Origin of the sequence: Lacticaseibacillus styriensis, from assembly GCF_030770295.1 — a bacterium.
GTDB classification, from domain to species: Bacteria; Bacillota; Bacilli; order Lactobacillales; family Lactobacillaceae; genus Lacticaseibacillus; species Lacticaseibacillus casei.
The window spans coordinates 2,245,634-2,303,304 of the sequence record NZ_CP132483.1 but is presented as its reverse complement, the minus strand read 5'-3'; the positions used below and the strand labels follow the sequence as shown (position 1 = coordinate 2,303,304).

The following is a 57,671-nucleotide window of genomic DNA, read 5'->3' as shown; positions in this document are numbered from 1 at the left end:
GAATATCCGAACGATAGTGGAATCCAGTCATATGCCAGTGCAGCTGCCAGCGATGCCTCTGAGGCGGATAGCAACGCAAGCATGGCACATAGTGCTGCTGCTTCCGGTGCGGCTGCTGCCAGTGATGCCAGCGACCAAGCCAAGACAGCCGATAGTGCCGATGCCGTAGCCAGTGGTGCCGCCAAGGCGGCCAATAGTGCGGCCGATGCTGCCAAAAGTGCCGCAAAGACCGGCGACAGTAAAGCTGCCGCTAGTTACTCCAACGCTGCCAGTGTTGCCGCAAGTAACGCCAAACAAGCTGAAAGTCAAGCTAAGGCAGCCGCAAGTGCTGCCGCGTCAGATGCCGCAACTGCATCAGATGCTGCCAGTGCTGCCGCTGGCTATGACAAAGCTGCCAGTGATGCCAACGCTGCCGCAAGCAGCGCCGCAGATGCTGCTTCTAGTGCTGCCGCAGCCAAGCACAATCCAAGTTCCAGCGCCAGTGAGGCTGATATTGCTTCGACTGCAACGTCCAGTTATGCAAGTGCTGCAAACTCCAGTGCCAGTGAAGCCGGATCCTATGCATCGCAGGCCGGTTCGAGTGCCAGTGACGCTGCCGGACAAGCCAGCACAGCTGACCAACATGCAAGTACCGCTGCATCAGCTGCTTCCGAATATCCAAATGATAGTGGAATCCAGTCATACGCCAGTGCTGCCGCTAGCGACGCTTCTGAGGCAGATAGTAATGCAAGCATGGCACATAGTGCCGCTGCTTCCGGTGCGGCTGCTGCCAGTGATGCCAGCGACCAAGCCAAGACAGCCGATAGTGCCGACGCCGTAGCCAGTGATGCCGCCAAGGCTGCTAATAGCAACGCCGATAAGGCCACCAGTGCTGCAAAGGCCGGTGACAGCAAGGCTGCTACTAGTTACTCCAACGCTGCCAGTGCTGCCGCAAGCAGCGCCAAGCAGGCTGAAAGCCAAGCTAAGGCCGCGGCAAGTGCTGCCGCATCAGATGCTGCAACGGCATCAGATGCCGCCAGTGCTGCCGCTGGCTATGACAAAGCTGCCAGTGCTGCCAACGCTGCCGCAAGCAGCGCCGCAGATGCTGCTTCTAGTGCTGCCGCAGCCAAGCACAATCCAAGTTCCAGCGCCAGTGAGGCTGATATTGCTTCGACTGCAACGTCCAGTTATGCGAGTGCCGCGAACTCCAGTGCCAGTGAAGCCGGTTCTTATGCATCACAGGCAGGTTCCAGTGCCAGTGACGCCGCCGGTCAGGCAAGCACAGCTGACCAGCATGCAAGTACCGCTGCATCAGCTGCCTCCGAGTATCCGAAGGATAGCGGGATCCAGTCATATGCTAGTGCGGCTGCCAGTGATGCCTCTGAAGCGGACAGCAATGCAAGCATGGCACATAGTGCCGCTGCTTCCGGTGCGGCGGCTGCCAGCGATGCCAGCGATCAAGCCAAGACAGCCGATAGTGCCGATGCCGTAGCCAGTGATGCCGCCAAGGCTGCTAATAGCAACGCCGATAAGGCCACTAGTGCCGCAAAGGCCGGTGACAGCAAGGCTGCTACTAGTTATTCCAACGCTGCCAGCGCTGCAGCAAGCAACGCTAAGCAGGCTGAAAGCCAAGCTAAGGCAGCGGCAAGTGCTGCTGCGTCAGATGCCGCAACGGCATCAGATGCTGCTAAAGCCGCCGCTGGTTATGACAAAGCTGCCAGTGATGCCAATGCTGCCGCAAGTAGTGCTGCCAGTGCTGCTTCCAGTGCCGCATCTGTAAAGAGTGACGCCAGTGGCGCTGACCAGGCTTCAACCGCAACCTCTAGCTATGCGAGTGCCGCAAACTCCAGTGCTAGTGAAGCCGCTTCCTATGCATCACAGGCAAGTTCCAGTGCCAGTGATGCAGCTGGTCAGGCAAGCACGGCTGATCAGCATGCAAGTACCGCTGCATCGGCTGCTTCCGAATATCCGAACGATAGTGGGATCCAGTCATATGCCAGTGCCGCTGCCAGTGATGCTTCTGAGGCGGATAGCAACGCAAGCATGGCACATAGTGCCGCTGCTTCCGGTGCGGCTGCTGCCAGTGATGCCAGTGACCAAGCTAAGACAGCCGATAGTGCGGATGCCGTAGCCAGTGATGCTGCCAAGGCTGCTAATAGTAATGCCGATGCTGCAACTAGTGCTGCAAAAGCTGGCGACAGCAAGGCTGCTGCTAGTTACTCCAACGCTGCCAGCGCTGCTGCAAGCAACGCCAAGCAGGCTGAAAGTCAGGCTAAGGCAGCCGCCAGTGCTGCCGCATCAGATGCCGCAACGGCATCTGATGCTGCCAGTGCTGCAGCCGGTTATGACAAAGCTGCCAGTGATGCCAATGCTGCTGCAAGCAGCGCCGCAGATGCTGCCGCAAGTGCCGCAGCAAAGCACAATCCAAGTTCCAGTGCGAGTGAGGCTGATATTGCTTCGACTGCAACATCTAGCTATGCGAGTGCCGCAAACTCCAGTGCTAGTGAAGCCGGTTCTTATGCATCACAGGCAAGTTCCAGTGCCAGTGACGCTGCCGGTCAGGCAAGCACAGCTGACCAGCATGCAAGTACCGCTGCATCAGCTGCTTCCGAATATCCAAATGATAGTGGAATCCAGTCATACGCCAGTGCTGCCGCTAGCGACGCTTCTGAGGCAGATAGTAATGCAAGCATGGCACATAGTGCCGCTGCTTCCGGTGCGGCTGCTGCCAGTGATGCCAGTGACCAAGCTAAGACAGCCGATAGTGCCGACGCCGTAGCCAGTGATGCCGCCAAGGCTGCTAATAGCAACGCCGATAAGGCCACCAGTGCTGCAAAGGCCGGTGACAGCAAGGCTGCTGCTAGTTACTCCAACGCTGCCAGTGCTGCAGCAAGCACCGCCAAGCAGGCTGAAAGTCAAGCTAAGGCCGCGGCAAGTGCTGCTGCGTCAGATGCCGCAACGGCGTCGGATGCCGCCAGTGCTGCAGCCGGTTATGACAAAGCCGCCAGTGACGCTAACGCTGCCGCAAGCAGTGCTGCCAGTGCTGCTTCCAGTGCTGCGGCGGCCAAGAGTGATGCTAGTGGTGCCAGTTCAAGTGCTAGTGAAGCTAATATTGCTTCGACTGCAACATCCAGCTATGCAAGTGCCGCAAACTCCAGTGCCAGTGAAGCCGGTTCCTATGCATCACAGGCAGGTTCCAGTGCCAGTGACGCTGCCGGACAAGCCAGCACGGCTGACCAGCATGCAAGCACCGCTGCATCAGCTGCTTCCGAATATCCAAACGATAGTGGAATCCAGTCATATGCCAGTGCCGCTGCCAGTGATGCTTCTGAGGCGGATAGCAACGCAAGCATGGCACATAGTGCCGCTGCTTCCGGTGCGGCTGCTGCCAGTGATGCCAGTGACCAAGCCAAGACAGCCGATAGTGCGGATGCCGTAGCCAGTGATGCAGCCAAGGCCGCTAACAGCAACGCCGATAAGGCCGCAAGTGCCGCAAAAGCCGGCGACAGCAAAGCTGCTGCTAGTTACTCCAACGCCGCCAGTGCTGAAGCAAGCAGCGCCAAGCAGGCTGAAAGCCAAGCTAAGGCCGCGGCAAGTGCTGCCGCATCAGATGCCGCAACGGCGTCAGATGCCGCCAGTGCTGCCGCCGGTTATGACAAAGCTGCCAGTGATGCCAATGCTGCTGCAAGCAGCGCTGCAGATGCTGCCGCCAGTGCCGCAGCAAAGCACAATCCAAGTTCCAGTGCCAGTGAGGCTGATATTGCTTCGACTGCAACATCCAGCTATGCAAGTGCCGCAAACTCCAGTGCCAGTGAAGCCGGTTCTTATGCATCACAGGCAAGTTCCAGTGCCAGTGACGCAGCTGGTCAAGCAAGCACGGCTGATAAGAATGCAAGCACAGCTGCATCAGCTGCTTCCGAATATCCGAACGATAGCGGGATCCAGTCATATGCCAGTGCTGCCGCTAGCGACGCTTCTGAGGCGGATAGCAACGCAAGCATGGCACATAGTGCCGCTGCTTCTGGTGCGGCTGCTGCCAGTGATGCCAGCGATCAAGCTAAGACGGCTGATAGTGCCGATGCCGTAGCCAGTGATGCAGCCAAGGCCGCTAACAGCAACGCCGATAAGGCCACTAGTGCCGCAAAGGCCGGTGACAGCAAGGCTGCTGCTAGTTACTCCAACGCTGCCAGCGCTGCTGCAAGCACCGCCAAGCAGGCTGAAAGTCAGGCTAAGGCAGCCGCCAGTGCTGCCGCGTCAGATGCCGCAACAGCATCAGATGCTGCCAGTGCTGCAGCCGGTTATGACAAAGCTGCCAGTGATGCCAACGATGCCGCAAGCAGTGCGGCAAGTGCCGCGTCTAGTGCTGCCGCAGCCAAGAGCGATGCCAGTGGTGCTAGCTCCAGTGCCAGTGGGGCAAGTTCCAGTGCGAGTGAGGCTAATACAGCTTCGACCGCAACTTCTGGTTATGCTAGCGCTGCAAATTCCAGTGCCAGTGAAGCCGGTTCTTATGCATCACAGGCAAGTTCCAGTGCCAGTGACGCAGCTGGTCAGGCAAGCACAGCTGACCAGCATGCAAGCACGGCTGCATCAGATGCTGCCAAGTATCCGAAGGATAGCGGAATCCAGTCATATGCCAGTGCTGCTGCCAGCGATGCTTCTGAAGCGGATAGTAATGCAAGCATGGCACATAGTGCCGCTGCTTCCGGTGCGGCTGCTGCCAGTGATGCCAGCGACCAAGCCAAGACGGCCGATAGTGCCGACGCCGTAGCCAGTGATGCCGCCAAGGCCGCTAACAGCAACGCCGATAAGGCCGCAAGTGCCGCAAAAGCCGGCGACAGCAAAGCTGCTGCTAGTTACTCCAACGCCGCCAGTGCTGAAGCAAGCAGCGCCAAGCAGGCTGAAAGCCAAGCTAAGGCCGCGGCAAGTGCTGCCGCATCAGATGCCGCAATGGCATCAGATGCCGCCAGTGCTGCAGCCGGTTATGACAAAGCTGCTAGTGATGCCAATGCTGCCGCAAGCAGCGCCGCAGATGCTGCTTCCAGTGCCGCAGCTAAGCACAATCCAAGTTCCAGTGCCAGTGAAGCCGATATTGCTTCGACTGCAACATCTAGCTATGCAAGTGCCGCAAACTCCAGTGCTAGTGAAGCCGGATCCTATGCATCGCAGGCAAGTTCCAGTGCCAGTGACGCTGCCGGACAAGCCAGCACGGCTGACCAGCATGCAAGCACCGCTGCATCAGCTGCTTCCAAGTATCCTAAGGATAGCGGAATCCAGTCATATGCCAGTGCCGCAGCCAGTGATGCTTCTGAAGCGGATAGTAATGCAAGCATGGCACATAGTGCCGCTGCTTCCGGTGCGGCTGCTGCCAGTGACGCCAGCGACCAAGCCAAGGCAGCTGATAGTGCCGACGCCGTCGCCAGTGACGCAGCCAAGGCTGCTAACAGCAACGCCGATAAGGCCGCAAGTGCCGCAAAAGCCGGCGACAGCAAAGCTGCTGCTAGTTACTCCAACGCTGCCAGTGCTGCTGCAAGCAGCGCCAAGCAGGCTGAAAGTCAGGCTAAGGCAGCCGCCAGTGCTGCCGCATCAGATGCCGCAACGGCATCTGATGCTGCCAGTGACGCCGCCGGTTATGACAAAGCTGCCAGTGATGCCAACGCTGCCGCAAGCAGTGCTGCCAGTGCTGCTTCCAGTGCTGCCGCAGCGAAGTCCGATGCTAGTGGTGCCAGCTCCAGCGCCAGTGGTGCCAGTTCAAGTGCTAGTGAAGCTAACGGTGCCTCAACTGCCACCTCAAGCTATGCGAGTGCTGCAAACTCCAGTGCGAGTGAAGCCGGTTCTTATGCATCACAAGCAAGTTCCAGTGCCAGTGACGCAGCCGGTCAGGCAAGCACAGCTGACCAGCATGCAAGCACGGCTGCATCAGATGCTGCCAAGTATCCGAAGGATAGCGGAATCCAGTCATATGCCAGTGCGGCAGCCAGCGATGCTTCTGAGGCGGATAGCAATGCAAGCATGGCACATAGTGCCGCTGCTTCCGGTGCGGCGGCTGCCAGCGATGCCAGCGACCAAGCCAAGACGGCCGATAGTGCCGATGCCGTAGCCAGTGCTGCAGCCAAGGCGGCCAATAGTGACGCCGATAAGGCCGCAAGTGCCGCAAAGGGCGGCGACAGTAAAGCTGCTGCTAGTTACTCCAACGCCGCAAGTGCTGAAGCAAGCAGCGCCAAACAGGCTGAAAGCCAAGCTAAGGCAGCCGCCAGTGCTGCCGCATCAGATGCCGCAACGGCGTCAGATGCCGCCAGTGCTGCAGCCGGTTATGACAAAGCTGCTAGTGATGCCAATGCTGCTGCAAGCAGTGCGGCAAGTGCTGCTTCCAGTGCTGCCGCAGCGAAGTCCGATGCAGCGAAGTCTGATGCTAGTGGTGCCAGCTCCAGTGCTAGTCAGGCTAGTGATGCATCATCGGAAGCTTCAGACTACGCAAGCAACGCAAGTTCCAGTGCTAGCGAAGCCAACTCTTATGCATCACAGGCAAGTTCTAGTGCCAGTGGCGCAAACAGTCAGGCAAGCAATGCCGCGAGTGATGCCAACAATGCTTCATCAGCTGCTTCCGAGTATCCAGATGATAGCGGAATCCAGTCTGATGCAAGTACGGCATCAAGTGCTGCAAGCATTGCAAGCAGCGCCGCAAGCCAGGCAACAAGTCAATCATCGATTGCTTCTTCAGCTGCCAGTGATGCAAACCACCAGGCAAGTATCGCTTCCAGCGCGGCATCAGCCGCAAGCAGTGCGGCAAGTACTGCAAGCAGCGCTGCCAGTGCTGCATCAAGCGCCGCCAACTCCGGTGACAGTAGTGCCGCAAGCAGTTACTCCAACGCCGCAAGCTCGGCCGCAAGCGATGCATCGAGTGCTGAGAGTCAGGCAAGCGATGCCGCCAGTGCTGCGGCTTCCGATGACTCGGTAGCTTCTAGCGCTGCGAGTGCTGCTAGTTCCTATAGCTCGGCCGCATCCGATGCGGCAAGTACCGCAAGCAGTGCCGCGAGTGCTGCTTCCAGTGCTGCCGCAGCGAAGTCCGATGCTGCGAAGTCTGATGCTAGTGGAGCCGGTTCAAGTGCTAGTCAGGCTAGTGATGCATCGTCGACAGCTTCAGACTACGCAAGCAACGCAAGTTCCAGTGCGAGTGAGGCCAGTTCTTATGCATCACAGGCAAGTTCTAGTGCCAGTGGCGCAAATAGCCAAGCAAGCAATGCCGCGAGTGATGCCAGCAATGCTTCATCAGCTGCTTCCGAGTATCCAGATGATAGCGGAATCCAGTCTGATGCAAGTACGGCATCAAGTGCTGCAAGCCAAGCAAGCAGTGCCGCAAGCCAGGCAACGAGTCAGTCATCGATTGCTTCCTCTGCTGCCAGTGATGCAAAGAGCCAAGCAAGTATCGCTTCCAGCGCGGCCTCAACCGCAAGTAGTGCCGCAAGCATTGCAAGCAGCGCTGCCAGTGCTGCATCAAGCGCCGCCAACTCCGGTAACAGTAGTGCAGCAAGCAGTTACTCCAACGCCGCAAGCAATGCCGCAAGTGACGCATCAAATGCTGAGAGTCAGGCAAGCGATGCCGCGAGTGCTGCAGCTTCCGATGATTCGGTAGCTTCCAGCGCCGCCAGTGCTGCTAGTTCCTATAGCTCAGCAGCATCCAGTGCGGCAAGCACCGCAAGCAGTGCCGCGAGCGCTGCCTCCAGTGCTGCCGCAGCCAAGAGTGGTGCTAGTTCCAGTGCTAGTGGTGCCAGCTCCAGTGCTAGTCAAGCCAGTGATGCATCATCGACAGCTTCAGATTACGCAAGCAATGCCAGCTCCAGTGCTAGTGAGGCTAACTCCTATGCATCACAGGCAAGTTCCAGTGCCAGTGGTGCAAACAGCCAAGCAAGCAATGCCACGAGTGATGCCAACAATGCGTCATCAGCTGCTTCCGAGTATCCAAGTGATAGCGCGATCCAGTCTGATGCAAGCACGGCATCTAGTGCCGCAAGCGAAGCAAGCAGTGCCGCAAGTCAGGCAACAAGTCAATCATCGATTGCTTCTTCTGCTGCTAGTGACGCAAACCACCAGGCAAGTATCGCTTCCAGCGCGGCTTCTGCTGCAAGCAGTGCGGCAAGCATTGCAAGTAGCGCAGCCAGTGCTGCATCTAATGCTGCCAATTCCGGTAACAGTAGTGCAGCAAGCAGTTACTCCAACGCCGCAGCTTCAGCTGCAAGTGCTGCAACGAGTGCTGAAAATGCCGCAAGCGATGCTGCAAGTGCTGCAGCTTCCGATGATTCGGTAGCTTCCAATGCTGCGAGTGCTGCTAGTTCCTATAACGCGATAGCATCCAGTGCGGCAAGCACCGCAAGTAGCGCAGCCAGTGCTGCAGCCAGCGCGGCAGCAAGCCATCACAACTTACCTGATACCGGTGGCAATGGCTCAGATTCGAACTCATCGTCAGGTGCGGCCGGCAATGGTGGTAATGGTCCATCATCAGGCTCATCATCGAATGCAGCCGGTGGTAGTGGTACGCAGCCAGGAAACGGTGGCAATGGTGGCAACTCCGCTAATGGTGGAGGTTCATCATCGCAAACCGGAAATGGTAGCAGCAACACGTTGCCAACAACCGGTGGTACAACGGGTCAGACAGGTTCATCATCGGAAAACGGTAATAGTGGCAAACACACATTGCCGCAAACCGGTGAGGCAAGCGATCAAGATGCTCCTGTTCTCGGTCTGCTTATGGTCAGTCTGATGGGATTGTTCGGCCTTGCAGGAACCAGACGTCGCAAGGATGACAAAACATCAAAGTAAAGCTGAGTAACGATGGTCGTTAAACACTGTTACGCGACTAAGCTTTGACACAAATAGAGAGTGGTGTGAGGAACGTTTACACGTTTCTTGCACCACTCTTTTTGCTTGGCATTAAAAAGAGGGCAGCCGAAATGGTTGTCCTCTTTTTTTAATTATTCTAGATGCCGATATGCGTAAAGGCGTTTATTATGACTTTGACGGCGCTGTCTCAATCGAATCAACTAACTTGACCCCCATGGTTTCCTGTCCCAAAAAGACGATGGCGACGATAGCGATGAGGATGGATGCGGTAAAAATGGCAAAGATGCTGGTGACTGACCAGTTGGCGCCTAACAGGTGGCCGACCAAAAGGGGACCAACGATACCGCCGATGCGGCCGATGCCGGCTGCCATGCCTGAGCCGCTGCTGCGGACGATGGTTGGGTATTGTTCCGGTGAGTAGGCGTAGAGGGCACCCCATGCACCGAGGTTGAAGAATGAGAGCAACATGCCGGCAGTTAATAGCATTGGCAGACTCGTTGCCATTCCGAAGGCCAGTGCACTGGCGGCAGTGCCGAGGAGAAACAGGCTTAAGACGAGCTTACGGCCCCATTTTTCGATTAACCATGCGGCTACAAAATAACCGGGCAATTGTGCTAACGTCATGATCAGCACATAACCAAAACTGTTGATGAGGCTGAAGCCTTTGAGGACCATCACGCTTGGTAGCCACAGGAACATGCCGTAATAGGAGAAGACGACCATGAACCAGACGATCCACAACATGATGGTTGAGCGCACGTAAGGCGGGTGCCAGAGTGTCGTGAGCGTTTTGATCAAGCCTGGTCGGGCTACTTTTTTGAAGGCGCGTGATTCGTTGATGCCTTCGCGGAAGTAGAAAGCGTATAGGCCGGCTAAACCAGTTGCAAAAACGGCCACGCGCCAGCCCCAGACCGGCATGATGAAGTAAGAGATAATGGCTGCTAGTAACCAGCCGGCCGCCCAGAAGCTTTCTAACAATACAACGCTGCGGCCGCGTTTTTCGACCGGCACACTTTCGGAGACCAGCGTAGAAGCCACTGGCAGCTCGCCGCCCAACCCAGCGCCGATGATAAAGCGTAAAACAAGAAAAATACCATAACCTGTTGCAAAAGCGGAAATGCCGCTTCCAATTGAAAAGACCAAAAGTGTGAGAATGAGAATGGCTTTGCGGCCAAAACGATCGGCCATCATTCCGAACAAAATGGCGCCAACCGCCATACCGATCGAACTGACGCTGCCGATCCACCCCATTTCAACAGTACTTAGTTGCCATTCCTTATGCAAGGCTGCGATAACGAAACTCAGCATCCCCACATCCATCGCGTCAAATAGCCAGGCAATGCCAATGCCGACGATCAACCGCGCATGACTCGGTGCTTTCTTTGTCATTTGTCTCCTCCTTGATGAATTCCTCACAAGTTGGGTGTCTTGACACCCGTTTGCATGATCTTAATTTCATCAAAAAAGCGGGTTGCTGTCAATAAGAATTTTCATGAGATGCATCACAAGCGGATAAGACCTCAATGATTTCAAGTGTTTAGAAAGCAAAATAATTTTCAAAACTTGTATCAACTTTGGGGAATGAACGATGCTGCATGTTAAGATGGAACAACATAGCAAAAAGCGAGGAAGGCAAAGTTTTATGAAGAAAATCACAGAATGGTATTACGGCATTTCACTTAAGGATCGCTTCAAGCAACGAACTTATGACGCGATCATGGGCCGCAACATGCTGACAGCAGAGTTAATGCTGCTGATTGCCAGTGCGACAGCCATTTTTATTGATGCCAATAGTTTAAAGATGATTACAGCAAGCACATGGATTCTGTTGCTGGTGACGGTGGTCATTGGTTTGATGAACACGGTCAGCTTACATTACTACCGACTGCAGGTGATTGAAGTTGACACCCCTGAAGCTTATCACCAGTACGTTTGGCTGGCAGTTGCCCGTGGCGTTTTGTCTGCGCTGATGCTGGCGGTGGCGATTTTTGCGATTGAAATGGCTTATGAAGCCGCGATGGACATGAACCCGCTACCGCAATATTACCTGACGAATCATTTCTGGATCGGCGTGATGTTGCCAATCGCGTACGGCATTTGCCGGTTTGGCTACGGGTTCCTGCATTTGCATGGTACTTGGGATCATAAAAAGGATACTGAGGACAATGATTAATTGGCAGCCAGGGGCGGGGCGAAGAGTCACGCCAGCGGAATTGCAACCTTTGTTAAAAGGCGAAGATCAATGGACGAAGCAGCTTTTTGGTAACAAAGCAGCAATCATCCGTGGCTTTCCTCAAGCGGGTCCTCTACAATATGCGGTGGCTGTGTGGCAAAATACTTATCATAAGCGTGCGCTCTATTTCAATGTGGTCGGCCGAAACATCCGGTTAGCTGAGCTGATCCCAATGCTTAAGCAATTAGCGGGTCAACACGATCGGTTGCAATTTAGCAGCTATGATTTTTCGTCAGATATTACGCAACAATTGCGTCAGGCAGGTTTTCAGGTCATTCGCCACACCGCCATGGGCACTTATCGAACGTTGCAACCGACAGCGACGATCCGCGGCATTAAATCACGTTCTCAATTAACGGCAACTCAGTGGCAGGCTGTGGTTCAGCTAAGCTATCAAAAATACGTAAGTGCACACACAGTTAATCCCGCTACGATGACGCAAGCTCAATTTGAGAAGGAGTTGAGTGATGCCGATTCGCAGCAGCCCGGTTTTTGGGTTGTAGGCAATAGGGTCCGGGCTTATGCGTTCTGGTTTGAAGATGAGCCTGGTGAATTGACAAGTGCCTGGCTCGGCGGGGTCAAGCAAGCTGATACCTTACGACTGATGCAGGCCGTTTTACCGCTGGTTCAGGCAAATTATCGAGTGGTTAACGGTGAATTTGATGATACCGATCCGCATGCATGGGCAGTCTACCGCCGATTAGCGATCCCTGATCCGCATCCTCTTGTTACATGGCAGCTAATGTTGCGCTAGTATTTGTTGGCACTGAAAAGCAGACACATTAAAAAGACGCTGGGTCATAATTTACATTGGCAATATAAAAACGAACACACACGCCTGGGCATAGAAAATCCCTCCATGATCATCAGATGAATTATGATATTTCATCTGACAACCATAAAGGGATTATCGCACGCAAAACAGTAACTGCGAGTATGTTCGTTCTTTGTTTTCCCTAGAATAATTTGTTAGTATATCGAGATGATAGTGCCAAAGCGGAGCAATCGTAGGCCAGAGGGGGCTCAGTGGTGAGATTGTACTAGCCGGGCGATCTTCCCGGCGTAGTACAAGGCCGAGCTTTGAGACTCAGCCGGGTTTGCTGAGGCTCAAAGTCGTGCCCACCACGTTCCAGCCCCAGCTGGCCGGAGATTGCGGAGTTTGGCACGGCAAGGAACTTATTGCCTTTGCCACACTAAGCGATTATTCCTGCTGCTGCGGCCGGCTGGACCAGATGTGCGGAATGAAGGTCCAGACCATCACAAGATCAAGCGCCAGGCACAAAGCGGTGAAAATGAAAACGCCGTTGTAGTCGAAAATATTGGAGATAAAACCACCAGCCAGTGATCCGGCCATGGAACCAAATGCCTGAGCGCTTTGATTCCAACTGAAAACCGTTCCGGTATAGCTCACTGGTGTCAGTTTGGAAAGCAGGGTCTGGATGGTCGGGAAAAGGGCGCCATCCGAGACGCCGATCATGAGCCGGAGAAAGCCTAGTGCCCAGATGCTGCCGACAATGCCTTGAGGGATGTACATGATGACGGCAAAGATCAGGCCACTGACCAGAATTTTACCGGAACCGATGCGATCACCTAACTGACCTAAACGCGGGGCCGCCATCAAATTCGAAATCCCGGGCAGTGCCGCGATAATGCCGGCGACAACCGTGATTGGCCCAACGTTGTGCATTAATTCTTTGACATAAAGACTGATAATCGGGTAGATCGACATGTTGCCCAGCTGAATGATCGCGGTTGAGATGAGGAGCACCATAATCGCTTTAGGGTTGCTGACTTGGGTAAGCAGCCCCGGCCGTTTTTCCTTTTTCAACAGGCGCGGATCAGGCGTATAGTGTTCGTGAACCATCGTGAGACTTAGAACAAACACGATCAGCAGCAACGCGCCGGTGATGATGAAGGTCAGCCGAATCGAGAATGTCTGGGCGAGAAAACCGCCGAGAATCGGACCGATTAAATTACCGGAAACATAACCGGTTGTGAGAATGCCAATCGCCGTTCCGCTTTTGGCTTTCGGGGTTTCGGTTGCAATTAACGCGCTGGCATTAGGAATATAGCCTGCCGCCAGTCCTTGCAGAAAACGCAGCGCGATTAACGCGTAGACATTGTGCACGAATCCGCAGGCGCCAATGATAATTGCCATGCCAAAACTGGAACGTAATAACATGAGCTTACGGCCGCGGCGATCAGCCAATCGGCCCCAAAGCGGACTGACAATGGCAACGACCATAAAAGTAACCCCAAAAGTAATACCGGAATAAATACTGAGTTGGCCTTTCGTAAAATCGCCGAGTTGGTCGACATATAATGAAATAAACGGTGAGACTTCACTGAAGCCCATGCCGGCGATGAAGGTACCAAGCCATAAGACAGCCAGATTTTGCTGCCATGGTTCGAGACTTTTAAGTTTACTTGGCAAAATCGCCAACTTCCTTTCAGAAAAAATAGTTACCTAATTAATATAACGCAATCAAAAAAGGGATACAATCAGCAAGCAGACTGAAAATCGAACCTGAAAACGCAAATGAACGCCAAATAATTTTGACATGGCTTGGCGACCATGGTATTCTACTCGTTGTGATTAGTCACTCTGCCTAAGACTCAGGGGGCGTAAAAGCCTTAATCATCCTGCCGAGGTGGTATCGGAAACATAAGATACCTCTATGTCTTGGTAGGCATGGAGTTTTTTTATTGCTAAAAACTTCAACCAAACTAATGGAGGTGAAAAACATGAGTGAACAAGCTATCGCAAAAAAAGCTGAACTCGTTAAGACGATTTCTGAACAATTCAAGAATGCTACCAGTGCTGTCGTTGTTGACTATCTGGGCTTAACAGTTGAGCAAGTAACCGCATTACGTAAGGAACTGCGCGAGGCCGGTGTTAAGATGGAAGTCCTGAAGAACACCTACCTGCGTCGTGCCGCTGATGCCAACGGTTACGAAGCATTGGACGATGTTTTCAAGGGCCCTACAGCCGTTGCCTTCTCCAATGACGATCCTGTTGCTCCGGCACGCATCATGGCCAAGTACGCTGACCAATTTGATGCATTGCAGATCAAGGGCGGCATCATCGAAAATAAAGTTGCTTCTTTGGACACCATTATGGAAATGGCCAAGATGCCAGATCGCGAAGGTCTGTTGTCGCAACTTGCTTCTGTCTTGCAGGCACCTGTCCGCGACTTTGCACTTGTTGTTAAAGCAGTTGCAGAAGCCAAAGACGAAGAACCTGCTGCATAATATGACGTTACAAACTATTTAAAAAAACGGAGGAAACAAACATGGCTTTAGATGTAGATGGCATCATTGCACAACTTAAAGATGCTTCCATTTTGGAACTCAATGACTTAGTTAAGTCAATCGAAGATGAATTCGGTGTTAAGGCAGCTGCTCCTGTTGCTGCCGGTGCCGCTGCTGGTGGCGACGCTGCAGCCACCAAGGATACCTATGACGTTGAATTGACCGAAGCCGGCCAAGAAAAGGTTAAGGTTATCAAGGCTGTTCGTGAAATCACTGGCCAAGGTCTGAAGGATGCCAAGGGTCTGGTTGACGCCGCTCCTAAGGTTATCAAGGAAGGCTTGTCCGAAGACGACGCTAACAAGATCAAGGAACAGCTTGAAGAAGTTGGCGCAACGGTAACTTTGAAATAATTAAGTTTCATTTTCAAAAAGGCACCCCGCTCAACACAGTCGTTAAGGCTGTGGTTGAGCGGGGTGCTTTTTTGATGTGTATAAATTGATTGGGTTTGTGGAATCGATACCATAAGTCTCGAAGCAAAAGAACCCTGCTTTAACAGGATCCATATGAAACTAATCCTTCGCGACATTTTGCTTGTAACTATCCAGCGCGTCTGACAGATCTTTATCTTTGATCGTCACGTGCTGGTCTTTCAACACCTGACTAATCACCCGCTGCATGACGCTAGAATTGCGCGACCATTTTGCGTAAACACTGGCTGTCAGCGCTTTTTTGTTGCTTTCAAAAGAGCCTTTAGCCGGATGGTTGACCATCTTAATAACTTCATAGCCGTTGGTTACTTTAACCGGTGATTGGGTATAATCGCCATTTTTTAACTTGTATGCTGCGTCTTTAAAGGTCGAATCGAAACTTTTGCTGCTGGCTTCAAAGCTGGTTTTCCCGCCGTTGTCTTTGGTTGCGGTATCGATTGAATATGTTTTGGCTAATGTCGTGAAATCTTTACCAGCTGCTAAATCGCTGATGACTTGCTTGGCCGTCGCTTCATCGCTGGTCAAAATATGTTGAACGGTGACTTTGGGTTGATAGGTTTTCCACGCTTCTTTAAGTTGGCTGTTGGTGACTTTCTTAAGCTTTTTAAGTGCGACTTCGCTTAACAGGTTGGTACGAATGCTTTGCCGAAAGCTGGCTTTGCTGAAGCCGTTCTGGGTTAAGAAGCTGGTGAAGTTTTCACCGTATTGATTTTTATAGCTGTCATAAGTGGTGTTGACGGCTTTGGTACTGACGGATTTGCCGTATGCATGGTCTAGTGCGCGGTAAATCAATAAGTTCGCCAGAACTGTTTTGGTTGTGGGTGATTGTTTGAGTTCTTTGTATAAACTCGCCTGGGTAACCTGGCCACCTGAATAAGTTGCAACAGTCGGATCATCCGCCTGTTTGGTTTGGCATCCGGTTAGTAGCACGAGTGATGCGGCCATCGTGGCTAACAAGCCTTGAACGCGCAGTTTATTTTTCATTTCATTGATCCCCCTATGACAAGCTAACGGCATAACGTGGCTACATTTTAACGTTTAAAATTAAAAAATTCAATATATTTCCTCATAATCACATAATCTAATTTTTGAATCGAAAAAATGAATTCTGATTCCTTGATGTGACAAAGATAGATGAAAATTTACAGATAAGAAAATTAAGTTAAGATTAAGAAAATTGTTGAAAGTCTTTTTTAATCGTATATAATCCTAACTATATCGAGCAGGGTTTTGATTGGTTGTGGAACTACCGGGAATTGGAGGGTATTGGATGCAAACGAAAAAGAAAGGGCTATCTATTCTCTTAGCCAGCACTGTTGCATTGGGCGCGCTGGCGGTTTTACCGGCCGGCGAGGTCCAGGCTAAGGCAGCTATCTCGCAACAGACCAAGGAAAAGTCACTTGCAAAGACCGTTGCGGCCGGACAAACGGCGACCGATACAACAAGCGCCGTCACGAATCAGGCCATTGCAACCCAGTTAGCGGCAAAAGGCATTGATTATCACAAGCTGAACAAGGTGCAACAGCAGGATACTTATGTGGATGTGATTGTTCAGATGAGTGCAGCACCTGCATCTGAAAATGGCACCTTGAAGACGGATTACTCCAGCACCGCCGAGATTCAACAAGAGACGAACAAGGTCATTGCCGCGCAAGCAAGCGTGAAAGCCGCGGTTGAACAGGTGACCCACCAGGCAGTCGGGGAAAGTTATGGCTATGTGGTCAATGGCTTTACCACGAAGGTCAGAGTGGCGGACATTCCGCAGTTGAAGCAAATTGCCGGTGTCAAAACCGTCACACTCGCCAAAGTTTATTATCCGACCGATGCCAAGGCCAATTCGATGGCGAATGTCCAGGCGGTTTGGTCCAATTACAAATACAAAGGTGAAGGAACCGTTGTTTCAGTCATCGATACTGGCATTGACCCGACGCACAAAGATATGCGGCTGAGTGATGACAAAAAGGCCAAACTGAAGCGCACGGATGTCGAACAATTTACCAAAACCGCCAAGCATGGCCGGTATTTTACCGACAAAGTGCCTTATGGGTTTAACTATGCGGATAACAATGACACCATTACCGATGATACCGTCGACGAGCAACACGGGATGCATGTGGCAGGGATCATCGGCGCAAATGGTACGGGAAGTGATCCGACCAAATCGGTTGTCGGCGTCGCTCCGGAATCGCAACTGCTGGCGATGAAGGTGTTCACGAATTCGGATACTTCCGCAACGACGGGATCATCGACGTTGGTTTCGGCAATTGAAGATTCGGCCAAATTAGGGGCGGATGTGTTGAACATGTCGCTTGGTTCGGTTTCCGGCAACCAAACGCTTGCAGATCCGGAAATTGCCGCGGTGCAAAATGCCAATGAATCCGGCACGGCGGCGGTTATTTCTGCCGGCAACTCCGGCACATCCGGCTCGGCAACCGAAGGCGTCAACAAAGATTATTATGGCTTGCAGGATAACGAAACGGTGGGCAGTCCCGGGACGGCGCGTGGCGCAACCACTGTGGCGTCGGCTGAGAATACCGATGTGATCGGTCAAAGCGCGACAATTACCGATGGCAGCGGTCTGAAACTCGGACCAGAGACGATTCAACTTTCAAGCAACGATTTTATCGATAGTTTTGACAAGAAGAAGTTCTACGTGGTGAAAGATGCCACTGGTAAACTCAGCATCGGCGGTGCCAGCGATTACACGGCCGACGCCAAAGGAAAGATTGCCATTGTCAAGCGCGGCGACATTGCATTCACCGACAAGCAAAAGTATGCCGAAGAAGCAGGCGCATCCGGCTTAATCATCGTCAACAATGATGGGACAGCTACTGCGCTAACCTCGATCAAACTCGATGCGACCTTCCCGACATTTGGTTTGTCCAGTGTCACCGGTCAGAAGCTGGTTGATTGGGTAACGACGCATCCGAATGATGAATTGGGTGTCAAAATCGGACTGGCCTTGTTACCTAACCAGAAATACAACGCTGATCGGATGTCAGACTTTACTTCCTATGGCCCGGTTTCTAATCTGGCCTTTAAGCCGGATATCACGGCGCCAGGCGGTAATATCTGGTCCACACAAAATAACAATGGTTACACTAACTTGTCTGGCACCTCGATGGCGTCGCCGTTCATCGCCGGCTCACAAGCCTTGTTGAAGCAAGCGCTCAATAACAAGGACAATCCGTTCTACGCTGACTACAAGAAGCTAAAAGGTACGGATTTGACCGATTTCCTTAAAACCATTGAAATGAACACCGCCCAGCCAGTCAATGACATCAATTACAACAACGTTATTGTCTCGCCGCGGCGGCAAGGGGCAGGGTTTGTCGATGTTAAGGCTGCCATCGATGCGCTGGAAAAGAACCCGTCGACGGTTGTTTCCGAAAATGGCTATCCGGCAGTTGAATTAAAAGATTTTACCAGCACCGACAAGACGTTCAAGCTGACCTTCACTAACCGCACCAAGCATGAGCTGACTTATCAAATGGACAGTAACGAAGATACCAATGCTGTCTATACTTCCGCGACCGATCTAAATTCCGGTGTGCTCTATGATAAAAAGATCAATGGTGCGGCGATTAAGCCGGATCGAGAAATCGTGGTCCCAGCAGGCCAGTCAGTTCAGGTGGGCTTCACGTTATCGTTGCCTAAATCTTTTGACCAACAGCAATTTGTCGAAGGTTTCCTGAATTTCAAAGGCAGTGACGGTTCACGATTGAATCTGCCATATATGGGCTTCTTTGGTGATTGGAATGATGGCAAGATTGTCGATAGCATTAACGGCCAGACTTATGCGCCTGCCAGTGGTAACTACGGGACCGTGCCTGTCATTACCAGTCGCAAAACAAAGAATCAGTTTATTGGCGGCCTGGTGAACGATGCTAATGGTAACCCGACGATTGATGAAAAGGCCATTGCTATCTCCAGTAGCAAGGATGCTATTTATAACGGAATTAGCATGCAGTATTATCTACTGCGCAACATCAGCAATGTTCAGGTTGACGTGTTAGATGGGCAAGGCAATAAGCTGACAACGCTTAGCAGCTCGACCAATCAGACGAAGACTTATTATGATGCGAATGCTGGTATGTACATTTATTATCAGGCGCCGACTTGGGATGGCACTTACTACGATCAGCGTGATGGCAACATTAAGACTGCTCAAGATGGAAGCTACACATATCGACTTTCAGGTGTTCCTGAAGGCGGCAACAAGCGGCAGACTTACGATGTGCCGTTCAAGCTTGACTCCAAAGCGCCGGATGTTCGCAACCTGTCGTTAACCTCCAAAAATGAAAACGGGAAAACGGCGTACTATCTTAAAGTCGAAGCCAAGGATGAGCTCAGTGGATTGGATGCAGCAAAGGATATCAAAACATCCATTAATGACGTCACCAATCTGGACGGGACGTTCACAACGACCGGCACGACTGCTGACGGTTACACACAACTCGAAGTGCCTTTGACGGATAAACAGGCGCAGGCTTTAGGCGAAGGTGATAATCAGGTTGAAGTTTACCTCACTGATAACGCATCGAACCCGACGTATCAATCGGCCGCGGTTCAGAAACCGGGATCAACGACCTTCAGTCTGATTGTCAATGGCGGCGGGTTACCGGATAAGATTTCAAGTACAACCGAGAACTATGAAGCGGGCAAGCAAGGCGGTAAGTATACCTTTAGTGGCACGTATCCTGCGCCGGTTTATGGCACCTACACCGATGCACAAGGCAAAAAGCATGACCTGACGACCTCGTATGATGCTGCAACTAATAGCTTCACCGCCTCTATGGCATTGACGGCGGATGATTATGTCACCAAGGTTGATCTGTATGGCGACAAGGCGCACACACAGTTGCTAAAGCATTTTGACACCGATGTTCGCCTGACCGCTCCGACTTTCAGCGACTTGAAGATCAACAATAACCAAGACCAGACCTCTGAAAGCACGGTTAAAGTCACCGGAACCGCCAGTGCGGATGCGAAGCAAGTCACGATCACGAACGGCAGCACCAAAACACCGGTAACGTTGGATAACAAGCATCAGTTCAGTGTCGACGTGCCGGTCAATTATGGTGACAACACGCTGAAAGTGACAGCTGAAGATGAAGACGGCAACACCACGGTTAAAGAGCAAAAGGTAAACTCGACCTATGACGCTGACGTGCTAAAGGATGCAGTGACCTTCGATGAAGGTGTTCACTTCGGGGCGAACGATCTGTCGAACATTAAGCAGGTCAAATACTATGATGCGAAGACCGGGATCGCGACCATCACCGGTAAAGTCAAGCATCCAACCACGACACTGCAGGTTGATGGGAAGCAAGTACCGATTAAGAATGATCTGACCTTCAGTTTCACGCTGAACTTAGGCACCGCGGGACAAAAACCGTTTGGCGTTGTTGTCGGCGATACGACCCAAAACAAGACTTTCCAAGAGGCTTTAACGTTCACTTTGGACGCGATCGCACCAACGTTGTCCTTGGATCAGCCAACCGACAAACCGGTTTACACGAATGATCCTAATTTCGGGATTACCGGAACAGCGACTGACAATGTGAATTACCTGGAACTTGCGATCAACGGCAGCAATGTTGCCAGTCAGTACGCCGATGTCGATATGAACAGCGGTAAACCGGGACATATGGCAATTGATCAGACTGTGAAACTGCTCGAAGGTAAAAATGTTTTAACCGTTGCGGTTACTGACAGTGGCAAGAATGTCACCACCAAGAAGCTGACGGTGTATTACGAACCAAAGAAAACCTTAGCTGCACCAACTGTCACGCCAAGTACGACCGATCCGGCTAAGCAGGTGACGTTGACCGCCAAAGCCGCAGCAACTGGTGAAACCGTTCAATACAGTGCGGATGACGGCAAGACGTATCAGGATCTTCCAGCAAATGGTCTAAATGTGACGGCTAATGGCACCTTTAAGTTTAAGGCCGTTGACTTGTATGGCAACGAATCGCCAGCGGTAGACTATGTTGTTAAGAATATCAAGACAGATGATCCGGCTCAGTTGCAGCAGGCGAAAACGGCCTTGCAGGATCTGATCGCCAAGGCAAAGACAACAGCCGCAACCGGCAAGTATCTCGACACTTCGGTTACAGCGCTAAATTCCGCGGTTGCGACGGCACAAACGGCGTTGGATCAAGCTGATGCAACGATCGACTCTCTGACAACTGCTACCAATCAGTTAACAACAGCGCTCAACCAGTTAACGCTTAAATTGCCAGCAGATCAACAGGATGCGCTGCTTAATAAACTACAGTCGGCTAAAGATGTTCTAGGAACAACGTTTGGTGGTCAGACAAATTCAGCAACCGGAATGACATTCAATGCCGAGTTAGACGCGTTGACTGCAGAAACCAAGGCCGGCACGAGCACCGCCGACCAACTTGATGCCAACTTCAATAAGATGTTGGATGCGGCCCTGACGCAATTGGCGAAAACAGTTAAAGACGGCACCCCGGCATCGGTTGGCGATACTAAGGACACTACCACTGGTCTGACTTGGTACGCAGAGATTGATTCCGCGTTGAAAGCTGGGACGACAGCAACCACTGACACACAGAAGATTGCTCAGTTACAAGGCTTGTTTGGCTTAAAGACCAAAATTGCTGCGGCGGTTGAGGCTGCTAAACAAGCTGGTGACAACGGTAGCAATTCGAATAACGGTGGCACAACTAACGGAGGCAGCGGCAGTAGCTCCAATAATGGTGGTTCAAGTGGCGGTGATACCGGCGGCGATTCGAACAACGGTGGCGCAACTAACGATGGCACCGGTAACGATTCGAATAATGGTGGTGGCGAAACGCCGAATCCAGGAACCGGAAAGGGCCAAACGCCAGGTGATGGCGGTGGCACGCCATCTGACACAAAACAACAACCATCGACACCAACCGGCGACGGGACGCAACCACTAGGAACGGCTGGGAAAGATGACACGACACCGCAACCACCGACATCAACTGGTCAAGGTGGTGGCACTTCCTCACACGGTACAAATCAGCAAGCATCCAAGAAAGACACCTTGCCGAAAACGGCCGAAGTCACTCAGACAGCCGGGTTGGCATTCCTCGGCGCTTTCATCACAAGCATCGTCGGGTTTCTTGGGGTTAATCGTCGGCGTAAAGAACATTAACGACGGGCACTGAGCTCAGTGATTCTCGATATTAACTGATCGTCACGAAGTTCAGGTTCGTGGTTCCATTTTCAACAAAAGCGGCACGCAATCAGGGTGGTCCCTGTCATTGCGTGCCGTTTTTGAATTGTTTTATATGCTGATGAGCGCTGACGAGTTAAGGTTAATCTCGAAGAATTAAATCCGACTGAATCACTGTTTGCGCGACTTCAGCACGTAATGCCAGCTTTAAAGCCGCTGCACCGATTGCTGTGACATGATGATCAATGGTACTCATGTTCAGCAGATGGCTGGAAAGCTGATTTTCCTGACCCATCAGTGGTGGGACCGGGAGATGGTGATCAACAAAATATTGGCGCACGCCAGCGGCAATATCATCCCCATTGCCGAGAATAAAATCGGGATGCTGCGGCGCCAATTCAGCGCCGGCGTGATAGCCATCCTGAAAGGTCCGCATTTGATAAACGACCAGCGAATGTGGGGGACGTTGCCCGAAAACGTCTACGTAGCTGTTGATGGTCAGTTTACTGGTAGCACTTTGCGCGTACGGACGGCTTAGCAGCAAAGCAATTTTGAGATAACCTTGCGCTTGCATCCATTTAAACGCTTTTCGATAAGCGGGCGTCCGCTCGGCGTATGCAGCTGCCAATTTGACACGGCCGGGATTTTCACAAACGACAATAGGACCATATTTTTGGTAAGCGGCAATCGTTGTCAAACTGAGCCCATGGGAGGTGAAAATAAGTCCATCAAAAGCATGGCGGCGTAAGGCTTCCAGATAGGTTTCTTCGAGGTTCTGGTCGTAACGCGAAGGCAGAATGACAGCGTGATAGTTGCCAGCCATGGCGGCATTGAGTATGCCTGTGACCAATTGTTGGAAATAAGGATGGTCGGTGTGCGGCAGAATAACGCCGATTGTGCGCGTTTTGCCAGCGCTTAGGTTTTGCGCCATGGTGCTGGGCACATAGTCTAGCTGATCAATGACGGCTTGGATTTTAGCGCGTGCCGAAGCCGAGACGTAGGGATGGCGATTCAAGACACGGGAAACCGTTGCCGTTGAATAGCCTGAAAGCCGCGCAATATCGTGAATATTTGCCACATTATCATCTCCCCATTCAGTATAACAGAGCCTGTTTTTGTAACAGGCAAAAGCCGGCATGCGCGTGGTGGATAACGCTACCCGGCATGTCGGCCTATGGTAATGCACACATTTTAGGCAATCGCGGCAGTCGCACTTTGGGTCATGCTTTCTAGGCTTTGATCGGGATCATTAGCTGCTGCAATGGTTGCCAGCCACTCGTGGATCGTAACATCATCGGTTGCCACTGGGACGAGCAAGACCACAGCACCGCTGATCTGATGGTTACCGGCCCATGGTAAGGACTTGCCAAAGTCAAAGCCGATGACAATCGGTTCAGTCAACTTGCTGACATGACCATACGTCAGTACCACTTGATCGCCCATCGTTTGCGTCGGCTCCGCGGCACTGGCCAGCAACGAACTCAATACTTCTTGATAGTCAAAATCATAATCATTGGTTAGTTTCAGTGCAATACCTTTCAAAGCACCGATTTGTGTGTCTTGATAAACGGAAAGTTCTGGGTAAAAGTGTGCTTGCATTAACATGGTGCAACCTCCTTTAGTGAAACGTTCAGGGACCTTCATTAACAAGTGTGATTTGTATCGGTGGAACAGTCGCGAAAACAACTGATGTAACAATTGATTTCTTAATGGTGATCACACATATTTGTTATTTCCTAACTGCAAACACAGTGTAATTTGTGTAACGCGTTTCAGGTCAAGCGTTTTTATTCAAAAATTTTTGGCGTGCTTTCAGATGTCAGCGCAACCTTACACCGTCTTACAAAAAAGTCAGAATGAGTGCGGTCGAGGCGGGTTTTCCCTATAATGAATGAGAATACAGGCACGGAGGACGCAGAAAAAATGAAGAGACTCTTTCGAGAAGTCGGAACGTTTTTAAAAAAACATCTCACAACGCTAAAGGTGCTATTTGTGTTGGCAGTCCTGGTGTTTGTGATTGTTCAAGTCGGACGGATCAGTCAGGATCTCAGTGGCGAGCAAATGCGAGCCAGCCTGGCAACCCAAAGTCCGGTTTCGTTACTGATTTTGTTGGTGGTGGGCTTAATCGCCGTCACACCAATGCTGATTTATGATTTTGTAATCACGGAACTGCTGCCGGGCCATTATAAACGCAGGTATGTTGTGAAGTCCGGCTGGATCGTCAATACTTTTACCAATATTGCCGGTTTTGGCGGCTTATTGGGTGCTAGCTTGCGCGCCAATTTCTACCACGAAAAGGCGACCCAAAAGCAGGTTCTATTTGCCATTTCGAAAATAGCATTGTTTTTGTTGGCGGGACTGTCATTGTGGTCGATGATTGGCATCGTGGTTATTTTCGTGTTCGGGATTGGTCAGGAATTCTCGAATTACTGGATTTGGCTAGTTGGCGGTGCCGCTTATTTTCCGTTGTTGATGTTGGTCACCCATTTACGAAATAGCGAATTTTTTGCGGATATGCCGTTGAAGCGGCAACTGCGCTTGACCTTGGGCTCGTTTCTTGAGTGGGGCAGTTGTGCTGCATTCTTCTTGTTGATCGGGTACTTTCTTGAAGTGCATGTGCCGTTGCTGTCGATTTTGCCATTGTTCATGGTGGCTAATGTTATCGGGGTCGTTTCGATGGTGCCCGGCGGCTTGGGTTCGTTTGATGTCCTGATGATTGTCGAGCTTGGTCAAATGGGACTCGATAGCAATGTTGCGGTTGTTTGGCTGCTTTTTTATCGGTTGTTTTATTATGTGATTCCGTTTCTGATCGGCGCTGGTTTGTTTGCGCAGGATGCAGGGAAACGACTGAATGCTTATCTTGAAGGTTTGCCGGTTCAGCTGATTCGAAAGGCAGCCTTTGGTTTTCTGGTCGTCTTCCTGTACTTTTCGGGGATTATGTTGCTATTGCGCGGGGTTGCGCCGGATCTTGCTTTCAGTAACACGCTTTATCAACGGCTTTATCCATATACCTTCCTGTTTTTGGATCGGGTTACCAATGTGGTTGTCGCCTTTTTGATTCTTGGGTTCGGACGCGGCATTGCCAGCCGGGTGAAGCGGGCTTATTGGCCAACCGTGATCGTTTTGATCGTTGCGATGGTAGCCTCCTTGCGTGAAGATAATCATCTGCGGTTCATTATTTTCCTGGTGCTCGTTGTCTTGGCGTTGATACTGACGCGTCGTGAGCTGACCCGCGAGCGGCTCGCCTTATCGTGGGGCAACAAGTTGATCGACGGCGCAGTGTTTGGTATGACGTTTATCTTTTATGCGTTTGCCGCGTTTTACAATGCGCCGGCAATTCATCATCGCCGGGTGCCGGATGTGTTCCTTTTCCCATCAGAGCGCATGTTCTTTACAACCCTGATTGGTGTCATGCTGGCAGCGTTGACGGTTTATTTGATCTTTCGATATCTATCGGCGCCGACCAAAGATTTGGCTGATCCTTATGACGAGGAGCGGTTGAAAGCAGTGGTTGAAAAATACGGCGGCAATGAAGTCAGCCACCTGGCCTTGATGCGCGACAAATCATTGCGGTTTTATCAAGTCGATGGCGAAGATCGGGTTTTCTTCCAGTTTAAGAAAAAGGCGGACAAGCTGATTATCATGGGCGAACCGATTGGGGATGAGACTCAGATGGCCGCTGCGATCGGCGATTTCATGAAAGAAGCCGATAAGCAGGATATGTCGCTGGTGTTCTATGAAATCAATGAAAACCTGACGATGAAGCTGCATGAGTTCGGGTTTGATTTTATGAAGTTTGGCGAGGAAGGCTATGTCGATGTGACAACCTTCACGCTGGCCGGCACAAAGCGCAAAGGTGAACGGGCCTTGATGCATAAGTTTGAGCGTGAAGGCTATACTGTTGAGCTGCTTAAGCCGCCGTTTGATGACACTTTAATGCATGAATTAAAGGCCGTGTCTGACTCTTGGTTAGACGGGCGCAGTGAAAAAGGCTTTAGTCTGGGATTTTTTGACGAGCATTATCTGAATGAGGCTCCAATTGCAGTGGTGCATAGCCCGGAAGGCAAAATTGTGGCATTTGCGTCAGATATGCCAAGTGGTAATCATGAAGTCACGAGTATTGATTTGATGCGGTCAAGTACCGATGCACCGTCTGGCATTATGGACGAGGTCTTTATCAATCTGTTCCGATTGGCAAAGGAACGCGGCTACAAGTACTTCAATATGGGGATGGCCCCGCTGGCAAACGTCGGGACATCGAATTATTCCTTTGTCGAAGAAAAGATTGCCCATTTGGTGTACGAGTATGGCTATCGGTTTTACGGGTTCCAAGGGTTGCGCTCCTATAAAAACAAATATGTAACGGAATGGGTACCAAAGTACGTTGCTTATCGCAAGCGGACGTCATTACTCTTTACACTGTTGCAAATCATGATGGTGGTGAGCCAAAAGGTGACCTTGACGACTTCTAATAGTTGGTGGCCAAAACGATTGGCTTGGGTCAGCCGTCTTGGTCAGGGGATTGATAAGTAGCCGAATGATACGAATAAAGGTGCGAAAAAGCGCCATTAACGTGTAAAATACTGGTAGTGCCAGGCAAATAGGAAGGCGGCTTATCAATGCAGCATTATTATACGAACGATCCTGATTTAGCCCATGATGAACACAGCTTTGATTTTGAGCTCGGCGGTCACGTTTTGCACTTGACGACCGATAATGGCGTTTTTTCAAAACACACCGTTGATTTTGGCAGTCGGGTTTTGATTGCCAGCGTTTTAGCGGCATCTCTTGCTGAAGGGCCGATTCTGGATGTGGGAACAGGTTATGGGCCGATCGGACTTGCCTTGGCCAAACATTTTCCTGAGCGGCAGATTACCATGAGCGATGTGAACGAACGGGCGCTTGCGTTAGCCAAGAAAAATGCTGCCGACAATGGGATTACCAATGTGAGCATCGTTGAAAGTTCGATGTACGACCAAATTGACGGACAGTTCGGCGTCATCGTGACCAATCCGCCGATTCGAGCCGGTAAGGCAATTGTTTCCGGGATTCTCGCCGGAGCAGCCGAGCATTTATTGCCTGGTGGCCAGTTATATGCGGTGATCCAAAAGAAACAAGGTGCGCCATCAGCCTTGAAGCTAATAAAAGCGACTTATAAAACGGCGGAAGTCATTAAAAAAGAGCATGGTTATTACATTCTCAAGGCGAGTCAATAACAGTTTCAATACTTGACGTGGTAAACTCGTAGTAAGGATAGAAAGGAGCAGATTTAGATGACAAAATCGAAGTACTTAGCAGCAGGTGCCATTGCGGCGGCTGTCCTTGCAACCGGTGCGTTTGTTTGTGCCAAAAATCTGACGGAATATTTTGAACGCAGGCAACAACGCAAGCAGGTTGAAGGCTTTGTGAAGAAGATTTTCGGTGACAGCGATCGGGTTCAGAGCATTCTGGATAAACTGAGTGACGAAGACGTTGCCAGTCTGCTCCGGGTCAGCGACAAGCTACGCAGCCTCAAAGACAGCGCCAGCGAATACGCCGGATCGGCACGCGAACAAGGCATGGCCGCGTTTGATCGGTTGAAGAGCGCTTTGAATCGCTAAACAATTGAATGATGATTATCATCGAGTTTGCACAGTGCATCATTCAAGCCCAACCAAGACGATCGGGTCCGCAAATTTTGGGACTACGATCGCCTTTAGTGTTTATATTTTGTAACTATGGATTAAAAACGTGAGTGCCAAGGCGGAGCAATCGTAGGCCAGATGGGGCTCAGCTGTGAAATTGTTGTTGGTGGGGCGTTCTTTGCCCCGCCTACAACAAGGCCGAGCTTTGAGACTCAGCCGGGCTTGCTGAGGCTCAAAGTCGTGCCCACAGCGTTCCAGCCCCAGCTGGCCGGAGATTGCGGAGTTTGGCACGACAATTAGTCCTCTCGTAAAAATGGAGGCAAGTTTTACGTGGCCGAGACCGAAGAAACAGACATCAACCAATATATGGAAGCCGCACTAGCCGAGGCCAGAAAAGCCGCTGCGATTGGCGAAGTGCCGATTGGTGCTGTGGTTGTTCATGATGGCCAGATTGTCGGCCGGGGCCATAATCTGCGCGAGACTTCTCAAGATGCCACGCAACACGCCGAGATCATCGCCATTCAGGCAGCCTGTCGCAAACTTGGCACCTGGCGCCTGGAAGATTGCCAATTATTTGTCACACTGGAGCCTTGTCCCATGTGTGCCGGTGCGATGATCAATGCCCGGATTGCCACGTGCTATTTTGGTGCAACCGATCCCAAGGCAGGCGTTGCCGGCACTTTTTACAACCTGCTGGAAGATTCGCGGTTTAACCATCAAGTTGCCGTCGTTGGCGGGATTAAAGCCGCGGCCAGCGCCGAACTGCTGCAAAGTTTTTTCCGAACCATTCGCGCAAAACGAAAAGCCGCTAAACAGGCTGGTCAAACGCGTGAAAATCAGGTATAATGATTTTTGCCGCAAGGCCTTAAGGCAATGGTGACTTTCCAAATTGTGTCAGGTCCGGAAGGAAGCAGCACTAAGGTAAGCTCGTCATGTGCCTTTTGTTATTGAGAAATTGACCGGTCGCTTTCATCACGAAGCGGCCGTTTTTGTTGTCATCATGTCAGGCAATTTTGTTCCGAGCTATGGTAAACTAGAACGAGGTTTTGACGTCCGTCACGATGAGGGTAGACGTCAATAGTCAACAAATCGTTTAAGTGAACCTGTGGCATCTGCAACAGGTTGAAAGGGGCGTTAAGGTGAGTTATCAAGCGTTGTATCGGGTCTGGCGCCCGCAACAGTTTAAAGATGTCATTGGCCAAGATGCGATTACCAAGACGCTGAAGAATGCGTTGATCACCGGACAGACAAGTCACGCCTATCTTTTTACCGGCCCGCGCGGCACCGGGAAAACGTCCGTTGCCAAGATCTTGGCGAAGGCGCTAAACTGCCTGAACCTGAAAGATGGCGAGCCGGATAATACCTGTGAAATTTGTCAGGCGATTAATGATGGCAGTCTGACTGATGTGATTGAAATCGATGCGGCCTCTAATAACGGGGTCGATGAAATCCGTGATATTCGGGACAAAGCGAAGTACGCCCCGACGCGCGCACGCGTTAAGGTTTATATCATTGATGAAGTGCACATGCTCTCGAGCGGCGCCTTCAATGCTTTGCTGAAAACGTTAGAGGAACCACCGGCACACGTGGTCTTCATTCTGGCGACCACTGAACCGCATAAAATTCCGGCAACGATTACTTCCCGAACACAGCGCTTTGATTTTCGCCGCATTACGCCGGAAGACATTGTCAAACGCATGCGTTTTATCCTGGACGATAAAAAGATCACTTATGACGACGCTGCGCTTAAGGTCATCGCCAAGGCGGCTGAAGGCGGCATGCGTGACGCTTTGTCCATTTTGGATCAGGTCCTGAGTTTTGGCGATAATCATGTCACCACCGAAGATGCCTTGGATGTTACCGGTGGCGTGACAACCGCGGTGCTCGGCAAGTATCTGGCAGCGGTGCTGGCCAAAGATCATGCCCAGGCATTGAAAATGATCGAGGATTTGCTAGCGGCCGGTAAAGATGCTGGCCGACTCATTGAAGACTTGATCGAATATTTACGCGACTTGCTGGTCAATCAACAGGCACCATCCTTGCTAGGAGACTTGGAAAAGAGTCTGCTAGACGATCAATTCAAAATTTTAAGTGAAAATTTCAAGCCGGCGCAGATTTATCACATGATTGATGTGTTGAACAATACGCAGCAACAGCTACGAATGACCAATCATCCGGAAATCTATCTGGAAGTGGCCACAGTTCGGCTAAGTGAAACCGCCGCGCCTGCTGCTGCCCCCGTGGCTGCGGAGCCAGCAGACACGCAGAAGCTGGACCAGCTTTCGGCTAAGGTCAAACAGTTGAGTGATCAACTCAAACGGGTTGAGGCAAATGGCGGCACAGTACCACCGCCGACCCGAACGCGGAAGCATGTGAAGGCCAAAGCCAGCCATGTCAACCGCAAGGCGATTTATCCGATTCTTGGCGCGGCCACGAAGCAAGATTTAACCAATCTGAAGGATGTCTGGCCGGATTTGTTGGGGATGTTGAGCATCACCAAACGGGCCATGATGAAAGTCAGCGAGCCGGTTGCCGCCAGTCCTGACGGTGTGATTGTCAGCTTTGATTATGATATTTTGGTCGAACGGGCCATGAATGATGCCGCACTGATGACTGAGTTGGAAAACGGCTTACAGAAGCTGACCGGCAAGCAGCCTAAGATCGTGCTGGTTCAAAGCGATGTCTGGCCAACGATTCGTAAGGATTATATTCAGGAACTTAAAGCGCCGGCGACCAAGGGAAAAAGCGCCGACACCAAGCCAAAAACGCCACCGGTTGTCAACAAGATGACTGAACTTTTTGGTAAAGATGCACCTAATGTTACGATCAAAAATGACTAGAAAAGGATGATCAAATATGCGTGGAATGGGCAATATGCAAGGTATGATGCGTCAAATGCAAAAGATGCAAAAAGAAATGCAGGCGGCACAGAAGGAACTTTATGCAACGGAATTCGAAGGTAAGTCAGCTTCCGATATGGTCACCGTTAAATTCACCGGTGAAAAGGTCATGAAAGATATCCAGATCAAGCCGGAAGCCATTGATCCTGACGATCCTGATATGTTGCAAGATTTGATCCTTGAGGCAGTTAATCATGCGATGAGTGAAATTGATAAGCAAACTCAGGACAAGTTAGGTAAATATACCCGCGGCTTGCCGATGTAGCGTGCCGCGCCAGTCTATCCAACCTGGTAGGATGACGACTGCCGCCACATAATGTTTTGAACGTTTTCAACAAGAGGGATGATTATGCAATATCCGGAACCAATCAGTAAATTGATTGACAGTTACATGCGTTTGCCCGGTATCGGGGCGAAGACAGCCACCCGACTGGCTTTTTACACGATTGATATGGACAAGGATGATGTGACGGCTTTTGCCAAGAGCTTGGTGGCGGCTAAAGAAGACCTGCATTATTGCTCGATTTGCGGCAACATTACCGATGAAGATCCTTGTTCGATCTGTCGGGATAAAAGTCGCGACCAAAGCACGATTCTGGTCGTTGAGCAGCCTAAAGATGTGATGAGCATTGATCGGGCTCAGGATTATCACGGCCTCTACCACGTCCTTCATGGGGTGCTTTCGCCGATTGAAGGTCGGGGACCGGAAGACCTGAACATCGAAAGTCTGTTGAAGCGCTTGAAGACGAACACGGCTGTCAAAGAAGTGATTATTGCGACGAACGCAACGCCTGAAGGGGAAGCCACCGCGCAATACCTTGCTCGACTCATCAAACCAGCCGGCATTAAGGTGACGCGGCTTGCTCACGGGCTGGCAGTCGGCAGTGACATTGAATATGCCGATCAAATGACGTTAATGAAGGCCGTTGAAGGAAGGACTGAACTGTAATGTTTGGACGTAAGCGGATCAAGGTCAAAGAGGAAAAAGACGAAGAACTCATGATGCTCGTTTACCGGGTTCGTGACCAGATGGCAGCTCAGCGCAAACTTGTTGCGACTTTCCGCGAAGTCGACGAAGAGACCAAATCACAGGTGGCGCTTGAAGCTGCCTTGTTTGATTTTCTCTACCGTGAAGCGCGTACCCGTAAGATCAAAGGTGAGGTCGTTGCTAAGGTTGCTGCCGAGCAGATTGCGGAGTTTAGGGATTTGTAAAAGTGCCGTCGTAGTCATGGGCGGTGTACCACGTTAAATAGACCATAAGATGATTCTGATTCACTGAATATAGCTTTTCGATTGACGGCAAATGGTGATGATCGCACGATAAGATCGGCCATGGCCGTTTTTCTTTTTTCAGCATCGTTGTTGGGGCGTTTTGAAAGTTCATCGGCGCAGATAAATTTTTAATTGTGAAACATATCAAGTAAAATAGACTTAATTCTAAAAAAGGAGCAGCATATCGTGACAGGGACGTTTATCACATTTGAAGGCCCGGATGGTGCAGGAAAAACCAGTGTCTTGGAAGCATTAATTCCAAGGCTTAAGGCGCAATCACAGGCCGCTTTGCATCTCACCAGAGAACCCGGAGGCGCCAAGATTTCCGAAAAGATTCGTGACGTGATCCTCGATCCAGCTAATACAGAGATGGATGCACGTACCGAAGCATTGCTGTATGCGGCTTCTAGGCGGCAACATTTGGTCGAGGTGATCAAACCGGCACTTGCACAAGGTGATATTGTTATCTGTGACCGGTTCGTTGATAGTTCCGTTGCCTATCAAGGCGGCGGCCGGCAAATCGGTACGCAGGCGGTTTTGCAAATGAATCAGTTTGCAACAGCTGGGCTTGAGCCGGATTTAACGATTTACTTAGACGTACCGGTGCAGGTTGGTTTGGATCGAATTGCGACCCATCAACATGAGCGCCAATATGATCGACTCGATCAGGAAAGCCTAGCCTTTCACGAACGCGTTCATTCGGCCTATATGAAGTTGGTGGCGGATAATCCAACGCGAATAGTCACGGTTGATGCCACTCAGCCGCTTGCAGCAGTTGTCACGGCAGCAGAGGCAGCGATTACGAAGCGATTCCCATCGTTGTTTGGATGATGGTGGCGGGCTGACTCACCATAACGCGTTCGCAGTCGCAGAAATCTACGTGTAAGGACCTCAGCCGCAATGGCCAAAAGCGGGCCATCACGGCTGAGGCCACTTACACTTCGATTTCTAAGCGCTCCTGCTCACGCTCACTCTCACAAGGAGGCAAAAGACACATGAAACTCATTCTCGCAATTGTTCAAGATAAAGATAGTAACTTACTCAGCAGTCAATTTATTGATGCCAACATTCAGGCGACCAAGTTGTCCACGACAGGCGGCTTTCTGAAGGCGGGGAATACGACGTTTATCATCGGGGTTGCGGATGAACGGGTCGATGACGTGTTGAAGATTATCAAGGAAACCTCGCAGACGCGGCAACAGTTTATGACGCCGCCAGTTAATCTTGATGCGACATCAGACAGTTCCATGGCTTATCCAGTTGAGGTTCAAGTCGGCGGCGCCACCGTCTTTGTCTTGCCGATTGAATCCTTTCATCGCTTCTAATGGCTAAGTTTTTGATTGATTCGTTGCAGCCAAAATTAGTCGCCCAATTTGCCCGAATCATTGACCGCAAGCAACTGGCTCAATCCTATTTGTTTGTGGGGCCAAAAGGTGCCGGTAAGTTGGAACTGGCTGAATGGATTGCCTTGCGCCTATTTTGCCAAAATGTCCAAGACGGTGCTCCTTGTGGCGAATGTCCTGAGTGTGAACGTATTTTGAATCACAACCATCCGGATGTGATGGTGCTCAAAACCAGTACCCAAAGCATTAAGGTTGATGATATTCGTAACTTGAAACAGGAAATGAGCAAAACCGGCGTGGAAGGCAACCAACGCGTGTTTATCGTTGAAGACGCTGATAAAATGACGGCAGGAGCAGCTAATTCACTACTGAAGTTTTTTGAAGAACCGGTTCCGGGCATGACGGTGATTCTCACTGCTTCATCGAAGAATCAACTTTTGCCAACGATTTTATCGCGGGCGCAGGTGATTACGTTCCAAAGCCCTGATCGGCAAGCGGTGATTGCCAAATTAGAAGAAGACGGTGCCAATCCGCAATTGGCGCGGGTGGCTGGCCGGTTAACCGGTAATGTCAGCGAAGCTCAGGAATTATTGACTGCCGAGGACTTCCAGGATCGGGTCAATCGCGTGTTTCAGTTGTTGGACCGTTTGGCTGACCATGATCCTGAAAGCTTTGTGCGGGTGCAGACCCAATTGCTACCGGTTGCCAAGGATGCTGCGGCACAACGTCAGGTTTTAGCACTGATTGGGTTGGCGTATGCCGATGCCTTGAATCGCCATTTTGAAATTGCGGCGACGCAACAGCTGGATATTCCGGCGGTTGCTGCGTTGGCGAAGTTATCGAGTCGGCAACTGACCGATGATTTGCAGGCCATTTTAACGGCGCAGGTTCGCTTGAGCCAGAATGTGACGTTTCAGTCGGCAACAGAACAGTTAATGCTTAAACTCTTAGAAGGGTGATCTTGTGGAAAAGAAAGAACTGTACGATGGTTTCTTAGTCCTTGAGAAACACGCCCAGCAGATGCTCAAGGAAATTGCGGCGATGAAAGACGACATGGCGGAGACGCTAGAACGTAACGCGGAACTTGAAATCGAGAATAAGCATCTGCGTCAGCACCTGGCAGAGCTAGAAAAAGATGACAACAAAACCAGCGATGGCGGCGTTGAGTTATCCAAGTCGAAGCAGAACCTGGAAAGCCTCTACAATGAAGGATTCCACGTTTGCCCGATGTTTTATGGTCAGCGCCGGGTGAATGACGAGCCATGCGCCTTTTGTCTTGATATTATTTATGGGGAGAATTGATTTGGAGCAGCAACGAAGCTTTGGGTCGCATACCACCGGGACTTTGTATTTGGTGCCGACACCGATCGGAAATTTGGACGATATGACATTTCGTGCGGTGGCGATTTTAAAAACGGCTGATTTAATTGCCGCGGAAGATACGCGCCATACGCAGATGTTGTTGAATCATTTTGCGATTACGACCAAAACCATTTCATTTCACGAACATAATACCCAAATGCGCATTCCGGAGTTGTTGGCGAAACTGGAGGCCGGGCAGACGATTGCTCAGGTGAGTGACGCGGGGATGCCGTCGATTTCCGATCCCGGCAAGGAATTGGTCCATGCGGCAATTGAACACGGTGTGCCGGTGGTTCCGCTGCCAGGGGCCAATGCTGCGACAACGGCCTTGATTGCCTCCGGATTGCCACCGCAGCCATTTTTGTTTTATGGGTTTCTACCACGTAAAACCGGCGAAAAGCAACGTGTTTTGGCCAAACTGGCTACCGAACCGGCAACACTTTTGTTCTATGAAAGTCCGCATCGGGTCGGGAAAACCCTTGCCGCGATGTTGGAAGCATTTGGTGATCGCCAGGCCGTTTTGGCGCGGGAATTGACCAAAAAGTTCGAAACCTTCATCCGCGGCACAATCACGGAACTGCAAACGTATGCAGAGAATGAGTTGAAAGGCGAATTTGTGATCATGGTAGCAGGAGCCCCGGATAAGCCAGTTGTCAAAAGCGCGGCACCGTTCAAAGACCAAGTGGCCGCCATCGTTGCCACCGGCGCCAAACCGAATGCGGCGATCAAGCTGGTCGCTAAACAAAACGGGGTTGCTAAACAAGTGGTGTATGATGCTTATCATGACCTAGACAGAGCGTGAACCGGCATCAGTAAGCGTGTTTGAGCACCTACTAACAGGAACAAGTCGAAACGAAAGAGAAGGGATTTTCATGGGAAAAGTCTATGAAGAAGATTATCGCATTCCAGGCTTTCTGGGTGATCGGTTTGGCCGTGCGGGCTTAGCCAATATGATGAATGTGATGCTGGAAGTGTCTGAGCGGCAGTTAGAGAAGCTGCATGCCGGCATTGATGCCATCAGTGAATTCCACGCAGGTTGGGTGATCACCCAATATCACATGGAAATCCAGCGTATGCCGAAAATCGAAGAATTGTTGCGGGTCGGGACCGAAGCTACGACTTACAATAAATATTTTACTTACCGTGATTATTGGATTGACGACGCGGAAGGCAACCGGCTCGTTTCCGTCAGCAGCAACTGGGTCATCATGGACTTGCGGACGCGTAAGATCGTTGACGTTATTCCTGAGCTTGTTGAACGGGTTGGTGCGGTTTCCGATCGCAAAATCAAACGCTTCCCGCGATTCAAAAAGGTCGATCACCCAGATGGCGAAGAGACGTTTCATGTGCGCTATTTTGACATTGACAGCAATGGCCATGTGAACAATGCCCATTATCTGGAGTGGATGGAAAATAGCCTTGGATATGACTTTTTGAGTTCACATACCTTGCGTGGTGCCGACATTCGTTACGAGCGGGAAGTGGCGTATGGGACGAGTCCAAAAGCCCAGTTTCAGGCTGATCCGGATGACGCAACCCGCACGTTACACCGCGTGACGACCGATGGCGAAGTGAACGCCGAGGCCCAGATGATTTGGGATGACTTTAAGGCGTAAGTTTTGTATAACTCATATTAAAGCGTCAAAAAAGCAGTTCTAGGGACAAAATCTGTCGCGTCTAGAACTGCTTTTTTCCTAGTCTTAGATTGATCAACTCACGGCATTATCAACGAAGTCAGCGAGTGCCTGGCCGCGTTTACCATCACTCAGACCAACTTGCAGCTTGATGCGCGCTTTCTGGCCGTTGAGTCCCTGACAGAAGATGATGCCCATTTTTTTGAGCTGGACACCGCCGCCTTCGTAATTGTAGACGGCTTGGGCAACCCCATTGAAGCAGCGGGAGACCAGTACGATCGGCACATGCCGGTCTAGCAGCCGCTGGATAGCCGGCAAGGTGGCTGGTGGGAGATTACCAGCGCCGAGCGCTTCAATGGTCAGGCCGTGGATATTTTCCGGGAGTGCGTCAAACAGCGTGCCGTCCATCCCTGCGTAAGCTTTGATTAAGAAGACATGGTCAACAAGGTGGTCAATGGCACAGACTTCCTGGTTGATCAACTCTTGGAAGAAACGCACACCATCTTTGGTGACAAGCCCAACCGGCCCGAATGTCGGCGTCCGAAAAGTTGCGACGTTAGTGGTGTGGGTTTTGGTCACAAAACGGGCGGTATGGATTTCATCATTCATCACGACCAAGGTGCCCTTGTTCCGCGACTCGTCGCTGGCAGCGGTTTTAATCGCGCTTTGCAGATTTTCTAGCCCATCGCTGCCAATTTCGTTACTGGAACGCATGGCGCCGGTGACAACGACCGGCATGGCGGAATCCAGGGTGAGATCCAAAAAATAGGCGGTTTCTTCTAAAGTATCCGTACCGTGGGTGACGACCACCCCGTCAGCGCCGTCTTTTTCCGCTTGGCGGATGCGTTTGACTAAGGTGAGCATCCGCTCCGGAGTCATGTGCGGCGATGGTAGATTAAAAATCTCCTCACTAGTCAGTTCGACGCCGGCTGGCACAAAACTATCGGCGCCGAGCAAGGGATTATGCTTGCTGGGCATGATGTCGCCGTCTCTGGTTTCGGTCATGGAGATGGTGCCGCCAGTATGTAAAACGAGAATGTGTTTAGTCACGGTCAAAGCTTCCTTTCAACGGTTATTGAAACTTATTATACGAGATTTTGGGCGTGAGCGTGAGCCAGTGCGTTATAGGTGTGAGAAGGAGCAGGGGCGCTCAGATAAAACTAGCGGTGCACTCATAGTTCTGAGTACACCGCCTTTGAGGGAATCCCTTTGTCAGGGAGTTTTGAGCAACTAAGAAAAATTTGCTTACGAGGCACCATTTTAGCGGACCAATCTGGTAGCAGACTTGGTGTAGCGCTAAAAAATACCGAGAAAGTCGTGAGATAATTTTCACGATGATGTCAAGGGTTGAGTGTGCCTTTAAGTGCTGATGCGAACGTTCAAGGGGTTCCTTTTGGTTAACTTTCGGTGTACGATAGAACTCGTGACAAAATCTAGGAGTAGGAATCTGCGCGTTAAGTGCTGCTGGAACGGAATGTGAACGGCAGACGAAGACGAAAGTCGCGGTGCAGATGCCGCATTCGCCTGATATTTAGGCGTCTCCGCAAAAAAGGAGATTGCAGCTTATGCAAGTTTTATCGTTTAGTAGTCCCAAGCTTTCCACTCGGAACATCGTGTATATGGCCATGTTGATGGCAATGCAGATTGTTTTGGGTCGTTTTTCTTTTGGTACGCCATGGCTTAAGATCAGTCCGGCGTTTTTCGCTACCATTTTGATGGGGTATTATTTCGGACCATGGCTGGCCGCGGGCGCCGCTGCTTTGAATGACCAGTTGTCGATTATGGTTTTCAATCCGGGCGCCAATTTTCCCGGGTTCACGCTTAGTGCCGCAATTGCTGCAATGATTTACGGCATGTTCTTCCACGGCAAGAAGGTAACGGTTATGCGGACGTTACTTGGTGTCGGATTGGTGTTGCTGATCAGTAATGTCATTTTGACAACGCTGTGGCTGAACATGATGGGGACGCCTTGGCAAGGGATTATCTGGCCACGAACGATTAAAAACGTGGTCATGTTACCGATCCAGACGGCACTGTCTTATGGGACGTTAAAAGCCGTCGAACGGATTCGGCCGCATCTTTAATTGAAAAAGTCTTTTTAATGCCGACTCAATAAGTGGCAGCAAGTTTCTCGATCATCTTCGCGGTGACTTGGAAGCTTGCTGCTGCTTTTTGCATGCTGGCGTGAACCCGCTGGCGCAACCTAGCACCCAGTTCATCTAACTGGTCACTCACCAGATTAATTGCTAAAATAAGCGAATCAAAGTTTCTGGAAAGGAAGGCGGACAATGGATCTATTGTTGCTTGGATTGATAGCGGTGGCATTGGCCGGAACCGGTTTATGGGCGTGGTCCCTGGATCATAAAATTGTCGCTATGCAACTGACGACGCACAAGATGATGTACCCGAATCAGGTACGTACTGGCCGGAAAACGTATGTCCGCAACTTATATCGTGAAAATGCTTTGGCGCAGCGGATTCGCCGTGTCGGACTGACAGGCAGCTGGATTAGCGGCTTAGCGTTCGCTTTTGCGATTGGAAATCAGTTTTACAACGAACTGAGTCACTTGCCGCTTATTAGGCGATTTTATATTTTTACGGCAGATTATTTAACCACCCGCAATCAGGCATTGTGGGTACTGGCCATCAGCGCGGTAGTTGCCGGGTTTGCCTGGATGTGGTTGGCAAAATGGTTGCATGATCAGTTGCTGGCTGCCAACGAGGCGACCGGGATTCAGAGTGCCGCGGACTTGTATTGGACGCCGGAAAGTATCATTCATCAACGTTTATGGCTTAAGATTTTATTACAGATTCTGTTGATGATTGGTAGCATTCTCATTTTGCTTGCCGCGTTGAACGGGGAACTGCCTAATCCCGGCGAAGCGTGGTTATCCTTGTAGTTGATGGCGCTTATTTGGCACAGCGCGAGGCGGCTGACTAGCGGTTTGTATGCAGCCACACGAATATACCACTCACGCTCTAAGGCCATTTGTGATAAACTATTGCCATGATTGTATCGCCGAAGGGAGGCCTGAATTATGCGATTATTAGCACTTGATACCTCAAATGAGGCGATGTCGGTTGCCGTGCTGGACAATGATCGGTTATTGGCGCAGACGACTATTAATCATGAGCGGACTCATAGTGAACAGTTATTACCAACGATTGACGATTTGGTTGCTGCAAGTGGCTTACAACCCGAAGATCTTGATAAAATTATTGTTGCGGACGGTCCGGGTTCCTACACGGGCATTCGCATCGCCGTGACTACCGGAAAAACTCTGGCATACACGCTGAACATCGCATTGGTCGGCGTCTCCAGCCTGGAAGTGTTAGCGGCAAACATCACGGATACGAAAGCCATGATTGTGCCGATTATGAATGCACGGCGCAATAATGTCTTCACAGGTGTTTACCAGTGGGACAAGGGGAACCTGATTAATGTGGTTACGGATCGCCACGTTCCGCTGACGCTTTTGCTCACCGAGTTGACAACGTTACGGCAACCGGTTATCTTTGTCGGAACCGATGCAGCGATGTTTCGCGGACAGATTATCGAGGCATTGGGCGGTTTGGCTCATTTTGCTCCAGATTGGTTAAATCTGCCGCAAGCGTTGCGACTTGGTCAGCTAGGCAAAGATTTACCACCGGTTTCTGTCTATGATTTTGTGCCGCGCTATTTACGCTTAACGGAAGCCGAAAACAACTGGCTTAAGGCGCATCCCGGCAAAGGACATGATGTTTATGTTGAGAAAGTTTAGGTCGTGGTTTGACCGCACGACGCCTGATGAACTTCAATTTGAGTCACGCACGATCAATGTCCGCAATAAGGAATATTTACTGCGGCGCATGACGGAAGCCGATGTTGACGCGGCATTGGCGATTGAGCGGCGGATCTATCATGATACGCCGTGGGATCGCTATGCGTTTTTCTCTGAATTGCGCAAAGTGCGTCATTCATTGTATCTTGCGGTTGAAGATGCCGGCCAACTGGTTGCTTTTGTCGGGACTTGGTTTACCATGAGTGAAGCTCATGTCACGAATATTGCCGTTGATCCAGCTTACCAGCATATGGGACTGGGTCGCTTTTTGATGCAGTTTATGATTGGCCGGGCCATTGAATACGGCAGTGAAAAGGTCACGCTTGAGGTTAGAACAAATAATGACATTGCCAAGCGGCTTTATCACTCACTCGGTTTTCAAGATGGCAAAGTTAAAAAAGGTTATTATGTCAGCAATCATGATGATGCACTGGATATGTATCGGCCTTTGCCGTGATATCCGGAACCATCATGTTTGTAGAGGAGAACAATGTGGCAGCAAGGGAATTGATCTTAGCATTTGAAAGCAGCTGCGACGAAACCAGTGTGGCTGTCGTTGAGAATGGCAACAAAATTTTATCGAATATTATCGCGACGCAAATCAAGAGCCATCAGCGTTTTGGCGGCGTCGTTCCGGAAGTCGCCAGTCGGCACCATGTCGAACAGATTACGCTGGTAACAGACGCAGCACTGAAAGAAGCCGGGGTTACCTACACTGACTTAACGGCCGTAGCAGTCACTTACGGCCCGGGGTTGGTTGGTGCACTGCTGATTGGCGTGACGGCAGCCAAAACGATTGCTTACGCCCATCACTTGCCGCTGATTCCGGTCAACCATATGGCCGGGCATATTTACGCCGCCCGCTTTGTTAAGCCGCTGTCCTATCCATTGTTGGCGTTGGCGGTTTCCGGTGGTCACACTGAGCTGGTTTACATGAAAGCTGCCGGTGAGTTCGAGATTATTGGTGATACTAGAGATGATGCAGCTGGTGAAGCCTATGACAAAGTGGGACGGATTTTGGGCATCCCATATCCGGCAGGGAAAGAAGTCGATCGTTTGGCACATTTGGGCCACGATACCTTCCATTTTCCGCGCGCCATGGATAAAGAGGATAATCTGGACTTCAGTTTCAGTGGCTTGAAGTCCGCTGTGATCAATACGGTGCACCATGCCAATCAAATCGGTGAAACGCTTAGCCGCGAAGATCTTGCGGCCAGTTTCCAGGCTGCGGTGGTGGACGTACTGGTTCACAAAACCCAGAAGGCTCTGACGCACTATCCGGTTAAACAGCTGATTGTGGCTGGCGGGGTAGCAGCCAATCAGGGGCTCAAAGAAGCCATGAACGAAGCGCTGGCCGTGCATTTTCCGGATGTGGACGTGATCGTTCCGCCGTTGCGCTTAACCGGCGATAACGGTGCCATGATCGGGGCAGCCGCGCATATTGAATTGGCCAAGCGCCATCTTGCTTCTGAAAATCTTAATGCGGATCCAGGCTTGAGCTTTGCCCATGCTTAGGGTCACGAGCGAATCATCAGCACTTTCGTTGACGGGGGTTCGTTGATTTAGTTAAACTTAACTTATCGATAAGTTTGTTAACGAAAGGATGATTCCCATGGCTGAAAAAACAATTATGTTAGTGTGCTCCGCCGGTATGTCCACCTCAATGTTGGTGCAGCGAATGAAAAAAGCTGCTGCGGCAGATGGTATGGATGTTGATGTTTTTGCCACTGCGGCTGCAGATGCCGACAATAAACTGGCATCGGAGCCAGTTTCGGTACTGATGCTTGGCCCGCAAGTCCGCTTCATGGAAAGTCAGTTCAAAGCTAAAGCCGACGCTAAAAAAATCCCGATGGCCGTCATTGACATGAAAGCCTACGGGATGATGGACGGCGAGAAAGTTTTGCAGCAGGCAATCGGGTTGCTGGATCAAAAGGTTTAATCGCGACAGTTAAAAAATGTAAAAAGCTGGCACCGGAAACAAGTTATTGATTCCGGTACCAGCTTTTTTGCGGTTAACTGACCTTGATTGAGGCTAATTTCGTTGCCTACTTGTCAGCAGTTTGCATGTCTTCGAGCTGAATGCTTTTTTCTTCCCAAGCATTTTCGACGTCCGTGGTTTGTTTCTGAACTGCTTCGAGCTTAGTTTGCAATTTCTGCATTTTGACATAGTCGCTCAAAACATCGGGGGCGGTCATTTCTTTTTGGATCGTGGTCGCTTGGTTGCCGAGTTTCTGCAGCTGTGCTTCTAAGTCAGCAACTTCTCGCTGCAACTTACGGGTTGCGCGGGCATCTTCTTTGGATTGCTGGTAAGAGGTAGCGCCCGCGGTTTCGGTTTTGGCGGTTGGCTGTTCAGCAGCCGCAGCTTCGGCCTCAGCCTTAGTCTCGGCCAGCTTTTCCTGATAATAGTCCCAGTTGCCGAGGTAAGTGGTGCTACCGGTTGGGGCGATCGCAATGACGTTGGTTGCCAGTTCGTTGATGAAGTAACGGTCATGGGACACGAACAAAACAGTGCCATTAAAATCTTTTAATGCCTGCTCAAGGACTTCCTTACTGTTGATGTCCAAGTGGTTGGTCGGTTCATCAAGCACCAGAAAATTATCATGTTTGAGCGCTAACTTGGTCAACTCCAGCCGCGCTTTTTGCCCGCCGGATAAGGCACTGACCGGTTTTTGAATATCGTCTGGGCCGAACAAAAAGGCAGCCAGAACGGAACGAACATCTTTTTCCGGCATCATCGGGTGCTCGTCCCAGATTTCGTCAATCACGGTATTTTTGGGATTGAGTTGTTGGATTTCCTGGTCGTAGTAGCCGACATCAACGTTAGCGGCGAATTTTGCCGATCCAGCCAGAAACGGGATTTTGCCTAAAATACTTTTGAGTAAAGTCGATTTACCGACCCCATTTGGTCCGATAATCGCGATTCGATCGAATTTATTGACTTGGAAATCGATGGGGCCGGCCATCGGGTGATCCGCTTCGTAACCGACTGTCGCCTGGTTGACTTTGAGCACTTCATTGCCGCTTGGGCGCTTGGGCGTGAAGTTAAAATGCACGCTTTTGTCGTCACCAGTCGGCTTTTCCAGAACATCCATTTTTTCCAATTGTTTCCGGCGCGCTTGGGCCTGCTTGGTGGTGCTGGCGCGGACAATATTCTTGTCCACGAAATCCTGCAGTTTGGCAATTTCTTCTTGCTGCTTGGTGTAGGCTTTCCAAGCCTGCGCCTGGCGCTCGGCCTTTTGCTTGAGATACCCGCTGTAATTGGTTTTGTAATGGGTCGCATGATGGTGATCCAGTTCGTAAATTTCGGTGACCACGTGATCAAGAAAATATTGATCATGGCTGACTGTTAAAATAGCGCCGGGATAGGTTTTAAGATAGCCTTCCAGCCAACTCAGGGTTTCGATGTCAAGGTGGTTGGTCGGCTCGTCCAGGATGATCAGGTCATGCTTTTCCAGCAGGAGCTTTGCCAAGGCCAGACGAGAGCGTTCGCCGCCGGACAAGGTGCCGACTGGCTTGTCATAAGTGTCTTCACCGAATTGGAAGCCGTGGAGGACAGAACGAATTTCGGCTTCATAGCCATAACCGTTTTGTTCATTAAAATCGTGTTGCAACTGATCATATTGTTTCATGGTTGCGGCAAACGCCGGCTTGTCCGCAATGAGTTTGGGATCACCGAGTTTGACCTCTAATGCGTGGATTTGCCGGGCCATTGCTTGCAGCGGTGCGAAGACCGTCAACATTTCTTTGAAAATCGTTTTATCTGAATCTAAGCCGGAGTTTTGGGCCAAATAGCCAATGGACAGATTCTTCATGGTTGTTACCTGGCCGCTATCCGGAGGCGCGATCCCGGTCAGGATTTCCAGCAGGGTGGTTTTACCAATCCCGTTGGGGCCAACAAGGCCGATGCGCGCGCCGTCTTGGACTTCAAGATTCACATTGGCAAATAATTCGTTCCCGTTGAAGCTGCGGCTAACTTGTTGTGCCTGCAAAATGATCACAGGAATACCTTCTTTCACAATAATCGTTAAGACCTAATATACCATAGTTTTGTTCGTGGGCGTGCGTTCCCTGATGATGCATTCGCACAATAAAATATGTTTGTGAAGATGTATCCGCTTGCGTTCAGGCCATAAACCAGCTAATATTAGCAGAAGATACTATGTTGGACAGTTCACATGTTCTGCATGGGAATACTTCTACAGGAGGCTTGCTTACATGGCGGAAACAATCATCCCCAAAGCAACGGCGAAACGCCTACCCGTGTACTACCGATATTTGAATTTCTTGGCGAATTCCGGGACAACCAAGATCAGTTCAACTGAACTGTCGGACGCGGTGAAAGTTGACTCGGCAACGATTCGGCGTGATTTTTCTTATTTCGGTGCATTGGGCAAACGCGGCTACGGCTATGACGTCAACGATTTGCTGAAATTCTTTAAAAAGATTCTGAATCAGGATCGGCTAACCAATGTCGGGCTGGTTGGTGTCGGTAATCTTGGCCACGCCTTGTTGAATTATAATTTTCGACAGGCCAACAACATTCGGATTAGTGCCGGATTCGATATCAATCCTGATTTAGCCGGAACCATTCAAAGTGGGGTACCGATTTATCCCATGGACGAAATGATTAAGCAAATTAAAGATCAGCAGATTGAAATCGTGATTTTGACGGTGCCAATTGATGCTGCCCAGCATATCACCGATGATTTGGTTAAAGCCGGGATTAAGGGGATCATGAACTTCACCCCGATTCGCATTTCGGTGCCTAGCTACGTGCGGGTACAAAATGTCGATTTGGCAACGGAACTACAGACCTTGATTTACTTCCTGGAACACTATGGGCCAACGCTCAACGAACCGGAAGCTTAACTGAAAAAAAGAAAATGCGTCGCCCATGACAGATGGACGGCGTTTTTTCTTGCGTTGTTGAGTGTACTATGTATAATAGTACACGTAGTACGAAAGGGGGCGCCTGAATGGCAACCGAGTCATATACTCATTTGGCGTACTATGAACGCTTGGTGTTGCAGATTAAGACCCGGATTCTACAAGGCATTATGCAGCCGGGCGATAAGCTGCCATCGGTGCGGGAAATGGCGAAGCAAGAACAGCTGAATCCCAATACCGTCGCCAAAGCCTACAAGCAACTGGAGGCGGACGGCGTGATTTACGTTGAACCCGGGCGCGGCACATTTGTGGCTGAGCCATTAAAACACGCAAATTCAACTGCAGTGGCAGCGTTCCGCCCAAAATTTGATGCGCTCGTCGTGGAAGCACAAAGCCTGGGTATCACTTTAGCGACGTTGCAAGCATGGCTGACCGAAAAGGAGGAGCATCGAGTATGAGTTTGACCGTGACTAAATTGCAAAAAAGAATCGCCAATCAGGAAGTCCTGCGCAATATCACGTTTTCGCTGGATCCAGGCCAGGTTGTCGGGTTGGTCGGCCCGAATGGCATTGGCAAGACCACGATTTTTCGTACTGTCACCCGTCAGTATATCGCTGACGACGGTACGGTGACGTTGGATCAACATGATCTGACAAATGAATCACCGCAGCAGGCAGCCATTTTTTACTTAGATCAGCAACATTTATTTTTCCGCAAGTATGCATTGGCCAAAATTGGAACAACCTATGCCTTGCTTTACCCTTCATTCGATCAAACAGCGTTTCTGCACCTGATTAAAAAATTCGGGTTAACTGGCGGCCAGCGGTTTCAAAGTCTATCCAAAGGGTATCAGGCACTGGTCATGGTAGCGATGGCTTTGGCGAGTCAGGCACCGTATGTTTTTCTCGATGAACCATTCGATGGGCTGGATGTCCTGATTCGCGAACGCATTGTGAATCTGGTTGTGGACGCAGTAGCCGATGGTCAGCGAACCTTTTTGATTGCGTCTCACAATCTCGCCGAATTAGACGGTTTATCCGATCGCGTTTTATTCGTCAAAGATGGGCGCATCAGCCGTGATCTCACCTTGGAAAATGTCCGGCAGCAAGCAGTGAAATTGCAATTGGTATTCCGGACCAAGGAAATTCCGGCGGTGATCAAACAGCATGGCCGCATTTTGAACATTCGCGGGCGCGTCATCGAAGTCGTTTTTCCTGATTTCACGTCAGATGTGCAAGCGGCACTGCAAGCTGAGCAGCCGGTTTTGAACGAAAGCCTGCCATTGTCATTGTCGGATTTGTTTAAAGTCGAATTTCGAAAAAAACATGCGGAGGTGGGCTAGATGGGTGATCATCAGTTGTTGAAACTTGTTCGGATGAGATATAAGGTGCTGATCCGGGTCATGGTCAGTTTTGTTATGCTGCTGGCGTTGCTTAACCTGGGTGAGTCGTTAAACACGTATCACGAGCAACAAAAAAATACGATGACAGCCACAGAGTTTATTGCATCGAAAAAAAGAGCAGCCAAATATCATGATACAAGTCTTGAAAATGAAAGTTATGCAACTTATCTTAAGGAACAGCGTTATTTGATTATGCCGCAACGAGATAAGCTTTATTCGTCTCCATTGGTCGGACGAATCATAACGATCATTCATTACGCAATTCCATTATTATTCGGATTGGCTATGGCTGGGATAGACCAAGCAAGCAGTTTTAATGCTGCCATGTTTAAAAGTCGATTTAAGCGAAAACAATTTTTTGCTGCCCGTTATTGGTATGGACTGACGTGTTTACTCGGAACCACAACGCTTGGCATCAGCATTTTTTTGTTTGGCATCTTTGTCGGCGTGCCGTCCGAGTATGTTGGCATTAGCGGCTTGAATACTTTGGGGTTATTGATGATGAACCTAGCCATTGACAGTTTTTTGTTCACCGTTGGTATTGGCGTTGGAAGTGTTTTTTCCACGCTGTTTGGCATGTTTGTCTTTGGCCTTTTTGGCGGCTGGCTTGGTGCAAACGCGATTCAACGATTCATGGCTTATCACACTGTGTACAACCGTTCTTATTGGTCTCTTTTACCGCGCGGTGATCAGTTATTTTTGTTCTTGTTTATACTGACGTTAGCGATTAGTGCGGCCGGTTACTGGCTCACCCGCTGGTTGTTTGACCGTATTTCGTTGGAAAACGAAGGTGACATCTTGTTGTTGCCGAAACTCCGCTGGCTCATTTTAACCTATGCCTTGATTGTTGTCCCTTACAATTTTGGCGATTGGCTGTTCCAAAATGAATTGCTGTCCTACAGTGCCTCCATTATCGGTGTTCTCGCACTCGGTCTTTGGTGGCTGCATCGTGAGCGTGCGCAAGAACAGCTGATGGTTCGATAGTACTGAGCAGGCAGAAGCAGATTTTTTCGCCACTAAAAAACCGCCGCCGACGAAAAAAAGTCGGTAGGCGGTTTTTGCTTACATGCATGTTAACGATCATATGGTGTGAAGATAATGTAATTTTGATCGGTCGTCGCCTTGAAATCAAACTGGGTGTTCTTGGCATTTTGTTTGGTTTCTTCGTTGCTGATGGTTTCGGTTTGCAGGCCCAGTGCTTTGCGCAGTTTATCGGAAACCCGCTGCATTTCGGCATCGGAGGCGATTTGATAAGCACCGTCGCCGACCCATGCATTAACGCCTTTTAGATGATCAGTCGAGATGGTTTTGGCGGCGCCGCGATAGTTCATGAAAATGCTTTGCATATCGGCAAAGCTCAGATTAGTTGCAATGTTTTTAGAAATCGTGTCCATGAGTTTGGTGAAGTTACCAAGCGATCCGACAGAAACGGCTTTTTTCAAAATTGCCTTGATGACTTGTTGCTGACGTTGTTGTCGACCATAGTCACCCTGCGGATCTTCATGACGCATCCGTGAATAGGCGAGCGCCATATTGCCATTGAGATGCATGTGCCCCTTGGTGAACTTTTGGTTGCCGGTATATGGATCCTGGAATGAAAACGGAACGTTGACATCAATCCCGCCGACAGCATTGACGACTTTTTCCAACGCGCCCATGTTGATGGTCAAGTAATAGGAAATCGGAACATTCACAAGTTTGGAGACCGTGTTGATCGCCATATCTGAACCGCCGACATTATACGCAGCATTGATTTTCTGCATATTAAATTCTTTGGTGCCAATCAATTCAGCAGCGGTGTCGCGGGGAATGCTGACCATCGTTGTTTTATTGGTTTTAGGATTGATGACGGCAACAATGATGGTGTCGGAATTACCTTTTTCAACCCGCCCGTCAGCACCGGTGTCGACCCCGAGCAGGAGTACTGCAAATGGTTTCTTTTGGGCGATGTTCGTGCTGACGTGTTTGGTGGCATGGTATGTATTATCGATGGCATATTTTGCCTGGCTATAGAGGCGCAGGGCATAGGCGCCAACCGTAAACAGGCCGACAATGACGATTAAGCCGATGAGGCGTCCCCAGCGAAAACGTTTAGGCGGTTGACGGTGGCGGTGATTTGAACGGGTCTCCATTTTTAAACGGCTCCTTTATAAAAACATTATTTCCATTATAGAAGATTGAATGCGCCAACGAGATTAATATTCGATTACGTTTACAGCGCGTGGGCAATGTAATATAGCCAGACCACCCATAGTGCACCGACATGGGCGATGATGGCAGTGCTGATGGCGCCGGTGTGACGGTAATCATAGGCCAGAACCAATCCGACTAAGGTCGCGCTGAGCCAGTGGCCGCCTGGTTGAGTCACGGCAAATAACAGACTGGCGATCAAAGCGCCACCGAAAACGCCAGTGACATTAACCAGATTACCGAACAATACTTTACGAAAAGCCAGCTCCTCCAGAACGGGAATGGCGAGGCCGATTGCCAAAAAGTACCAGGGATTGGTGGTCATACTGGAAAGCTGCTGATGAATCTGGCTATTGGTTTGCGGCATTTTAAAAAGGATCATTTCAAGCCATGAGCCGACTAACTGAGCAGCCAAGACGCCGGCAATGCCGATGACACCCCAGAAAACGCGCTGTTGTGGTGCGAGGACGCCAGGGGCTTCAATCGCGTTGGCAATGACCAGTTGCCGTTCGCTATACGCCGCAGCAATCATTGCGATGACACTGATTAAGGTCACAATACCAAGGCTGAGCCGCCCAACCGGCATGAATTGGAAAATCAAAAGGTTAGCGATAAACGTGACGAGGTAAGCACCGACAACGGAAAAGGCATGTTTTTGCAGTGACATATAGGGGACTCCTTTGAAAAAATATCTGAAATTAGTATAACATTCCCGGGTTTTGGGGTTGCATTCACCCGGAAAACTCGTTATAGTTACTTTTGTAGTTAGCACTTAGACATAGCGAGTGCTAAATCAAAAAATGTAATGTGGAGGGATTGCCTTGTTAAAACCATTAGGAGATCGCGTGATTGTCGAGGTCGTTGAAGAAGAGGAACAGACTGTTGGCGGCATTGTCTTAGCCAATAATGCCAAGCAAAAGCCGCAAACCGGCAAAGTTGTCGCAGTAGGTGAAGGCGCCTTGACACCGGAAGGCAAGCGTCTGCCAATGGCTGTCAAAGTTGGTGATACTGTATTATACGACAAATACGCCGGCTCTGAAGTAAAGTATGAAGGTCAAGACTACCTCGTACTGCACGAAAAAGACATTATGGCAATTGCGTAAAAAATAATCGATCAATTTTGAGGTGAATAAAAACAATGGCAAAAGAAATTAAGTTCTCTGAGGATGCACGTACCGCCATGCTGCGTGGCGTGGATCAATTAGCAAACACGGTAAAAACAACTTTAGGACCAAAAGGTCGCAACGTTGTTTTGGATAAGAGCTATGGCGCACCGGAAATCACCAACGACGGTGTTACGATCGCCAAGTCAATTGACTTAGAAGACCATTACGAAAACATGGGCGCTAAGTTGGTAGCGGAAGTTGCATCCAAGACAAACGATATCGCCGGTGATGGTACCACAACCGCAACGGTTCTGGCACAAAGCATCATTCGTGAAGGTATGAAGAACGTAACTGCCGGTGCTAACCCAGTTGGCATTCGGACTGGTATCGAAAAGGCGACCAAGGCAGCGGTTGATGAACTGCACAAGATCAGCCACAAGGTTAACGGCAAGAAGGAAATCGCCCAGGTTGCTTCGGTTTCATCTTCCAATGAAGAAGTCGGCAATCTGATTGCGGACGCCATGGAAAAAGTTGGCCATGATGGTGTTATTACCATCGAAGAAAGCAAAGGGATCGACACTGAACTTTCCGTTGTTGAAGGGATGCAGTTTGATCGCGGCTATCTGAGTCAATACATGGTAACTGACAATGATAAAATGGAAGCTGATCTGGACGATCCATATATCCTGATTACCGATAAGAAGATTTCCAACATCCAGGACATTCTTCCACTATTACAAGAAATCGTTCAACAAGGTAAGGCACTGTTAATCATTGCTGACGATGTTGCCGGCGAAGCATTGCCAACCCTGGTTCTTAACAAGATTCGTGGTACCTTCAATGTTGTTGCAGTTAAGGCCCCTGGCTTTGGCGATCGGCGCAAGGCACAACTGGAAGACATTGCAACCTTGACCGGTGGCACCGTGATCAGTTCCGATCTTGGCTTGGATCTGAAGGATACCAAGATTGAACAATTGGGTCGTGCCGGCAAAGTTACCGTTACCAAGGACAACACCACGATTGTTGATGGCGCAGGTTCCAAGGATGCCATTGCTGAACGGGTTAACATCATCAAGAAGCAAATTGACGACACAACCAGCGACTTTGATCGTGAGAAGTTGCAAGAACGTCTGGCTAAGTTAGCCGGCGGGGTTGCGGTTGTCAAGGTCGGTGCTGCAACCGAAACCGAATTGAAGGAACGTAAGTATCGGATCGAAGATGCTTTGAACGCGACCCGTGCTGCCGTTGAAGAAGGTTACGTTGCCGGCGGTGGTACTGCCTTGGTTGACGTCATCCCTGCAGTCGCTGCTTTGAAAGAAGAAGGCGACGTTCAGACCGGGATCAACATTGTTCTGCGTGCCCTTGAAGAACCTGTTCGCCAGATTGCCGAAAACGCTGGCCGCGAAGGTTCTGTCATCGTTGAACAATTGAAGAAGGAAAAGCAAGGCATTGGTTACAATGCTTCAACCGGTGAATGGGAAGATATGGCTAAGTCAGGTATCATCGACCCAACCAAGGTTACCCGTTCCGCATTGCAAAATGCTGCATCAGTTGCTGCTTTGATGCTGACCACTGAAGCGGTTGTTGCTGACAAGCCAGAACCAAAGGATAACAACGCGGGTGCTGCAGGTGCAAACCCGGCAGCCGGTGGCATGGGCGGCATGATGTGATTTCGTCCTATCCTTAAAAAGAAGAACACAAATAAAACACCAGCGAACTTGGTTGGTGTTTTTTTGTGCACCGCGATCAGGAGTGCGTTGCAACATGTATATTGTGCCTCACAAGCACGTTCCAAGCGTTATCATAGGCATTGACCACCTTTCCTTGTTAAAATAAAATTGGTAAACAGTTAACGTTGCTATTTTCCATGTCAAATAAGAGGGGACGAGTTATATGAAATTGATTCAAAATCCCATTCGGCTTAATGCCAGTTTACACAAGATGCTTCCGCACACCATGCGCTTTTTATACAGTCGCAAGCCAGTCAAGTATTTCGAACTTTACACGCTAGGATCGGTGCATGTTTATTATGTGGAAGGTTTCGACCAAATCGATATTGTCCTGACTCATGACAAGCGCACCATCAAAGATGCCGAAATTGATTTTGTCCTCGAGAAACTATTGCCAGACACACCAAAAACCGAGCTAAAAATCGACCACGCCGCCAAAAGCGAGATCGAACATGAAGTCCATCGTAAATTGAAAGTGCATGATGTTGTTATTATCGAGAAGTGAGCGTGAGCCGGCGCGGTTAGAAGTCGGAGTGTAAGTGGCCTTGGGCGTGATGGTCGGGCTTTGACCATTGCGACCAAGGTCCTTACACGCAGACTTCTGCGCCGGCGAACGCGTTAAAGTGAGCGTGAACCGGTGTGCTTAAATAAAGCGTAAGTAGTCTCAACCCCAATGGCGGTTTTTGCCATTGGGGTTGAGGTTCTTGCACCTGAATTTCTGGGCTACCAAACGCGCTACAGAACTTAGCAGTCAACGGAACCCCTTAGCTTCTTTATAGAGCAGTGCCTGATCGCGGCTTTTTCCGAACCATACCCGCTGACAAATATCAATCCAACCGGTGTTTCTGGCGGCACATATAAGTTAAGATGAAACAAGGTAGGCGTAAGCCGAAATTTAGAGTACACTAATGCATGTTTGTTTACGATTCATTAAAATTTTTGAACCGGTGTGGGTTAATAGGAGTTTAGAAAATGATGCACTTGAAACGGCTGTTCATTGGGCGGCCTTTGAAATCTTCCGAGGAAGGTGGTCAACAGCTTAACATCTTCAAAGCGCTGGCGATGTTGTCGTCAGATGCTTTGTCCAGTGTGGCTTATGGGACCGAGCAGATTGTCTTGGTCCTCACGACACTGTCGGCTGCGGCAATTTGGTATTCGTTACCGATTGCGGCGTTCGTTTTAGTCTTACTGATTTCGCTGACACTTTCATATCGGCAGATTATCCATGCTTACCCTAGTGGTGGCGGGGCCTATGTTGTTGCCAGCGAAAATTTGGGCCGCAATGCCGGTTTAACGGCCGGTGCTTCGTTGCTGATTGATTACATGCTGACGGTATCGGTTTCGGTTTCGGCCGGCGCCGAGGCGATCACTAGTGCTATTCCTGCGCTGTATGGCCATCAGGTGGCGATTTCGCTGATCATCATTTTTATCTTGATGGGAATGAACCTACGTGGCATGAGCGAATCTGCTAATTTTCTGATGATTCCGGTTTATCTATTTGTGCTTGTGATGACCGTGATGATCGTCTGGGGACTTTATCAGGTTGTCAGTGGTGCCATCCCGTATAAGGCAACTTCATTGGTCGGCGCAGCGATTCCCGGCGTGTCGATGGCGTTGATTTTCCGGGCGTTTTCCAGCGGATCCAGTTCACTGACCGGGGTTGAAGCGATCAGTAATGCGGTGCCGTTTTTCAAGTTGCCCAAGGAAAAGAATGCAGCCAAAACGCTAGCGATTATGGCCGGCATTCTGGGCTTCTTCTTTGCCGGCATTACGTTTTTGAACTACTGGTACGGTTTAGTGCCGATGGCGAAGGTGACGGTACTTTCACAGGTTGCCAAGGAAACATTTGGTGGCACCGGCATCATGTATTATGTCGTTCAATTTGCGACCGCGTTAATTTTGGCGGTTGCTGCCAACACAGGCTTTTCGGCTTTTCCGGTCTTGGCGTTTAACCTGGCGAAGGATAAGTTTATGCCGCATATGTACCTGGATCGCGGTGATCGGCTGGGATATTCCAATGGGATTTTGACCTTGGCGCTGGGCTCGGCAGCGTTGATCACTATTTTCCAAGGCTCCACGGAACGCTTGATTCCGTTGTATGCGGTAGGCGTGTTCATTCCGTTTACGCTGTCGCAAACCGGGATGATCATTCACTGGTTCCGGCACCGCGGCAAGGGATGGATTGGCAAAACGGTCGCCAATCTTTCTGGCGCATTAATTTCGTTCGCGATTCTGGTCATCTTATTTGCTTACCGACTGTTTGATATCTGGCCGTTTTTCATTGTCATGCCGCTTGCCATCTTTATGTTCTACAAGATTCATGATCATTATCGTAAAGTAGCCGCACAGTTACGGTTGCCGGCAGACGTTGAAGAGCATGAGTACGATGGCAGCACCGTCATTGTGCTTGTCGGCAATGTGACGCGGGTGACCCGCGCCGCGCTGAATTACGCGCAGTCCATCGGCGATTATGTCATTGCGATGCATGTTTCGATGGATGAGAATCCGAACAAGGAAAAAGAAACGCAAAGCGAATTTCGCGCAGATTTTCCGGATGTCCGGTTTGTCGATATTCACTCGTCGTATCGTTCGATTGAGGCACCAACAATTCGCTTCGTCGACATCGTGGCGCGGAATGCTGCTAAACGCAACTTTACGACCACGGTGCTGATTCCGCAATTCGTACCGCGCAAAAAGTGGCAAAATATTCTCCACAACCAAACTAACTTCCGTTTACGCGCTGCGTTTGCAAGCCGCGAGAACGTGATTATTGCCACTTACAGTTATCATTTGAAGAAGTGACCGTTTAGGCAGGTTGAAGAGACATGCAATAGAGGCGGATGAATTCCATAGGTGTGGGTTCATTCGTTTTTTTGTTTCTAACCATGTCTATTTGCACTCTGAAAACGCGCTCACTGGGCCAGAAACCTCCACATAACAATGGCCTAAGCCCGGGCCATCACGTCCAAGGCCACTTATGTTCCGGTTTCTAACCGGCCCTGTTCGCGCTCTGTTGACTTACCTGTTAAAATAAATGATATAGAACGTCAGAGATAGTCAAAGACAAAGGGTGAAGTTTGTGCCGCAAAAAACCAGTGATACGCCAATGATGCAACAGTATAATGCGATTAAGGCGCAGTATCCGGATGCATTTTTATTTTATCGAATTGGCGATTTTTATGAATTATTCAACGATGATGCCATTAAAGGCGCACAGTTGCTTGAGCTGACGTTGACGGCACGGAATAAGAGTGCGGATGATCCGATTCCGATGGCGGGGGTGCCGCATCATGCGGTGCAGAGTTATGTTGATATTCTGATTGATCATGGGTATAAAGTCGCTATCTGTGAGCAAATGGAAGATCCTAAAAAAGCCGTTGGGATGGTCAAGCGCGCGGTGATCCAGTTGATTACCCCGGGGACCAATGTCGACATCAAAGCCGGTGCCGCGAAGACAAACAATTACATTACTGCTGTTTTGCCACACGCAGGCGGTTATGCCTTTGCTTATGGCGATGTTTCCACCGGTGAGCTGAAAGTAACTGATCTCAAAAGTAAATTCGCTTTGCAAAATGAGCTGAGTGCGCTCGCAACCAAAGAGATTGTGGTGCCAGAAGACCTGACCGATGATGACGCAGCCATGTTGAAAAAAGGCGAGCGTTTGTTGTCGGTTCAGCCTGACAGTCAGCCCACGAGTGAAGGCAGTTATGTGTCGCAAGATCTGACCGATCCGGCCGAAGCCGCGGTTGTGCAAATGCTGATGGCTTATTTACTGAATACGCAGAAGCGCAGTCTGGCCCATATCCAAAAGGCCGTGGCCTACCAACCGTCAGCATATCTGGAAATGGATCAGGATGCCCGCAGCAATCTTGATATTCTGCAAAATAGCCGCACCGGGCGCAAAGGCGATACGTTACTATCTTTATTGGACGCAACGAAAACCGCGATGGGCGGGCGTTTGCTGAAGCAGTGGTTGGAACGGCCGCTGTTGGATATTGGTGCGATCAGCGTACGACAAAATCAAGTTCAGGACTTGCTGGATCACTTTTTTGAACGTAGCGAGTTACAGGAACGTCTGACGAAGGTTTATGATCTGGAGCGGTTAGCCGGTCGCGTGGCTTTTGGTACGGTTAACGGGCGCGACTTGATTCAGCTGCAAACTTCACTTGATCAGGTGCCGGCGATTCAGGATGTCTTAAGCAAGCTTGATGATGGCAGTTTTAAGGCACTTCGCGGTAAAATCGACCCAGTCAGTGATGTTGCCGGGTTGATTCGCCGGGCGATCGAGCCGGAGCCGCCGATTTCGGTGACCGACGGCGGCCTGATTTTACGCGGCTACAATAAGAAGTTAGACGAGTACCGCGATGCCATGAAGAATTCCAAGCAGTGGATTGCGGAATTGGAAGCGTCAGAGCGCAAGGCCACCGGTATCCACAATTTGAAAATCCGGTATAACAAGGTGTTTGGCTACTTTATCGAGGTTACTAAGTCCAATTTGGACAAGGTACCGGAAGGCCGCTACGAGCGCAAACAGACGCTGACAAATGCCGAACGGTTTATCACGCCTGAGCTGAAGGAAAAAGAAACCTTGATTCTTGAAGCCCAGGAAAGTTCAACCGCGCTGGAGTATGATCTTTTTCAGGATATTCGCGATCAGGTCAAAGCTCAGATTAAACGACTCCAAGCGTTAGCCGCCCAGATTTCGGCATTGGATGTCTTGCAAAGTTTTGCGACAGTGGCTGAAAACAATCACTATGTCCGGCCGACGATGCATGCCGGCACCCACGATATTAATGTTAAAGGCGGCCGCCATCCGGTTGTCGAACATGTTTTGGGGCAAGATAGCTATATCCCTAACGATGTTATTATGGATCAGGATACGGACATGCTACTGATTACCGGCCCCAACATGTCCGGGAAAAGTACCTATATGCGGCAGTTGGCGCTAATTGTGATCATGGCGCAGGCCGGATCATTTGTTCCGGCTGATGCCGCGGACTTACCGATTTTTGATCAAATCTTCACCCGTATCGGTGCGGCTGACGACTTGGCGAATGGGGAAAGTACCTTTATGGTCGAAATGTTGGAGGCCAATGCGGCACTGAGTCATGCAACGGCTTCAAGTCTGATTCTCTTTGATGAAATCGGGCGAGGAACGGCGACTTATGACGGCATGGCGCTGGCACAGGCGATCATCGAATATCTGCATGATCACGTGCACGCTAAGACGCTCTTTTCCACGCATTATCACGAATTGACCAGTCTGTCGGATTCGCTTGCGAAACTCAAGAATGTCCATGTCGGCGCGGTTGAAGAACATGGCAACCTGGTTTTCCTGCATAAAATGATGCCGGGACCGGCAGATAAAAGTTATGGGATCCATGTGGCGAAGTTGGCCGGCTTGCCGCCAGATTTATTGGATCGCGCCGATACGATTCTGAAGCAGCTTGAAGCCGCGACACCGGAAAAAACCGTGCCGTCAGCCGCAAGCCAGGTGACGGACCAACAATTGTCGCTTTTTGAAGAACCTAAACCGCAACCGAAGAACAGTCCGATTTTGGCGAAACTAGCTAAGTTTGATTTGATGGATGCGACGCCAATGGACGCCATGAATTTGATTTTCGACCTTCAGAAACGTTTAAAGAAGAAGTGATTTTATGCCAAAAATTCATCAGCTATCGGCCACGTTAAGTAACCAGATTGCTGCCGGGGAAGTTATCGAACGCCCAGCCAGCGTGGTCAAAGAATTAGTGGAAAACAGTATCGATGCCCAGGCAACCCAGATTGACGTGAAGGTATCGGCGGCGGGCTTGCAGAAAATACAGGTCAGCGACAACGGGATCGGGATTGATCCTGACGATGTGGCGACTGCCTTTTTGCGCCATGCGACGAGCAAAATTCTGACGACGCGGGATTTGTTTAATGTGCATTCGTTAGGGTTTCGCGGTGAAGCTTTGGCCAGTATTGCGGCGGTTGCCGATGTCACCTTAACGACCGCAACGGATTCCGGCATTGGCGCCAAGATCCACGTGAAGGGTGGCAAAGTTGAGGATCAAACGACTGCAGCTCATCGCCGGGGCACGGATGTTGAAGTGTCCGATCTGTTCTTCAATACGCCAGCTCGCTTGAAGTACATGAAGTCACAGCAGACGGAGCTAGGGAAAATTGTCGATATCGTCAGTCGGCTGGCCTTGGCTAACCCTGGCATTGCCTTTACGGTGTCGCACGATGGCAATATGGTCGTCCGGACTGCGGGTCAAGGCGATCTGCGGCAGACACTTGCGGGGATCTATGGCTTACCGGTAGCACGGTCCATGGTTGACTTTCAGGCACAGGATCTTGATTTTCAGGTGAGCGGCTTGACCAGTTTGCCGGAGACCACGCGGGCCTCGCGCAATTACTTGAGCCTGGTCGTCAACGGCCGTTACATCAAGAATTT

The 57,671-nt window shown here is 50.2% G+C and carries 46 protein-coding genes, 1 other RNA gene, 1 riboswitch and 1 other annotated feature (2 of these 49 running past the window's edge); of the genes, 37 read left to right on the top strand and 10 right to left on the bottom strand.

What is annotated here, in order from left to right:
- On the top strand, positions 1–8,793 hold the 3' portion of the coding sequence (locus LACSTY_RS10850) for a pectate lyase-like adhesive domain-containing protein (RefSeq protein ID WP_306390917.1). The gene continues 3,219 nt to the left of window position 1, outside the view; the window shows 8,793 of its 12,012 coding nt (coding positions 3,220–12,012); its start codon lies beyond the left edge, outside the window; the stop codon is at positions 8,791–8,793.
- Between the two features lie 186 nt (positions 8,794–8,979).
- Here the strand turns inward: LACSTY_RS10850 and LACSTY_RS10845 are convergent, their stop codons facing one another.
- Positions 8,980–10,203 (bottom strand): MFS transporter, encoded by a 1,224-nt coding sequence (locus LACSTY_RS10845; protein WP_087912646.1) that lies wholly within the window; start codon positions 10,201–10,203, stop codon positions 8,980–8,982.
- Between the two features lie 253 nt (positions 10,204–10,456).
- On the opposite strand from LACSTY_RS10845, the gene LACSTY_RS10840 reads away from it, so the two are divergent.
- The gene (locus LACSTY_RS10840) at positions 10,457–10,987 is read left to right on the top strand and encodes a hypothetical protein (RefSeq protein ID WP_087912645.1); all 531 of its coding nucleotides are present in this window, start codon (positions 10,457–10,459) and stop codon (positions 10,985–10,987) included.
- On the top strand, positions 10,980–11,801 hold the full coding sequence (locus LACSTY_RS10835) for a hypothetical protein (RefSeq protein WP_087912644.1): 822 nt from the start codon (positions 10,980–10,982) through the stop codon (positions 11,799–11,801). The genes LACSTY_RS10840 and LACSTY_RS10835 overlap by 8 nt, the downstream gene beginning before the upstream one ends.
- A 447-nt stretch (positions 11,802–12,248) precedes the next feature.
- Here LACSTY_RS10835 and LACSTY_RS10830 read toward each other — a convergent pair whose 3' ends face one another.
- Positions 12,249–13,481 carry an MFS transporter gene (locus tag LACSTY_RS10830; RefSeq protein WP_049171670.1) on the bottom strand — a complete coding sequence of 411 codons (1,233 nt, stop codon included), beginning with the start codon at positions 13,479–13,481 and terminating at the stop codon, positions 12,249–12,251.
- Between the two features lie 156 nt (positions 13,482–13,637).
- Positions 13,638–13,761: a sequence feature (ribosomal protein L10 leader region), on the top strand.
- 31 nt (positions 13,762–13,792) lie between these two features.
- On the opposite strand from LACSTY_RS10830, the gene rplJ reads away from it, so the two are divergent.
- Positions 13,793–14,299: a 50S ribosomal protein L10 gene (gene rplJ / locus LACSTY_RS10825; RefSeq protein WP_010492058.1), complete on the top strand. Its 507-nt coding sequence runs from the start codon at positions 13,793–13,795 to the stop codon at positions 14,297–14,299.
- Positions 14,300–14,340: 41 nt separating this feature from the next.
- Positions 14,341–14,709, top strand: coding sequence for a 50S ribosomal protein L7/L12 (gene rplL, locus LACSTY_RS10820; protein ID WP_010492057.1), 369 nt, complete (start codon positions 14,341–14,343; stop codon positions 14,707–14,709).
- Between the two features lie 159 nt (positions 14,710–14,868).
- Here rplL and LACSTY_RS10815 read toward each other — a convergent pair whose 3' ends face one another.
- Entirely contained in the window at positions 14,869–15,771 is a 903-nt protein-coding gene (locus LACSTY_RS10815; RefSeq protein WP_087912643.1) for a peptidylprolyl isomerase PrsA, read from the bottom strand.
- A 286-nt stretch (positions 15,772–16,057) separates the two neighbouring features.
- On the opposite strand from LACSTY_RS10815, the gene LACSTY_RS10810 reads away from it, so the two are divergent.
- Entirely contained in the window at positions 16,058–21,940 is a 5,883-nt protein-coding gene (locus LACSTY_RS10810) for a S8 family serine peptidase (protein WP_087912642.1), read from the top strand.
- 163 nt (positions 21,941–22,103) lie between these two features.
- On the opposite strand, the gene LACSTY_RS10805 is transcribed toward LACSTY_RS10810, so the two are convergent.
- Positions 22,104–23,039: a LacI family DNA-binding transcriptional regulator gene (locus LACSTY_RS10805; RefSeq protein ID WP_087912641.1), complete on the bottom strand. Its 936-nt coding sequence runs from the start codon at positions 23,037–23,039 to the stop codon at positions 22,104–22,106.
- Between the two features lie 113 nt (positions 23,040–23,152).
- Positions 23,153–23,566, bottom strand: a complete 414-nt coding sequence (locus tag LACSTY_RS10800) for a hypothetical protein (RefSeq protein ID WP_049171660.1) — start codon at positions 23,564–23,566, stop codon at positions 23,153–23,155.
- A 318-nt stretch (positions 23,567–23,884) separates the two neighbouring features.
- On the opposite strand from LACSTY_RS10800, the gene mprF reads away from it, so the two are divergent.
- From mprF to LACSTY_RS10725, 15 genes are all read left to right on the top strand, one after another.
- Positions 23,885–26,494, top strand: a complete 2,610-nt coding sequence (mprF, locus tag LACSTY_RS10795) for a bifunctional lysylphosphatidylglycerol flippase/synthetase MprF (protein ID WP_049171657.1) — start codon at positions 23,885–23,887, stop codon at positions 26,492–26,494.
- Positions 26,495–26,580: 86 nt separating this feature from the next.
- Positions 26,581–27,177 (top strand): class I SAM-dependent methyltransferase, encoded by a 597-nt coding sequence (locus tag LACSTY_RS10790; RefSeq protein ID WP_087912640.1) that lies wholly within the window; start codon positions 26,581–26,583, stop codon positions 27,175–27,177.
- Between the two features lie 57 nt (positions 27,178–27,234).
- On the top strand, positions 27,235–27,561 hold the full coding sequence (locus LACSTY_RS10785; protein WP_087912639.1) for a hypothetical protein: 327 nt from the start codon (positions 27,235–27,237) through the stop codon (positions 27,559–27,561).
- A gap of 390 nt (positions 27,562–27,951) precedes the next feature.
- Positions 27,952–28,431 carry a tRNA adenosine(34) deaminase TadA gene (gene tadA / locus LACSTY_RS10780; RefSeq protein ID WP_087913288.1) on the top strand — a complete coding sequence of 160 codons (480 nt, stop codon included), beginning with the start codon at positions 27,952–27,954 and terminating at the stop codon, positions 28,429–28,431.
- A 16-nt stretch (positions 28,432–28,447) separates the two neighbouring features.
- Positions 28,448–28,534: signal recognition particle sRNA small type (gene ffs, locus LACSTY_RS10775), an RNA gene on the top strand.
- Between the two features lie 190 nt (positions 28,535–28,724).
- Positions 28,725–30,425: a DNA polymerase III subunit gamma/tau gene (gene dnaX, locus LACSTY_RS10770; protein WP_087912638.1), complete on the top strand. Its 1,701-nt coding sequence runs from the start codon at positions 28,725–28,727 to the stop codon at positions 30,423–30,425.
- Between the two features lie 16 nt (positions 30,426–30,441).
- Positions 30,442–30,750, top strand: coding sequence for a YbaB/EbfC family nucleoid-associated protein (locus LACSTY_RS10765; protein ID WP_049171649.1), 309 nt, complete (start codon positions 30,442–30,444; stop codon positions 30,748–30,750).
- An 84-nt stretch (positions 30,751–30,834) separates the two neighbouring features.
- Complete coding sequence (gene recR / locus LACSTY_RS10760; protein ID WP_010492034.1) at positions 30,835–31,434, top strand: recombination mediator RecR; 600 nt, start codon at positions 30,835–30,837, stop codon at positions 31,432–31,434.
- A complete protein-coding gene (locus tag LACSTY_RS10755; RefSeq protein ID WP_025012716.1) occupies positions 31,434–31,697 on the top strand; it encodes a YaaL family protein in 264 nt (87 codons plus the stop codon). Before recR ends, LACSTY_RS10755 begins: the two co-directional genes overlap by 1 nt.
- Positions 31,698–31,943: 246 nt before the next feature.
- Positions 31,944–32,588 carry a dTMP kinase gene (gene tmk / locus LACSTY_RS10750; RefSeq protein WP_087912637.1) on the top strand — a complete coding sequence of 215 codons (645 nt, stop codon included), beginning with the start codon at positions 31,944–31,946 and terminating at the stop codon, positions 32,586–32,588.
- Positions 32,589–32,752: 164 nt separating this feature from the next.
- The gene (darA, locus tag LACSTY_RS10745) at positions 32,753–33,082 is read left to right on the top strand and encodes a cyclic di-AMP receptor DarA (protein ID WP_010492028.1); all 330 of its coding nucleotides are present in this window, start codon (positions 32,753–32,755) and stop codon (positions 33,080–33,082) included.
- Entirely contained in the window at positions 33,082–34,059 is a 978-nt protein-coding gene (holB, locus tag LACSTY_RS10740) for a DNA polymerase III subunit delta' (protein ID WP_087912636.1), read from the top strand. Before darA ends, holB begins: the two co-directional genes overlap by 1 nt.
- Before the next feature lie 4 nt (positions 34,060–34,063).
- Positions 34,064–34,402: a DNA replication initiation control protein YabA gene (locus LACSTY_RS10735; RefSeq protein WP_005687107.1), complete on the top strand. Its 339-nt coding sequence runs from the start codon at positions 34,064–34,066 to the stop codon at positions 34,400–34,402.
- A gap of 1 nt (position 34,403) precedes the next feature.
- Complete coding sequence (gene rsmI, locus LACSTY_RS10730) at positions 34,404–35,264, top strand: 16S rRNA (cytidine(1402)-2'-O)-methyltransferase (protein WP_087912635.1); 861 nt, start codon at positions 34,404–34,406, stop codon at positions 35,262–35,264.
- 70 nt (positions 35,265–35,334) lie between these two features.
- Positions 35,335–36,078, top strand: coding sequence for an acyl-[acyl-carrier-protein] thioesterase (locus tag LACSTY_RS10725; protein ID WP_087912634.1), 744 nt, complete (start codon positions 35,335–35,337; stop codon positions 36,076–36,078).
- A gap of 93 nt (positions 36,079–36,171) precedes the next feature.
- Here the strand turns inward: LACSTY_RS10725 and LACSTY_RS10720 are convergent, their stop codons facing one another.
- On the bottom strand, positions 36,172–37,152 hold the full coding sequence (locus LACSTY_RS10720; RefSeq protein WP_025012722.1) for an asparaginase: 981 nt from the start codon (positions 37,150–37,152) through the stop codon (positions 36,172–36,174).
- A 377-nt stretch (positions 37,153–37,529) separates the two neighbouring features.
- Positions 37,530–37,624: riboswitch (THF riboswitch) on the top strand.
- 37 nt (positions 37,625–37,661) lie between these two features.
- Between LACSTY_RS10720 and LACSTY_RS10715 the strand changes: the two genes are divergently transcribed.
- Positions 37,662–38,180: a folate family ECF transporter S component gene (locus LACSTY_RS10715; RefSeq protein ID WP_039639299.1), complete on the top strand. Its 519-nt coding sequence runs from the start codon at positions 37,662–37,664 to the stop codon at positions 38,178–38,180.
- Between the two features lie 25 nt (positions 38,181–38,205).
- Here LACSTY_RS10715 and LACSTY_RS10710 read toward each other — a convergent pair whose 3' ends face one another.
- Positions 38,206–38,331 carry a hypothetical protein gene (locus LACSTY_RS10710; RefSeq protein WP_257789378.1) on the bottom strand — a complete coding sequence of 42 codons (126 nt, stop codon included), beginning with the start codon at positions 38,329–38,331 and terminating at the stop codon, positions 38,206–38,208.
- Positions 38,332–38,384: 53 nt separating this feature from the next.
- On the opposite strand from LACSTY_RS10710, the gene LACSTY_RS10705 reads away from it, so the two are divergent.
- From LACSTY_RS10705 to LACSTY_RS10685, 5 genes are all read left to right on the top strand, one after another.
- Complete coding sequence (locus LACSTY_RS10705; protein ID WP_087912632.1) at positions 38,385–38,996, top strand: hypothetical protein; 612 nt, start codon at positions 38,385–38,387, stop codon at positions 38,994–38,996.
- A gap of 138 nt (positions 38,997–39,134) precedes the next feature.
- Positions 39,135–39,857 carry a tRNA (adenosine(37)-N6)-threonylcarbamoyltransferase complex dimerization subunit type 1 TsaB gene (tsaB, locus tag LACSTY_RS10700; RefSeq protein ID WP_049171633.1) on the top strand — a complete coding sequence of 241 codons (723 nt, stop codon included), beginning with the start codon at positions 39,135–39,137 and terminating at the stop codon, positions 39,855–39,857.
- Positions 39,841–40,374 (top strand): ribosomal protein S18-alanine N-acetyltransferase, encoded by a 534-nt coding sequence (rimI, locus tag LACSTY_RS10695; RefSeq protein ID WP_087912631.1) that lies wholly within the window; start codon positions 39,841–39,843, stop codon positions 40,372–40,374. Before tsaB ends, rimI begins: the two co-directional genes overlap by 17 nt.
- A gap of 35 nt (positions 40,375–40,409) precedes the next feature.
- A complete protein-coding gene (gene tsaD, locus LACSTY_RS10690) occupies positions 40,410–41,432 on the top strand; it encodes a tRNA (adenosine(37)-N6)-threonylcarbamoyltransferase complex transferase subunit TsaD (protein WP_087912630.1) in 1,023 nt (340 codons plus the stop codon).
- 97 nt (positions 41,433–41,529) lie between these two features.
- Positions 41,530–41,856 carry a PTS sugar transporter subunit IIB gene (locus tag LACSTY_RS10685; RefSeq protein ID WP_010491995.1) on the top strand — a complete coding sequence of 109 codons (327 nt, stop codon included), beginning with the start codon at positions 41,530–41,532 and terminating at the stop codon, positions 41,854–41,856.
- Positions 41,857–41,962: 106 nt separating this feature from the next.
- Here the strand turns inward: LACSTY_RS10685 and LACSTY_RS10680 are convergent, their stop codons facing one another.
- A complete protein-coding gene (locus LACSTY_RS10680; RefSeq protein ID WP_087912629.1) occupies positions 41,963–43,915 on the bottom strand; it encodes an ABC-F family ATP-binding cassette domain-containing protein in 1,953 nt (650 codons plus the stop codon).
- Positions 43,916–44,132: 217 nt separating this feature from the next.
- Between LACSTY_RS10680 and LACSTY_RS10675 the strand changes: the two genes are divergently transcribed.
- The 4 genes from LACSTY_RS10675 (at position 44,133) to LACSTY_RS10660 (ending at position 47,190) form a co-directional block, all read left to right on the top strand.
- The gene (locus LACSTY_RS10675; RefSeq protein WP_010491991.1) at positions 44,133–44,786 is read left to right on the top strand and encodes a redox-sensing transcriptional repressor Rex; all 654 of its coding nucleotides are present in this window, start codon (positions 44,133–44,135) and stop codon (positions 44,784–44,786) included.
- Positions 44,787–44,893: 107 nt separating this feature from the next.
- Positions 44,894–45,262 (top strand): GntR family transcriptional regulator, encoded by a 369-nt coding sequence (locus tag LACSTY_RS10670; protein ID WP_087912628.1) that lies wholly within the window; start codon positions 44,894–44,896, stop codon positions 45,260–45,262.
- On the top strand, positions 45,259–46,146 hold the full coding sequence (locus LACSTY_RS10665) for an ATP-binding cassette domain-containing protein (RefSeq protein WP_087912627.1): 888 nt from the start codon (positions 45,259–45,261) through the stop codon (positions 46,144–46,146). Before LACSTY_RS10670 ends, LACSTY_RS10665 begins: the two co-directional genes overlap by 4 nt.
- Positions 46,147–47,190 (top strand): hypothetical protein, encoded by a 1,044-nt coding sequence (locus LACSTY_RS10660; protein WP_087912626.1) that lies wholly within the window; start codon positions 46,147–46,149, stop codon positions 47,188–47,190.
- Between the two features lie 89 nt (positions 47,191–47,279).
- Here LACSTY_RS10660 and LACSTY_RS10655 read toward each other — a convergent pair whose 3' ends face one another.
- Both LACSTY_RS10655 and LACSTY_RS10650 read right to left on the bottom strand, forming a co-directional pair.
- A complete protein-coding gene (locus LACSTY_RS10655; protein WP_087912625.1) occupies positions 47,280–48,338 on the bottom strand; it encodes an LCP family glycopolymer transferase in 1,059 nt (352 codons plus the stop codon).
- A gap of 80 nt (positions 48,339–48,418) precedes the next feature.
- Positions 48,419–49,063 carry a CPBP family intramembrane glutamic endopeptidase gene (locus LACSTY_RS10650; protein WP_047106341.1) on the bottom strand — a complete coding sequence of 215 codons (645 nt, stop codon included), beginning with the start codon at positions 49,061–49,063 and terminating at the stop codon, positions 48,419–48,421.
- Between the two features lie 154 nt (positions 49,064–49,217).
- Between LACSTY_RS10650 and groES the strand changes: the two genes are divergently transcribed.
- The 6 genes from groES to mutL form a co-directional block, all read left to right on the top strand.
- Positions 49,218–49,499: a co-chaperone GroES gene (groES, locus tag LACSTY_RS10645; protein WP_003567052.1), complete on the top strand. Its 282-nt coding sequence runs from the start codon at positions 49,218–49,220 to the stop codon at positions 49,497–49,499.
- Between the two features lie 35 nt (positions 49,500–49,534).
- Positions 49,535–51,172 (top strand): chaperonin GroEL, encoded by a 1,638-nt coding sequence (groL, locus tag LACSTY_RS10640; RefSeq protein ID WP_010491955.1) that lies wholly within the window; start codon positions 49,535–49,537, stop codon positions 51,170–51,172.
- Positions 51,173–51,395: 223 nt separating this feature from the next.
- Positions 51,396–51,737 carry a DUF1827 family protein gene (locus LACSTY_RS10635; protein WP_049171614.1) on the top strand — a complete coding sequence of 114 codons (342 nt, stop codon included), beginning with the start codon at positions 51,396–51,398 and terminating at the stop codon, positions 51,735–51,737.
- 467 nt (positions 51,738–52,204) lie between these two features.
- Positions 52,205–54,034, top strand: a complete 1,830-nt coding sequence (kimA, locus tag LACSTY_RS10625) for a potassium transporter KimA (RefSeq protein ID WP_047106343.1) — start codon at positions 52,205–52,207, stop codon at positions 54,032–54,034.
- Between the two features lie 277 nt (positions 54,035–54,311).
- Positions 54,312–56,885, top strand: a complete 2,574-nt coding sequence (gene mutS / locus LACSTY_RS10620) for a DNA mismatch repair protein MutS (RefSeq protein WP_087912624.1) — start codon at positions 54,312–54,314, stop codon at positions 56,883–56,885.
- 4 nt (positions 56,886–56,889) lie between these two features.
- Positions 56,890–57,671: the start of a DNA mismatch repair endonuclease MutL gene (gene mutL, locus LACSTY_RS10615; RefSeq protein ID WP_151466737.1), read on the top strand. It continues 1,174 nt past the right edge of the window; only the first 782 of its 1,956 coding nucleotides appear in the window; the start codon lies at positions 56,890–56,892; the stop codon falls past the right edge of the window.

Excerpts from the sequence above, each read along its gene's own strand:
- LACSTY_RS10715 (WP_039639299.1), top strand. The coding sequence starts at position 37,662 with ATGCAAGTTTTATCGTTTAGTAGTCCCAAGCTTTCCACTCGGAACATC.
- holB (WP_087912636.1), top strand. The coding sequence starts at position 33,082 with ATGGCTAAGTTTTTGATTGATTCGTTGCAGCCAAAATTAGTCGCCCAA.
- tadA (WP_087913288.1), top strand. The coding sequence starts at position 27,952 with ATGGAAGCCGCACTAGCCGAGGCCAGAAAAGCCGCTGCGATTGGCGAA.
- LACSTY_RS10755 (WP_025012716.1), top strand. The coding sequence starts at position 31,434 with ATGTTTGGACGTAAGCGGATCAAGGTCAAAGAGGAAAAAGACGAAGAA.
- darA (WP_010492028.1), top strand. The coding sequence starts at position 32,753 with ATGAAACTCATTCTCGCAATTGTTCAAGATAAAGATAGTAACTTACTC.
- tsaB (WP_049171633.1), top strand. The coding sequence starts at position 39,135 with ATGCGATTATTAGCACTTGATACCTCAAATGAGGCGATGTCGGTTGCC.
- LACSTY_RS10650 (WP_047106341.1), bottom strand. The coding sequence starts at position 49,063 with ATGTCACTGCAAAAACATGCCTTTTCCGTTGTCGGTGCTTACCTCGTC.
- LACSTY_RS10785 (WP_087912639.1), top strand. The coding sequence starts at position 27,235 with ATGACAAAATCGAAGTACTTAGCAGCAGGTGCCATTGCGGCGGCTGTC.
- recR (WP_010492034.1), top strand. The coding sequence starts at position 30,835 with ATGCAATATCCGGAACCAATCAGTAAATTGATTGACAGTTACATGCGT.
- LACSTY_RS10725 (WP_087912634.1), top strand. The coding sequence starts at position 35,335 with ATGGGAAAAGTCTATGAAGAAGATTATCGCATTCCAGGCTTTCTGGGT.
- LACSTY_RS10800 (WP_049171660.1), bottom strand. The coding sequence starts at position 23,566 with ATGTTAATGCAAGCACACTTTTACCCAGAACTTTCCGTTTATCAAGAC.
- mprF (WP_049171657.1), top strand. The coding sequence starts at position 23,885 with ATGAAGAGACTCTTTCGAGAAGTCGGAACGTTTTTAAAAAAACATCTC.
- LACSTY_RS10675 (WP_010491991.1), top strand. The coding sequence starts at position 44,133 with ATGGCGGAAACAATCATCCCCAAAGCAACGGCGAAACGCCTACCCGTG.
- groL (WP_010491955.1), top strand. The coding sequence starts at position 49,535 with ATGGCAAAAGAAATTAAGTTCTCTGAGGATGCACGTACCGCCATGCTG.
- LACSTY_RS10705 (WP_087912632.1), top strand. The coding sequence starts at position 38,385 with ATGGATCTATTGTTGCTTGGATTGATAGCGGTGGCATTGGCCGGAACC.
- rplL (WP_010492057.1), top strand. The coding sequence starts at position 14,341 with ATGGCTTTAGATGTAGATGGCATCATTGCACAACTTAAAGATGCTTCC.
- LACSTY_RS10835 (WP_087912644.1), top strand. The coding sequence starts at position 10,980 with ATGATTAATTGGCAGCCAGGGGCGGGGCGAAGAGTCACGCCAGCGGAA.
- rimI (WP_087912631.1), top strand. The coding sequence starts at position 39,841 with ATGTTGAGAAAGTTTAGGTCGTGGTTTGACCGCACGACGCCTGATGAA.
- LACSTY_RS10790 (WP_087912640.1), top strand. The coding sequence starts at position 26,581 with ATGCAGCATTATTATACGAACGATCCTGATTTAGCCCATGATGAACAC.
- LACSTY_RS10660 (WP_087912626.1), top strand. The coding sequence starts at position 46,147 with ATGGGTGATCATCAGTTGTTGAAACTTGTTCGGATGAGATATAAGGTG.
- LACSTY_RS10635 (WP_049171614.1), top strand. The coding sequence starts at position 51,396 with ATGAAATTGATTCAAAATCCCATTCGGCTTAATGCCAGTTTACACAAG.
- LACSTY_RS10670 (WP_087912628.1), top strand. The coding sequence starts at position 44,894 with ATGGCAACCGAGTCATATACTCATTTGGCGTACTATGAACGCTTGGTG.
- LACSTY_RS10685 (WP_010491995.1), top strand. The coding sequence starts at position 41,530 with ATGGCTGAAAAAACAATTATGTTAGTGTGCTCCGCCGGTATGTCCACC.
- LACSTY_RS10845 (WP_087912646.1), bottom strand. The coding sequence starts at position 10,203 with ATGACAAAGAAAGCACCGAGTCATGCGCGGTTGATCGTCGGCATTGGC.
- LACSTY_RS10815 (WP_087912643.1), bottom strand. The coding sequence starts at position 15,771 with ATGAAAAATAAACTGCGCGTTCAAGGCTTGTTAGCCACGATGGCCGCA.
- LACSTY_RS10765 (WP_049171649.1), top strand. The coding sequence starts at position 30,442 with ATGCGTGGAATGGGCAATATGCAAGGTATGATGCGTCAAATGCAAAAG.
- kimA (WP_047106343.1), top strand. The coding sequence starts at position 52,205 with ATGATGCACTTGAAACGGCTGTTCATTGGGCGGCCTTTGAAATCTTCC.
- LACSTY_RS10665 (WP_087912627.1), top strand. The coding sequence starts at position 45,259 with ATGAGTTTGACCGTGACTAAATTGCAAAAAAGAATCGCCAATCAGGAA.
- LACSTY_RS10840 (WP_087912645.1), top strand. The coding sequence starts at position 10,457 with ATGAAGAAAATCACAGAATGGTATTACGGCATTTCACTTAAGGATCGC.
- rplJ (WP_010492058.1), top strand. The coding sequence starts at position 13,793 with ATGAGTGAACAAGCTATCGCAAAAAAAGCTGAACTCGTTAAGACGATT.
- LACSTY_RS10655 (WP_087912625.1), bottom strand. The coding sequence starts at position 48,338 with ATGGAGACCCGTTCAAATCACCGCCACCGTCAACCGCCTAAACGTTTT.
- LACSTY_RS10810 (WP_087912642.1), top strand. The coding sequence starts at position 16,058 with ATGCAAACGAAAAAGAAAGGGCTATCTATTCTCTTAGCCAGCACTGTT.